Consider the following 42,149-nt stretch of genomic DNA (forward strand, 5'->3'; position numbering starts at 1 on the left):
CCCCCCCCCCCCCCCCCCCCCCCCCCCCCCCCCCCCCCCCCCCCCCCCCCCCCCCCCCCCCCCCCCCCCCCCCGCGGGCGGGCCCCCCCCCCCCCCCCCCCCCCCCGACCCTCCCCATCGAGGGGAGGGTAGTGGCACTCAATGCCTGAAATGCCGCACGCCGGTGAACACCATGGCGATGCCGTGCTCGTCGGCGGCGGCGATCACGTCCTCGTCGCGCATCGAACCGCCGGGCTGGATCACGGCCGTGGCGCCGGCCTCGATGGCCGACAGCAGGCCGTCGGCGAAGGGGAAGAAGGCGTCGGAAGCGACGACCGAACCCCTGGTCAGCGGCTCGGCCAGGCCAGCCGCCTCGGCAGCGTCGAGCGCCTTGCGGGCGGCGATGCGCGAGGAATCGACGCGGCTCATCTGGCCGGCGCCGATGCCGACGGTCGAGCCCTCCTTGACGTAGACGATGGCGTTCGACTTGACGTGCTTGGCGACGCGGAAGGCAAATTTAAGGTCGGCCATCTCGGCCGGAGTCGGCGCGCGTTTCGTCACCACCTTGAGCTCGAGGTCGTCGACCACCGCATTGTCCCGGCTTTGCACCAACAGCCCGCCGGCGACCGATTTGGCGACCGTGCCGGCGGCGCGCGGGTCGGGCAGACCGCCGGTGACCAGAAGGCGCAAGTTCTTCTTCGCCGCTATGATCGCCGCGGCCTCATCGGTGGCATCGGGCGCGATGATGACCTCGGTGAAGGTCTTCACGATCTCTTCCGCTGCCTCGGCGTCGAGCATGCGGTTCATGGCGACGATGCCGCCATAGGCCGAGACCGGATCGCAGGCCAGCGCCTTGGCGTAAGCCGCCTTCAGCGTCGCGCCCTCGGCCACACCACACGGGTTGGCGTGCTTGATGATGGCTATCGCCGCTGACCGGGTCGGATCGAATTCACCGACCAGCTCGAAGGCGGCGTCGGTATCGTTGATGTTGTTGTAGGAAAGCTGCTTGCCCTGCAGCTGCCTGGCGGTCGCGACGCCCGGGCGCTTGTCGCCGGAGAGATAGAAGCCGGCGCCCTGATGCGGGTTCTCGCCATAGCGCATCACCTGGTCGAGACTGCCGCCAAAGGCGCGCCAGGTCGGATGCTCGATTTCGAGCGTGTCGGCAAACCAGCCGGAGATCGCCGCATCGTAGGTCGCGGTGCGGGCAAAGGCCTTCGCCGCCAGCTTCTTGCGGAAATCGAGCGACAGCGAGCCGAGATTCATCTCGAGCGCGTTGAGCACCGAGGCATAGTCGGCAGGGTCGGTGACGATGGCGACATAGGCGTGGTTCTTGGCCGAGGCGCGGATCATCGCCGGGCCGCCGATGTCGATGTTTTCCACGATCGAGGCGTAGCCGGCGCCGGAGCGGCGGACCTCCTCGAACGGGTAGAGGTTGGACACGACGAGGTCGATCGGCTGGATGTGGTGGTCGTGCATCGCTTTCGCGTGCTCTGGGTCGTCGCGCACGCCGAGCAGGGCGCCATGCACTGAGGGATGCAAGGTCTTGACGCGGCCGTCCATGATCTCGGGAAAGCCGGTCAGCTCCGAAACATCGCGCACGGCAAGGCCGGCCGCGGCGATCTCCTTCGCGGTGCCGCCGGTGGAGACCAGCTCGACGCCGGCGGCGGCAAGGGCTTTGGCAAAGTCGATCAAACCGGTCTTGTCGAAAACGGAAAGCAGCGCGCGGCGAATCGGAACGAGGTCGGGCGCCGGAATGTTCTTGGCGGGGACGGCCATGGCTGGCGGCCTTTCAAGGCTGGTTGGGAACGTTCGCGGGCCGTAGCATATGAGGCTCGGAAATCAAGCGCGCAACTCGGGTTCCTTGGCCGCGAATCAGTTGTTCTCGGGATAGCCGGCGACGGCGGCGCGCGTCAGCTGCCAGTGCACCTCGGCGATCTCCGAGGCCTTGAAGGCAAGCACGATCTGCCGGCTGCGGCGCGGTCCGCCGAGCCCGGCGAAATAGATCGATTCCTCGATTTCCGGCGCCACTTCGGCACAAGTGAACACCCAGGTGTCGCCCTGGGAGGCCGCCAGGGTCAGGCGGCCCTGCTCGTCGTGCAGCAGGCCGATGTCGGGATGGATATGGAAGCGCACGGTGACGAAGTCGCGGCCATTGTTGCGGATCGCCGCACCTCCGGGGCGAAGGAAGCGGTCGCGGCCGGTCAGCACATTGCCGTTCTCCGCCAGCTTCAGCTCCCGCTCGTGCAGCAAGCCGAAGCGCGCGGCATAGCCGTCGTGGCGCGCGACAAAGCCCTGCACACCCTTCTGGTCGATGCGCTTGCAGGGCACATGCTGCGGGCCGCCGATCAGCGGCGAGCCGAGCAGGTCGCTGACCCGCAACGAGTGACTGAAGCGCGCCGAGGACGTGTCGTTGACGGTGGCTGTCGAATGCGCGGCGGTGGCGCGGGCGAGCGGCCGGAATTCGGCCGCGCCATAGGTATCGATGCCTGCGTTGACGATGAAATGCTGGCGCCCGGAAGAAAGCTCGAAAGCGAGGCAGCCGGCATGCGCCGCGTTGGAGATGTCGACAGGCGGCGGCAGGCCGGTGTCGGCGATCACCGTGACGCCGCCCATCGACAGGCGCTCATAGCCGGAATGGGGCGCGTGCAGCAGCGGCGCGCCGACCGTGTCGTCATGACGCAGGATGGTGGCGATGCGATCGTGGATGGTGGCGCCCATGCCGTTGAAGCGGGCAAGGCTGCCGTCCTGGTGGCGGAAGAAGCGCAGCGCCGGCAGCATGCGGTCGATGGCGTTGATCAGCGCCGGCGGCGGCGCCTCCGCCTGGTTGGCATAGGTCTGGCGCAACGGCAGAAGGTCGGCGAGCAATTCCAGCACCGTCATCGGGTTGCGCGAGATGTGACCGCCGTCCGGCAGGATCTGGTGGTCGAGCTCCTCGGCCAGGTTGCGCGTGGCGGCGCGCAGCGCCGAGGCCGGCGCGGGCAGCGACAGGGTGGAGAAGGCGAGCGCGATGCGAGCGCGCAGCCTGTCCTTGCCGTCCGGCATCTCGCGCGCCATCGATCTGAGATAGCGGATCTGCATGGCGAGCGATTTGAGGAAGGCGCGGTAGAACGGGAATTCGGCGCCTTGCAGCACGACCGAGGAATGCTGGAGCCAGGCAATCACCCGCTTGGCTGTCGTGCCAGGCTCCCAGGCAACGCCCGATATCTGGTTGCCGTGCATGACGATCCAGTCCGAGACCAGGGCGCGAGCGTTGGCGGCGGCGAGCTCGGTGCCTGCGGCGCGCATATGGCGCAGCCAGCGGAAGCCGTGCAGCGACTTTTGCCAGCCGCGGTTGGGCACATTGATCTGGAAAGGCGATTTGCCGCCGGTCTCGACCATGTGGCCGGACAGCGGATAGCGGCCATAGTAGATTTCGAGCGCGATCTGCGGGTCGGCAAGCCTCAGATCTGGCGGCGCGATGAGGACGCGCTCGGGCGTGCGGCCGGAATAACGCCAGCGATAGATAGGACCGGCACGAAGGCGGCGGCGCGTTTTGCGCCAGAACTCCCTCGCGACAAGCGTCCAAAGACGCGTCGTGCTGCCGGCAGCAAGTGCCAAAACCCCTCCTGATAGTCGTCAGCCCCTAAGCACAAGCTTATATGATTCAAGAACTTATGCGAAGGCGGATTTCCACGAAGTGAACCCCTTCACGCGGCCATGACCTGGGCATCGCTAAAAAAGTCGGCAAGATTTATGCAATAACGTCCTAAATCGTCCTTCTCATCCGGGCGGCAAAGAAGCCGTCGAGCCCCGAAACCCCCGGTGAATTCAGCACCAAATCGGCGGGGGTGGTGCGCAGCGTGCCATCGGGCGTGAGGAAGGGATCGAGGCCGGCGAATTCACCCGCTTGGATCGGATCGGCGATCACGCCGCGAGTTCCGGCAAGGAAGACGCGATAAAGCTCCTCGCCCTCGATCGGGTCGAGCGAACAATTGGAAAAGACGAGCCGTCCGCCCGGTTTGACGAGAGTGACGGCGTGAGCGAGCAGGCGCCGCTGCAGCGTGGCGAGCTTCTCGACATCGGCTATGTTTTTTGTCCACGGCACGTCGGGATGCCGGCGCACGGTGCCGGTCGAGGAGCAGGGCGCGTCGAGCAGCACGGCGTCGAACGGCTCCGCCGGCCGGTAGTCGAGCAGGTCGGTGTGCGCCAGTTCGGCCGAAAGGCCGAGGCGTTTTAGGTTCTCACCCAGCCTGGCCAGCCGGTTCTTTGAACTGTCGACGGCGGTGACGTTCGCGCCGGCGAGGATCAGCTGGGCCGTCTTGCCGCCGGGCGCGGCGCAAAGATCGGCGATGCGTTGTCCCTTGATGTCGCGGAAAAGGCGCGCGGGCAGGGCTGCCGCCGCATCCTGCACCCACCAGGCGCCGTCGGCGAAGCCGGGCAGATCGGTGACGCCGGTCTGCAGCTTCTCGACGCGCACCGTGCCGGTCGGCAGCACGATGCCGCCCAGCTTCTCCGCCCAGAGCGAAGGGTCGGTTTTAACGGTGAAATCGACCGGAGCCTCATGGCGATGGGCGGCAAGAATGGCCTCCGCCCTGGCGGCGCCATAGGCTGTGGCCAGTCGGTCTGCGAACCACTGGGGCGCCTCGGTCGTCGCGGCGAGCGTCGGCGCCAGCTCGGCGCCCTTGGCACGCGCCAGCGAGCGCAGCACGCCGTTGACGAGACCGGAGAAACGCAGCGTGCGTGGGTCGGACTTGGCGTGGGTGACGGCGAGGTCGACGGCGGCGCTGTCGGGAATGTCGAGAAACAGGATCTGCGCGGCGGCCACGTGCAGGATGTGCGAGAGCACGGTGGCGTTGGCCGGCAACGGCCTTTCCAGACGCCTTGCAAGCAGTCCGGCAATGGTCATGCGGTGGCGCAGCGCCGTGACCAGAATGGCGCGCACCAATGCGCGGTCGCGCTGGTCGAGCGCCTTGTATTGCGGGTGGCCGTGCTCGTTGTCGGTCAGGCCGTCGAGCGGGGTATGGGCATCGATGACGGCGGCAAGCAGGCGGGCGGCCGCCTTGCGCGCCGCGAGGCCGGCGACCGTTTCGCTCGCACTTGCGTCACCTCTGCCTTGGGTTTGCGGTCGGCGCTTCGCTCCGTTCACGACCACGGACCTTTGGATCCTGTGCCGCGGGGGCCGGTCGGGTTGCGACCCCAGGGATTGGGCTTCGGCCGCTCCGGCTCGGCCGGCTGGCTCCATGGTCCTGCCTGCGGCTCGTCCGGCTGGCCTGGCGCAGGGGCTTCGCGCCGCGCGGCTTGGGCGGCACCGCTCATCTCGCGCGCCATCTGCTGCAGGGCGGCGATGCGGTTCTCTGTGCTCGGGTGGGTCGAGAACAGATTGTCCATGCGCTCACCGTGCAACGGATTGATGATGAACAGATGTGCCATCGCCGGATTTCGCTCGGCATCCGGATTGGGAATGCGCTCGGCGCCGCGCGCGATCTTGTCGAGCGCCGAGGCGAGCCACAACGGATTTCCGCAAATTTCGGCGCCGCGCCGGTCGGCCTCGTATTCGCGGGTGCGGCTCACCGCCATTTGCACGATCATGGCGGCAAAGGGCGCAACGAGCATGGCGACAAGCACGCCGACGAAGCCCAGCGGATTGTTGTTTTCGCGGCTGCCGCCGAAGAAGAAGGCGAAATTGCCGAGCATCGAGATCGCGCCGGCAAGCGTCGCGACAATCGTCATGGTAAGCGTGTCGCGATGCTGCACATGGGCGAGTTCATGCGCCATCACCGCCGCGACCTCTTCGTGGCTGAGCCGCTCCAGCAGGCCGGTCGATGCGGCTACAGCGGCGTTTTCGGGATTGCGGCCAGTGGCGAAGGCGTTCGGCTGCGGACTGTCGATCAGATAGGTCTTCGGCATCGGCAGGCCGGCCTGCTTGGCCAGCGCCTCAACGATCGCATAATATTCGGGAGCGTTCCTCTCGTCGACCTCGATGGCGCGGTTCATCGACAGCACCATCTTGTCGGCATTCCAGTAGCTGAACAGGTTCATGCCGGCGGCCAACAGCAAGGCGATCACCATGCCGCCGGTGCCGCCGATCAGAAAGCCGACGCCCATGAACAGCGCGGTCATCGCAGCAAGGAGCATGGCGGTGCGAAGCGTATTCATCGTCTCTTCCGTCTGGCGTGGTGGCGAATAGGGGTCGATCCTGCCATTGTCATGGCTATATGATGGGAAAGGCCGGTCCCCGTTTCAATCGGCAGGAAGCATCGCATGACCGATCAACCCAACAAAACCGAAGGCGCCAAGCCGCAAAGGACGCTGTCGCCTGAGGCGCAACGCGCATTGGCGGAAGCGGAAGCCAGGCGGAAGGCATACCGCGAGGCGGAAGCCCGCCTGCCGAAAGAGTTCGGCGGACGCGGCGGCAAGGAACCCGGGCGCTACGGCGACTGGGAGGTGAAGGGTCTGGCCACTGATTTTTAATGACACTCAAGGCGCGTCGCGCTGAAGCGGATTCAGGCGACGCGCTTTAAGTCATTGTTCGTGCTGTCGTCTTCGCAAAACCGCTGCACACCGCGACATGCATCAGGCCGCGTCGCGCTGCGGCTCGATGATCATCCAGCCATCGTCGTCGGTGGCGACGCCGAGCGCATCGTAGGTGGCGATGCTGGCGTGCTGCGTCACGACCGGATGGACATGCGTGGCGCTGATCACCATGACCGAGGCGCCGGAGGCTTCGCCCGCGGCGATGCCGGCCGGGGCATCCTCGAAGACGAGGCAATCGCGCGCCTCGACGCCGAGACGCTTTGCCGCCAAAAGAAAACAGTCGGGCGCCGGCTTGCCGCGGGTGACGTCCTCGGCCGAGACCATGATGGCGGGCACCGGAATGCCGGCCGCCGCCATACGCAGCAGCGCGAGTTCCCGCGGCGCCGAGGTGACGACCGCCCAGCGCTCCGGCGGCAGCGACTTGAGAAACGCCACAGCACCCGGAATCGGAACGATGCCCTCGAGGTCGGCCGCCTCGGCCTCGAGCAGCGCATCGGCTTCCACGACGGGATCGACGCCGGGAAGCTTCAGCGCGGCTATGGTCTCGATCGCGCGCTTGCCGTGGATAGTCGGCAGGAAGCTCGCGACGTCGAGGCCGTGACGGCGAGCCCACTTGGTCCACACGCGTTCCGCCGCGGCGATCGAATTGAGGACCGTGCCGTCCATGTCGAAAAGGAAAGCGGCGAACTTTCTGCCTGGGAACATCGGATATCCTGGGGGAATCGTTTTCGGGGAGCGCGAAACGCACCGCTATCCTAACCTCCGAAGCGGAGCCTGCAAAGGCGCATGCCGGCATTTCGACTCGCCGCCGGAACAACGCTCCTCATTGCGGCGTTCTCCAACCAGTCTTGCAAGACCACCAACAAGGGCAAGACCACCAACAAGGGCAAGACCACCAACAAGGGGAAGTGATGCTGATCAGGCTCGGCTACGAAATCGCCATCGAATGCGATGCCGCGACGCCGATCATCGCGCTTCTCGACATCCACCCGGATCGCCATCCCGACATCAAGCGGCAGACTCGCTTTCTCACCTCGCCTTCGGTGCCGACGACCACCTATCGCGACTGCCATGGCAATATCTGCCGCCGCTTCACGGCGCCGGCCGGCGGTTTTCGCATCCTCTTTGATGGGGTGGTCGAGGACAGCGGCGAGGCCGACGAGATCAACACGCTGGCGCGCGAAATGCCGGTGGCGGAGCTGCCCGACGAGGTGCTCGTCTACCTGCTCGGCAGCCGCTATTGCGAAACCGATCACCTCAGCAACCTCGCCTGGGAGCTGTTCGGCCACCTGCCGCCCGGCTGGGCGCGCGCGCAGGCGATCGTCGACTATGTCCATAGCCGGCTTTCGTTCGGCTACGGCTATGCCCGCGCCACCCGCACGGCGGCGCAGGCGCATGAGGAGCGCGTCGGCGTTTGCCGCGACTTCGCGCATCTCGCGATCGCGCTCTGCCGCGCGATGAACATTCCAGCGCGCTATGTGAACGGCTATCTCGGCGACATCGGCGTGCCGGCCGATCCGGCGCCGATGGATTTCTCAGCCTGGATGGAAGTGTTCCTCGACGGGAAATGGTACGCGTTCGATCCGCGCCACAATCGTCCAAGGATCGGCCGCGTCGTGATCGCGCGCGGCCGCGACGCCACCGACGTGCCGCTGCTGCACAGCTTCGGCCCGCATCGGCTTACCCTGTTCAAGGTGTGGACCTATGAGCAGCAAGGCAATCTGTTCAAGCCGCCGCATCACGGCATCGACAGGACCGCGAGCGCCCAGATGCTCGCGTAAGCCAGGCGGCTGTTTCACTGCGGCGCCAGCACCAGCGCTGACCCGCTCTGGCACAGGGCGCACTGTGCCGAAGCGGGAAGGGCCGCAATGGCTGCGCCACTCATGGTAAGCGCTTTATGAACGGCATTTCCCTATTGTGTTTCCATCTACCCGCCATTCACCTTCCTGTCTGCCGTGTTCCAGCAGAAACAATGAGTTAGCTGTCGCTCCGCGCTTTCGAACAGAAGGGTGGCCGTGTCTGGCCGAAATCCTGCAGCGCTTCCGTTGAGCGGCACCGAAGCCGCAGCAGGCGAGGGTGACGATGCGGCAGTTGAAAGGTCTCGCTCGTGGGGTGGACGGCTTTGCGCGGGATCGCGGAGGCAATTTCGCGGTTCTGTTTGGGGCTGCCGCATCGGTGCTGGCGCTGGGGGTGGGATTCGCAGTCAATATCGCGCAGGTCTACAATGCGAGATCGAGTCTGCAGAGCGTCGTCGATGCCGCTGTGACCTCGACGGCACGCGATCTCACCCTTGGTGTCATCAAGGAAGCCGATGCCGACGCGTCGGTACAGGCATTTCTCGACGCCAACAGCGCGGCCGGTATCTTGCAGGCCGACCAGATCGTGCTCGACAAGCTCACCATCGACAGGACATCGAAGACCGTGCAGGTGAATGCGCATGCCGATGTCGGCCTCTATTTTCCGCTGTTCAGCGTTGGCGATATGCAGCGTGTCGGCGCCTCGACCACCGCGCTCTATTCAGACAAGAAGATCGAGGTGGCGCTGATGCTCGACATCACCGGCTCCATGGCGGCCAACAAGCGCGCCAAGACCAATAAGATCGGCGACCTGCAGGCGGCCGCGTCGCAGACGGTCAAGGATCTCCTGGGACAGAACCGGGATCCCAGCGAGCCTCGGGTCCGGGTGGCGATCGTCCCCTATGCCGAGGCCGTCAACACTGGCGGCCTCGCCGACACCGTCTTCGTCGAGACGTCGGCCGGACCGAAGCTGCCGCCGCCGATCGATGCGCCGCTTTCCGTTTCCGTGACGACCGCGCCTGACGAATGCGCCACCGAGCGCAAGGACAAGGACGGCTATGCCGATTATTCGTCCGACGGCCCGTATACGCTGCGGCAGGACAACAATGGCAGGACCTATCAGGCCAAGGTCAACCGCGACCACCGCATGAAAGTGTGTCCATCCGCGGCTTTGGTTCCGCTGACGGCCGATCAGAACACGCTGCTCACGGCCATCGGTCATTTCCAAGCTGCGGGCGTGACGGCAGGTGGCATTGCCGCGCAATGGGGCTATTACATGCTTTCGCCGTCCTGGCGTTCAGCCATCGCCGATGCCCGCCTGGGCGCGGGTCCGGCGAATTTCGATCCGAAGAAAGTGGCAAAGATCGCCATCCTGATGACGGATGGCCAGTTCAACACCGCCTTTGCCCGCGGGCGGGGCACGTCCGCGTCCGACGACGAGGGCCGGAGGTCGCGCGCCAATGCCGAAGCCATTTGCGAGAATATGAAGCACGACGGCATAGAGGTTTTCACCATCGGCTTCGATCTCAACGACAAGGAAGCGATCCAGCATCACTACGACATCTCGAATGCCTTCTACCGGCTCTTCCTTGACGAGCGCATGGTCTATAGCTGTGGGTATTTCAAGGATTTCGCCAACGGCATCGACCAGGCGCAAGTCGACAAGCTCGACCATATCTGCCGCAAGCTCAGGCTGAAGCCCGGCGAAAGGCTGCTCGATATCGGCTGCGGCTGGGGCGCGATGCTGATCCATGCAGCGAAGCATTACGGCGTCGTCGGCCATGGCGTCTCGTTGTCGCGGGCCCAGACGCAGCTTGCCCGCGAGCGCATCCGCGCCGAGGGTCTCGAGGACCGCATCACCATCGAGATCAAATCCTACGCCGAGCTCTCCGGCGCGTTCGACAAGATATCGTCCATCGGCATGTTCGAGCATCTGGGTATCGCCAATCACGACGCCTACTTTTCGGCCGTCCATCGTCTGCTCAAGCCCGGCGGCGTCTATCTGCACCACGCCATCACCAGGCGCAGCAAGGGCGACATCCGCAAGACGTTGCGCAAGGGCCCGGAATACAAGGCGCTGATCAAATACATCTTCCCAGGCGGAGAGCTCGACACGATCGGCATGACGCTCGACAATCTCGAGGCGCGTGGCTTCCTCGTCCATGATGTCGAGAACCTTCGCGAGCATTATCAGCGCACCTGCCGGCTGTGGGCCGAGCGTCTCCATGCGCGCTTCGACGAGGCGATCGCCGAGGTCGGCGAGGCGAAAGCGCGGCTATGGCTGCTCTATCTCACCGGCTGCTCGATCGCCTTCGAACGCGCCTCGGCGCAGATTTTCCAGACCGTCGCCACCAAGCGCGCGCGGGGACCAAGCGGCCTGCCGCCGACGCGTGAAGATTTGTACCGGTAGGGACAAGGCAGGTCAGGCGAACCGCACTTCCGCGCCGATCTCGACGCGTGCCGGCCGGTCGACGGTGCAATAAACGCCGATATTGTGGGCGTTGTAGCGGACCAGGTTGCGCAGGATGCCGGGGTCGTTGTCGAAGCCGTCCTGGGCGATGATGGTGAAGCCGCAGCGGCGGCAGGGCTCGGAGATCGTGAGCAGCAGATCGCCGATCGCGAGCTTGCGGCCGAGCCATTCCGTCTCCGGGAAGGAGCCTTCCACCGGCTCCATGTCGACGACGATGTTGGGGCGAAAGCGGCGCGAATCTGGCACGCCTTGCGGATGCAGCGCCTTCAGCCGCGCCAGCGAGGCGGTGGTGAGCAGATGGATCGGCGTCCTGCTGTATCGCTCGGCCGTCAGCGGGCCGGCATAGCCCGGCGCGTGCTCGCGGAAGTAAGGCCGGATCGAGGCGTCGAAGCCGAGAAATCCGGAAAGAACCCGGTCGCTTTCCGGGTCGGGCGCCGGCAGCCAGTCGCCGCCGGGCACGGCCACTTCGAGCCGGCGGTCTTCGGTCAGCCGGGTGCGGATCAGCGGCACCTTGTGCCATTTCGGTCCGCGGTCCGGCCTGGCGATCTCGCCATCCGAGGCATCGACCAGGCCGAACAGCCGGTCGCCGTCGACAGTCGACGTGCCGACGGAGATGGTGTCCAGCCGCTCGCCGGCGAGCGAGCTCGCCGGATAGCGCCATAGCTGGCTGACGGTGCCGAGTGCGGCCTGCGCGTTCATCAGGCCCTTTTATTCTGCCGGTTGGCAACGAGGTCGTCGACCACGGCCGGATCGGCGAGCGTCGAGGTGTCGCCGAGCGCGCCGTAATCGTCCTCGGCGATCTTGCGCAGGATGCGCCGCATGATCTTGCCTGAACGGGTCTTGGGCAGGCCCGGCGCGAACTGGATCTTGTCGGGCGTTGCGATGGCGCCGATCTCCTTGCGGACATGGGCGACAAGCTCCTTGCGCAGATCCTCGCTCGACGTCGTGCCGGACATCAGCGTGACGTAGCAGTAGATTCCCTGACCCTTGATATCGTGCGGATAGCCGACGACGGCGGCTTCCGAGACCTTGTCGTGGCTGACCAGCGCCGATTCAACTTCCGCCGTGCCCATGCGGTGGCCTGAAACGTTGATGACGTCGTCGACGCGGCCGGTGATCCAGTAGTAGCCGTCGGCGTCACGGCGGCAGCCGTCGCCGGTGAAGTATTTGCCCTTGTAAGTCGAGAAATAGGTCTGCACGAAACGGTCGTGATCGCCATAGACGGTGCGCATCTGGCCGGGCCAGGAATCGGTGATGCAGAGATTGCCGTCGGCCGCGCCTTCCAGCACCTTGCCTTCGCCATCGACCAGCTGCGGCTTGACGCCGAAGAAGGGCCGTGTCGCCGAGCCGGCCTTAAGGTCGGTGGCGCCCGGCAGCGGCGTGATCAGGATGCCGCCGGTCTCGGTCTGCCACCATGTGTCGACGATCGGCACCTTGGCGTTGCCGACGACGTTGAAATACCACTCCCAGGCTTCCGGATTGATCGGCTCGCCGACCGTGCCCAGCACGCGCAGCGACTTGCGCGAGGTCTTCTTCACATGGGAATCGCCGGCGCCCATCAGGGCGCGCAGCGCCGTCGGCGCGGTGTAGAAGATGTTGACCTGGTGCTTGTCGACGACTTCCCAGAAGCGCGACTGCGACGGATAGTTCGGCACGCCCTCGAACATCAGCGTCGTGGCGCCGTTGGCCAAAGGGCCATAGACGATGTAGCTGTGGCCGGTGACCCAGCCGACATCGGCGGTGCACCAGTAGATGTCGCCGTCATGGTAATCGAAGACATACTGGTGCGTCATCGAAACATAGACGAGATAGCCGGCGGTGGTGTGCAGCACGCCTTTCGGCTTGCCGGTCGAGCCCGAGGTGTAGAGGATAAACAACGGGTCCTCCGCCTTCATCTTCTCGGGTTTGCAGTCGGCCTTAACGGTCGCGGCCTCGTCATGGTACCAGACGTCGCGGCCCGGCACCCAGCCGGTCTTGCCGCCGGTGCGTCGCACCACCACCACTTTTTCCACCTTGGTGCCGGCCTTGGCGGCGATGTCGATGGCCTTGTCGGTGTTGTCCTTCAGCGCAATCGGCTTGCCGCCGCGCAGGCCCTCGTCGGCGGTGATGACGATGGTCGACTTGCAGTCGTCGATGCGGCCGGCCAGCGCATCGGGCGAGAAGCCGCCGAAGACGACCGAATGGATGGCGCCGATACGCGTGCAGGCAAGCATCGCGTAAGCCGTTTCCGGGATCATCGGCATGTAGATGGTGACGCGGTCGCCCTTCTTGACGCCGTGCTTCTTCAGGACATTGGCGAAGCGGCAGACATGCGCATAGAGCTCGTTGTAGGTAATCTTCCTGTCATCGTAAGGGTTGTCGCCTTCCCAGATGATGGCGGTCTGGTTGCCGCGCTTCTTCAGATGCCGGTCGATGCAGTTGTAGGAAACATTGGTCTGGCCGTCCTCGAACCACTTGATCGAGACCTTGCCGTCGAAGGAAGTGTTCTTGACCTTGGTGAAGGGCTTGAACCAGTCGATGCGCTTGCCGTGCTTGCCCCAAAACTTGTCCGGGTTCTTCACGCTGTCGGCATACCATTTGAGATAGGTGTCGTTGTCGATCAGCGCGTTTTTCTTCCACGCCGGCTGGACGCGGTGGACATGGACATCGGACATTTTCTAGCTTTCCTCCGAAACCGTTCCGCCGGCTTGATGTGCCGACGGCATCACGGCGAAGCAGCCGTGAATTCGCGGCATTATTAACAGTTCCGCCGTGACGGCAATATTAGACGTTGGATTCGCGCGGCGGGATGACGCAGGGGCAAGTGCAAACGCCTGTCAGCACTCTCGCCCTAGGGCTGCTAACCGTCTGTTTTTCCGATGGAAAACTTGGGTCTGATATGCGAAAATCAATAGACGGTTAAGCAACGAGGCGCAGAGTTTCGCGTTGGGAGGAAAGGAGAATCAACTGAGGACGGCAATGCGCCATCATCTCGAAATGGACTTGATGCTCAGCGGCTATGGGCTGACCACGGCCAAGATCCTTTATCACTTCCCAGACCATCCACATCTGCTGCAAAGCTATATCTGGCAGGATTACGACATCGCGCCGGAGTTTCCGGTGCTGATCCGCTTCATCGAATTCTGGAAGACCAAGCTCGACGGCCCGCTGCATTCGGTGACGTACACGCACCAGAAGCTGATCGCGCCGAACGAGTGGCGGAAAGTGGACGGGGAGTTCGTGCTGCACTGAGCGGCGCAGAGGTTCTCTGTACGTCGAATGTTGGCGGAAACGCCCATCACTCGTCATCCGCGGGCTTGGTAGGAACGGCCCGGTTCGTTTCAAGCGCCGGCGGAAGCGTTATCGTTCGATTGTCGGGTCGGTAACAAGATCGCTGCCAGCGTGTCGAGGCGCTTAGCGACTGCCGAAGATTGCCGAGCCCAGCCTGACACTGGTCGCGCCGAAGGCGATCGCGGTCTCGTAATCGCCGGACATGCCCATCGAGAGCATTGCGACGCCGGCCTCGCGGGCGATCTTTTCCAAAAGCGCGAAATGCGGGCCGGGATTCTCGTCCGCCGGCGGGATGCACATGAGACCCTCAATGGCGAGGCCGTGCACCTCGCGGCAGCGTTTGACGAAAGCGACGGCGTCGCGCGGCTCGATGCCGGCCTTCTGCGGCTCGGAACCGGTGTTGACCTGGACATAGAGTTTCGGCGCCCGGCCTTGCCTGGCGGTCTCCTTGGCAAGCTCGGCGGCGATCTTCTCGCGATCGACGGTCTCGATGACATCGAAAAGCGCCACCGCTTCCTTCGTCTTGTTGGATTGCAGCGGCCCGATCAGGTGCAGCTCGATGTCGGGAAACGCCGCTTTCAGCGCCGGCCATTTACCTTGAGCTTCCTGCACGCGGTTCTCGCCGAAAACACGCTGGCCCGCCTCGATGACCGGGCGGATATCTTCGGCCGCGAAGGTCTTCGAGACCGCAACCAGCATGACGGCGCCGGGCTCACGCTTTGCCTCGCGTTCGGCGCTTGCGATCTTCGCCTTGACCGCGCGAAGCTGTTCGACGGGGCTCGTCATGTCCATATCCTGCCCATAGTTTTAGCACCAACGCCGGATCGCCACAGTTGACGGGTCTGGCAATCCATGGTGAACACCGCGACGACATTGTCTCGGCTGCCGGCCTTGCCCAGCGCCGCGCACCCGCTTTTAAGTGAAAAACATCCGATGGCAACCGAACGATACAATCCGCGCACGTCAGAGCCCAAATGGCAGAAGGCCTGGGCCGAAAAGAAGCTGTTCGAGGCCAGGAACGAGGACCCGAAGCCGAAATACTACGTGCTCGAGATGTTCCCTTATCCCTCGGGGAAGATCCATATCGGCCACACCCGCAACTATACGATGGGCGACGTCGTCGCGCGCTACAAGCGGGCCAAGGGCTTCAACGTGCTGCACCCGATGGGTTGGGACGCCTTCGGCATGCCGGCCGAGAATGCCGCGATGCAGAACAAGGTCCATCCCAAGGACTGGACCTACGAAAACATCGCCGTCATGCGCGAGCAGCTCAAGATGATGGGCCTGTCGCTCGACTGGGCGCGGGAGTTCGCCACATGCGACGTCGACTACTATCACCGCCAGCAGATGCTGTTCCTCGACTTCGTCGAGAAGGGGCTGGTGACGCGCAAATCCTCCAAGGTCAACTGGGACCCGGCAGACATGACGGTGCTCGCCAACGAGCAGGTCATCGACGGCCGCGGCTGGCGCTCGGGCGCGCTGGTCGAGCAGCGCGAGTTGACGCAGTGGTTCTTCAAGATCACCGATTTCGCGCAGGACCTGCTGGATTCGCTCGGCCGTCTCGACGAATGGCCGGAGAAGGTCAAGCTGATGCAGCATAACTGGATCGGCCGCTCGGAAGGGCTGCTGATCCGCTGGCCGCTGGCGGCTGCAAGCTCTGCCAAGATCGGCGGCGACATGCACGAGCTGGAAGTCTACACGACCAGGCCGGACACCATCTTCGGCGCCTCCTTCATGGCGGTCGCGGCGGATCATCCGCTGGCCAAACAAGCCGCCGAGAACAATCCGGCGCTGGCCAAGTTCATCGACGAGGTCCGCCATATGGGCACCTCGGTGGCGGCGCTTGAGACGGCCGAAAAGAAGGGTTTCGATACCGGCATCCGCGTCGTCCATCCTTTCGACGACAGTTGGACGCTGCCTGTCTATGTCGCGAATTTCGTGCTGATGGAGTATGGCACGGGCGCCATCTTCGGCTGCCCGTCGGGCGATCAGCGCGACCTCGACTTCGCCAACAAATACGGCCTGCCCGTAGTCCCGGTAGTGATGCCGGAAGACGGCGACGCCAAGACCTTCCAGATCATCGAGGAGGCCTATGTCGACGACGGCGTGATGATCAATTCGCGCTTCCTCGACGGCATGAAGCCGCAGCGCGCGTTCGACGAGGTGGCGAAGCTGCTCGAACAGAAGACGATCGGCGGCCGGCCGATGGCGGAGCGCAAGGTGAATTTCCGCCTGCGCGATTGGGGCATCTCGCGCCAGCGCTACTGGGGCTGCCCGATCCCGATGATCCACTGCGAGGCCTGCGGCGTGGTGCCGGTGCCGAAGGCCGATCTGCCGGTGAAACTGCCTGACGACATCGAGTTCGACCGTCCGGGCAATCCGCTCGATCGGCATCCGACATGGCGTCACGTGAAATGCCCGCAATGCGGGCGCGACGCGCGGCGCGAGACCGACACGATGGATACATTCGTCGATTCGTCGTGGTATTTCGCGCGCTTCACCGCCCCCTGGGCGAACGAGCCGACCGAGCCGAAGGCGGCGGACGAGTGGCTGGCGGTGGACCAGTATATCGGCGGCATCGAGCACGCGATCCTGCATCTGCTCTATTCGCGCTTCTTCACGCGTGCCATGCGCGAGACCGGCCATTTGAACCTCGCCGAGCCGTTCAAGGGCCTGTTCACGCAAGGCATGGTGGTACACGAGACCTATCGCGTCGGCGGTCCGTCGACAAATGGGCGCTGGCTGTCGCCGAGCGAGGTCAGGATCGAGGATGCCGGCGGCAAGCGCCGCGCCATCGAGATCGCGACCGGCGAGGAAGCGTCGATCGGCGCGCTCGAGAAGATGTCGAAATCGAAGAAGAACACGGTGAGTCCGGAGGAGATCACCGACGGCTACGGAGCCGATACCGCGCGCTGGTTCATGCTGTCGGATTCGCCGCCCGAGCGCGACGTCGAATGGACCGACGAAGGTGCCGCCGGCGCGCATCGCTTCGTGCAGCGCGTCTGGCGCCTGTTGCAGATCGCGGCCGAACAGCTTGCCGACGTGAAGCCGGCCGCGGCGAGCGAAGGCGAGGCAGGTGCCGTTTCCAAGGCCGCGCACAAGATCCTTAAGGCGATCGGCGAGGACATCGAGAAGCTCGGCTTCAACCGGGCTATCGCCCGCATCTACGAGCTTGCCAATGCGCTGGCCGTGCCGCTCAACGACGTCGCCGAAGGCAAGGCTGAAGCGGCGCTGAAGGGCGCCTGCCGCGAGGCCGTCGAGATCCTGGTGCATGTGATCGCGCCGGTGATGCCGCATCTGGCCGAGGAATGCTGGGAGGCGTTGGGCGGCACCGAGATGGTCGCCGAACGGCCGTGGCCTGCCTGCGATCCGGCGCTGGTCGTCGACAACGAGATCATGTTGCCGGTGCAGGTCAACGGCAAGAAGCGCGGGGATTTGACAATTTCCCGCGACGCGGATCAAGGTGCCGTCGAAAAAGCGGTGCTGGCTCTCGACTTCGTGCAGAAAGCGCTCGATGGTAAAGCCCCGCGCAAGGTGATCATCGTCCCGCAGAGGATCGTCAATGTCGTTGCCTGATCCGGAAAAGTCACAGGCGGCGCGTTTGCTGCGCCGCGCTGCTCTCAGCGGCCTGGTCGCCTCGCTGGCACTGGTCTCCGCCTGCACGGTGCGGCCGCTCTATTCCAGCGCGCCGCTCACCGCCGGCTCGCAGGTCGGGGCCGCCGCCGAGTTGGCCTCGATCTCGATCAAGCCGGTCAGCACCCGCCCTGCACAGCAGGTGCGCAACAACCTGATCTTCGCTTTCGGCCAGGGCTCGGGCGAGCCGGCATCGCCTGCCTATACGCTCGACCTCGGCGTCACCGAGCTTGTCGAGTCGGCGGCCATCGTTCAGGTGCAGACCGAAGAGGACGAGCCGACGGCGGGCACCGTGACCCTCACCGCCAATTATGTGCTCAGAGACGCCGCGACCGGCACTGTGGTCGCGCTCGGCAAGCGCTCGATTCCTTCCTCCTTCGACCGGCCGCGCCAGGAGTTTGCGGCCTACCGGGCGCAGATCGACGCCGAGAACCGCGCTGCCCGCGAGCTCGCCGATCTGCTCAGGCTGGCGATCGCCCAGGACCTGGCCAAGAATGGCAAGAAGGCCTGAGCTGGTCTCTGGGCGCCGCCGCGCTATTCCCCTATTCGAGGCAATAAAAAAGGCCAGGTTACCCCCGGCCTTTTGTTGTCTGCTCTCCGGCCTCAGCCAATCTTCTGGCCGGTCTTGGCCCAGTCGGCGAGGAAGGCGGCGAGGCCCTTGTCGGTGAGCGGATGGTTGACCAGCGCCTTCAACGTCGCCGGCGGCGCGGTCACGATATCGGCGCCGATCAAAGCCGCCTGCTTGACGTGGTTCACCGTACGCACGGAAGCGGTCAGGATCTCGGTCTTGAAATCGTAATTGTCGTAGATGGTGCGGATTTCCGAGATCAGCTCCATGCCGTCCGAGCCGGTGTCGTCGATGCGGCCGACGAAGGGCGAGATGAAGGAGGCGCCGGCCTTGGCGGCAAGCAGCGCCTGGTTGGCCGAGAAGCAGAGCGTGACGTTGACCATGCGGTTCATCTCGGTGCGGATCGTCTTGCAGGCCCTTAGCCCATCCAGCGTCAGCGGCACCTTGATGGCCACATTCGGCGCGATCTTGGCCAGCACCTCGGCCTCGGCCATCATGTCCTTGTACTCGGTCGCCACGACCTCGGCCGAGACCGGGCCTTCGACAATGTCGCAGATCTGCTTGGTGACCTCGGCGATCTTGCCGCCCGATTTCAGGATCAGCGACGGGTTGGTGGTGACGCCATCGAGCAGCCCCAGATCGTGCAGCTCCTTAATTTCCTTGATGTCAGCGGTGTCGACAAAAAACTTCATGGCTGTCTCCTTGGGGATTGCCTGACGCCGGCCAGGCAGATGCGGGGGTCCCCTTTGATCTAGAGCAAAGTCGGGGCAAGGTCACGCCCGATGATCGAAGATTCGCCCTTTGTCGCGGCCGCGCCGGTGCTGGTGCCGATGCCGGCCGAACGGCCCTACACTTATGCCGTGCCGCCAGGCATGCGCGTGGTGCCGGGCTCGATCGTGCGCGTGCCGCTAGGGCCGCGGCAGGTCGCCGGCATCGTCTGGGACGCCGTCGTCGAATCCGTCGATCCGAAAAAGCTGCGGCCGATCGAGGAGGTCTTCGACTGCCCGCCGATCGACAAGGCCATGCGCCGTTTCGTCGACTGGATCGCCCAATACACGCTGTCGGCGCCCGGCATGGTGGCGCGGATGTTGTTGAGGGCGCCGGAAGCTTTCGACCCGGAGCCGTGGATCGAAGGCCTGCAGCGCACGCTTGCCGAGCCCGACCGATTGACCGACGCGCGACGCCGCGTGCTGGAGACGGCCGAAGGCGGGCTTGCCTGGACGCGCTCCGGTCTCGCCCATGCGGCGGGTGTCTCCTCGACCGTCATCGATGGCTTGAGGGCACAAGGCGTGTTCGAGACGGTGATGATCCCGCCAAGGCCGGTGGTCGCCGCACCCGATCCCGGCCATGCTGTGCCGGAATTGATGCCGGACCAGAAGGCGGCGGCCGAGAAGCTGCGCGCGGCGATCGCCGCCGACGCCTTCAACGTCACCCTGCTCGACGGCGTCACCGGATCGGGCAAGACGGAAGTCTATTTCGAGGCGGTGGCGGCGGCGCTCGACAAGGGCAAGCAGGTGCTGATCCTGCTGCCGGAGATCGCGCTGACGCACGCTTTCCTCGAACGCTTCCAGGACCGCTTCGGCGCCAAGCCGGCGGAGTGGCATTCGGACCTGCCGCCCCGGATGCGCGAACGCGTCTGGCGGCAGGCGGCGGAGGGCGGCGTGCGCGTCGTCGCCGGGGCGCGCTCGGCGCTGCTCTTGCCGTTCAAGGAGCTAGGCCTGATCGTCGTCGACGAGGAGCATGACCCGGCCTACAAGCAGGAAGACCGCGTCTTCTATAATGCGCGCGACATGGCGGTGGTGCGCGGCCATATCGGCGCTTTCCCGGTCGTGCTCGCCTCGGCGACGCCGTCGGTCGAGAGCCGCGTCAACGCCAGCCAGGGCCGCTATCAGCGCGCGGTGCTGTCGGCGCGTTTTGCCGAGGCGGCGCTCCCCGACCTGAAATCGATCGACATGCGGCGATCGCCGCCGGCGCGCGGCGGTTTTCTGTCGCCTCTCCTTCTGGAGCAGATGGAGCGCACGCTGGAGAGACAAGAGCAGTCGCTGCTCTTCCTCAACCGGCGCGGCTATGCGCCGCTGACGCTCTGCCGCGTCTGCGGCCATCGCTTCGGCTGCCCGGTCTGCTCGGCCTGGCTGGTCGAGCATCGCTTTCGCGGCCAGCTCGTTTGCCACCATTGCGGCCACAATGAGCGGCGGCCGGAAGCTTGCCCGGAATGCGGCACGCTCGATCATCTGGTCGCCTGCGGGCCGGGCGTCGAGCGCATCGCCGAGGAAGTGGTGGCGCATTTCCCGGAAGCCCGCACGATCGTGTTGTCGTCCGATCTCTTGGGCGGCGTGCGCCGGCTGCGGCTCGAGCTTGAGGCCGTCGCCAATGGCGAGGCCGCTATCGTCATCGGCACGCAGCTCGTCGCCAAGGGTCACAACTTCCCCGGCATGACGCTGGTCGGCGTGGTCGACGCCGATCTCGGCCTCGCCAATGGCGATCCGCGCGCCGCCGAGCGCACCTTCCAGCTGCTCAGCCAGGTGACCGGGCGCGCGGGCCGCACCGGCAAGAAGAGCCTCGGCCTGCTGCAGACCTACCAGCCCGACCATCCGGTGATGCGGGCGATCGTCTCCGGCGATTCGGAAGCCTTTTACGAGCGCGAAATCGCCGAGCGGGAGCGGGCCGTACTGCCACCGTTCGGCCGGCTCGCCGGCATCATCGTCAGTGCGGCGACACGCGCCGAGGCCGAAACCCATGCGCGGGGCTTGCGGCGCGCGGCACCTACAGCCTCCGATCTCTTCGTGCTCGGACCGGCCGAGGCGCCGCTGTCGCTGATCGGCGGCCGCCACCGCTTTCGGTTGCTGGTGCAAGGCGAGCGGCGCGCCGACATGCAGGGCTTTATTCGAGCCATGCTGGCGGATGGGCCGAAGCTGCGCGGCTCCGCCAGGGTGCAGGTCGACATCGACCCGCAGAGCTTCCTATAAGCGAGAAAGACAGCCCCAACGGAGTGCTCGCTTTATGAAAACCCTCGGCCTTATCGGCGGCATGAGCTGGGAATCGACGGCAATCTACTACCGACTGCTCAACGAGATCGTGCGCGAGCGGCTGGGCGGGCTGCATTCGGCGAAGCTGTTGCTCTGGTCGTTCGACTTCGCCGAGATCGCCGAACGCCAGCATGCCGGCGACTGGGACGGCGCCGGTCTCCTTCTGGTAAAAGCAGCGCGCAAGCTGGAGGCCGGCGGCGCCGAGGGCCTGATGATTTGCACCAACACGATGCACAAACTCGCCGACACGGTGCAGGCGGCCATCTCGATTCCGCTTCTCCATATCGCCGACGCAACTGGACACGCTGTTGTCGCTGCAGGCGTGAAGCGCCCGGCGCTGCTCGCGACGCGCTTCACCATGGAACAGGATTTCTATAAAGGGCGGCTCGCCGACAAATACGGCCTGCAGCCGGTCGTGCCCGGCCGGGCCGGCCGCGACATGGTGCACCGGCTTATCTATGATGAGCTCTGCCAGGGAGTCGTCAAAGCCGACTCGAAGTCCGCCTATGTCGAGGAAGTCGGCCGTCTGCGGCGCGACGAAAAGATCGACGGCCTCATCATGGGCTGCACCGAGATCACCATGCTGATCGGCCAGGGCGATTTCGACATGCCGGTGTTCGACACCACGCGCATCCATGCCGAGGCAGCGATCGAGTTCGCATTGTCCTGAAAGGGCGCTCTTCTGACGCTTCTTCTCTTGCGTCTTCTCAAATGTGCCGGCCGCCATCTGGCGCGCGGATTTTCCTCGGCTAGAATGCCGGCAATTTCAGAACAAGACTTTACGAGGGGGATCAGATGGAGTTCGCGTTTCCGTGGCCGGCGAGCCAGGGCGAGTGGCTGGCATGGTCGAGCGCCGTCGTGACGCTGCTCATCGGTCTCGTGCTCTTCCTGGCGCCGAATCTCGCCTTCCGCATCCTGCGCCTGCAGGCAAAGCCGGAGAAAGCGGCGGCGATCGCCGAAGGGCGCGGCCGCATGTCGGGCTTCTATCTCGGCGTCAGCCTGTGCTGCATCCTGCTCGCACAGCCGCTGCTCTATATGGCGCTCGGCTTCTCATGGCTGTTCACCGCTTTCGGTCGGCTTTTGTCGATGATGTCGGACGGCGCCAATACACCTTTCAACTGGGCTTCCATCGTGATTGAATTGGCCCTGGCGGCGCTGCCGCTTGCCTTCGCCTTCGGCTTCGTACCGTGAATTCGTGGCTAATCCGCCGCTCAGGCTCGGCCTTCGCCGCCTGATGCGACAAAAGTGCCTGAAACCATGCCGGACGATGCATTGCGGTCTCAAAAGGCCTGTGCTAGACGGCAATCGACTTTCGGCCGGGGATAGCGGAAGCCATCCCTCCGTGCTTGGAAAAATCGCAGTAAGGTCAAAGATTTAGCCAGAGTTTTCGCTCGCGCCAACAATCTGCGGCCTGTCAGACAAGAGAAAAGACGGTCCGTGGCCCAATCGTCATCGCCAATCTCAACTGTCGCAGAGCGCTATGCAAGCTCGCTGTTCGAGCTCGCGCTGCAGGAAAATTCGGTCGCCCAGGTCGAGGCTGACCTCAACGATTTCGAGGCGATGCTCAATGGCAGCGCCGACCTTGCCCGGCTCATCAACAGCCCGGTGTTCTCCAGCGACGATCAGGCCAAGGCGATCGGCGCGATCATCTCTAGAGCCAACATCACCGGCCTCGTCGGCAATTTCCTGCGCGTCGTCGCCCGCAACCGCCGCCTGTTCGCCGTGCCCGGCATGATCAAGGCGTTCCGCCAGATTGCCGCCGACCACCGTGGCGAGGCGTCCGCCGAAGTCACCTCCGCGCATGCGCTGACGGATGCGCAGCAGGCCGAACTCAAGGCGACGCTGACCGGCATCGCCGGCAAGGATGTGGCCATCGCCATGACCGTCGACCCGTCGCTGCTCGGCGGCTTGATCGTCAAGATGGGCTCGCGCCAGATCGATACGTCGCTCAAAACCAAACTCAATTCGCTCAAGCTTGCACTGAAAGAGGTCGGCTGATGGACATCCGCGCCGCGGAAATTTCCGCAATTCTGAAAGACCAGATCAAGAATTTCGGCAAGGAGGCCGAGGTCTCCGAAGTCGGCCAGGTTCTGTCCGTCGGTGACGGCATTGCCCGCGTCTACGGGCTCGACAACGTCCAGGCCGGCGAGATGGTCGAATTCCCGGGCGGCATCCGCGGCATGGCGCTGAACCTCGAAGCCGACAATGTCGGCGTCGTCATCTTCGGCAACGACCGCGACATCAAGGAAGGCGACACCGTCAAGCGCACCGGCGCCATCGTCGACGTTCCGGTCGGTCCCGGCCTGCTCGGCCGCGTGGTCGACGCGCTCGGCAATCCGATCGACGGCAAGGGCCCGATCCAGGCGACCGAACGCCGCCGCGTCGACGTCAAGGCGCCCGGCATCATTCCGCGCAAGTCGGTGCATGAGCCGATGTCGACCGGCCTCAAGGCCATCGACGCGCTGATCCCGGTCGGCCGCGGCCAGCGCGAACTGGTCATCGGCGACCGTCAGACCGGCAAGACCGCCATCATCCTCGACACGATGCTGAACCAGAAGTCGGTGCACGACAACGGCCCGGAGAAGGAGAAGCTCTACTGCGTCTACGTCGCCGTCGGCCAGAAGCGCTCGACCGTCGCGCAGTTCGTCAAGGTGCTGGAGGAGCGCGGCGCGCTCGACTACTCCATCATCATCGCCGCGACCGCGTCGGATCCGGCGCCGATGCAGTTCCTGGCGCCGTTCGCTGGCTGCACCATGGGCGAATATTTCCGCGACAACGGCATGCATGCCCTCATTAGCTATGACGACCTGTCGAAGCAGGCCGTCGCCTACCGCCAGATGTCGCTGCTGTTGCGCCGCCCGCCGGGCCGCGAAGCCTATCCGGGCGACGTGTTCTACCTGCATTCGCGCCTGCTGGAGCGCGCCGCGAAGCTCAATGACGATAATGGCAACGGCTCGCTGACCGCGCTGCCCATCATCGAGACGCAGGCCAACGACGTGTCGGCCTACATCCCGACCAACGTGATCTCGATCACCGACGGCCAGATCTTCCTCGAGACCAACCTCTTCTTCCAGGGCATCCGCCCGGCGGTGAACGTCGGTCTGTCGGTGTCGCGCGTCGGCTCCTCGGCGCAGGTCAAGGCGATGAAGCAGGTCGCCGGCTCGATCAAGGGCGAGCTCGCGCAGTACCGCGAAATGGCGGCCTTCGCGCAGTTCGGCTCCGACCTCGACGCCGCCACCCAGCGTCTGCTCAATCGCGGTTCGCGCCTGACGGAGCTCCTGAAGCAGCCACAGTTCTCGCCGCTCAAGACCGAAGAGCAGGTCGCGGTGATCTTCGCCGGCGTCAATGGCTATCTCGACAAACTGGCGCTGAACCAGGTCGGCAAGTTCGAGCATGGCCTGCTCAGCCACATGCGCTCGGCCGGCAAGGACGTGCTCGACGGCATCCGCAAGGAGAAGGCGCTGTCGGACGACTTGCGCGGCAAGCTCAAGGCCGAGATCGACGCCTTCGCCAAGACCTTCGCTTAACGACCAGCCGGACGCACGGGATCAGGTTTGAAGCATGCCTTCATTAAAAGACCTTCGTAACCGTATCGCCTCGGTCAAGGCGACGCAGAAGATCACCAAGGCGATGCAGATGGTCGCCGCGGCGAAGCTGCGTCGCGCGCAGGAAGCGGCGGAAGCGGCGCGTCCCTATTCCGAGCGGATGGGGGCTGTGCTGGCCAACATCACCCAGGCGATCGGCGGCGGCGGCGATGCCCCGGCGCTGATGACGGGCACCGGCAGGGACGACGTGCATCTGCTCGTCGTCTGCACCGCCGAGCGCGGCCTGTGCGGCGGCTTCAATTCCCAGATCGCGCGCCTGGCCCGCGAGCATATTCGTAAGCTTCTCGCCGACGGCAAGCAGGTCAAGATCATCTGCGTCGGCAAGAAGGGTTTTGACATCCTGCGCCGCGAGTACGGCTCGCTGATCCTCGAGCGCGTCGACCTGCGCGAGGTCAAGACGCTCGGCTTCGTCAATGCCGATGCGATTGCGCGCAAGGTGATCAACCTGTTCAATCAGGGCGGCTTCGACGTCTGCACCTTGTTCTACTCGCAATTCAAGTCGGTGATCAGCCAGATTCCGACGGCGCAGCAGATCATCCCGGCGGCCCCGGCTTCCGCCGCTGCCGAGACGAGCAACGGCGCCACGGCCGTCTACGAATACGAGCCGGAGCCGGGCGAGATCCTCTCCGACCTCATCCCGCGCAACATCGCGGTGCAGATCTTCCGCGCGCTGCTGGAAAACGCGGCTGGCGAGATGGGCGCCAAGATGAGCGCGATGGACAATGCGACGCGCAACGCCGGCGACATGATCAACAGGCTGTCGATCACCTACAATCGCCAGCGGCAGGCGCAGATCACCAAGGAACTCATCGAAATCATTTCGGGCGCCGAGGCGCTCTAGGCGCGCCCCGCCGCCGAGGCAATCGACCTCGCGGCAGAAGGCGTGAGCAACAGACAGACGAAAAGGGCAAAGACGATGGCGAAAGCAGCTACCCCGAAGACCGCCGCCAAGGCGGCACCGGCCCCCAAGGCGGCAAAGGCTCCGGCAGCAGCCGCGAATGCCGCTCCGGCCAAGAAGGCGGCCGCTCCGGCCAAGGCAGCGGCTCCGGCGAAGGCGGCCAGCGTTGCGGCGAAGCGGGTCGGCGCCGCCGGCAAGGTGCGCCAGGTCATCGGCGCCGTCGTCGACGTCCAGTTCGAAGATCATCTCCCGGCCATTCTGAATGCGCTGGAAACCGACAATGTCGGCAACCGCCTCGTCCTCGAAGTCGCCCAGCATCTCGGCGAGAACACCGTGCGCTGCATCGCCATGGACTCGACCGAAGGTCTCGTGCGCGGCCAGGATGTCTATGACACCGGCGGACCGATTTCGGTGCCGGTCGGCCCGGGCATGCTCGGCCGCATCATCAACGTCATCGGCGAACCGGTCGACGAGGCCGGCCCGGTCGACGCCGTCGAAATGCGCGCCATCCACCAGCCGGCCCCGGCCTATGTCGACCAGTCGACGGAAGCGCAGATCCTGGTCACCGGCATCAAGGTCCTCGACCTGCTGGCGCCTTACGCCCGAGGCGGCAAGATCGGCCTGTTCGGCGGCGCCGGCGTCGGCAAGACCGTTCTGATCCAGGAACTGATCAACAACGTCGCCAAGGCTCACGGTGGTTTCTCGGTGTTCGCCGGCGTCGGCGAACGCACCCGCGAAGGCAACGACCTCTATCACGAGTTTATCGAATCGGGCGTCAACAAGAAGGGCGGCGGCCAGGGTTCCAAGGCCGCGCTGGTGTACGGCCAGATGAACGAGCCGCCGGGCGCGCGCGCCCGCGTCGGCCTGACCGGCCTCACCGTCGCCGAGTATTTCCGCGACCAGGGCCAGGACGTGCTGTTCTTCGTCGACAACATCTTCCGCTTCACCCAGGCGGGCTCGGAAGTGTCCGCGCTGCTCGGCCGCATCCCCTCGGCCGTGGGCTATCAGCCGACGCTTGCCACCGACATGGGCGCGCTGCAGGAACGCATCACGACCACGACCAAGGGTTCGATCACCTCGGTGCAGGCCATCTACGTTCCGGCCGACGACTTGACCGACCCGGCGCCGGCCACCTCCTTCGCCCACCTCGACGCCACGACCGTGCTCAACCGCGCGATCTCGGAAAAGGGCATCTACCCGGCCGTTGATCCGCTCGACTCGACCTCGCGCATGCTCGACCCGATGGTCGTCGGCGAGGAGCACTACCAGGTCGCCCGCCAGGTGCAGTCGATCCTGCAGCGCTACAAGTCGCTGCAGGACATCATCGCCATCCTTGGCATGGACGAGCTGTCGGAAGAGGACAAGCAGACCGTTGCCCGCGCCCGCAAGATCGAGCGCTTCCTGTCGCAGCCGTTCTTCGTCGCCGAAGTGTTCACCGGCTCGCCCGGCAAGCTGGTCGACCTCGCCGACACCATCAAGGGCTTCAAGGGCCTTTGCGCCGGCGACTACGACCACCTGCCGGAAGCGGCCTTCTACATGGTTGGCGGCATCGAGGAAGCGGTCGAGAAGGCGCAGCGCCTGGCGGCTGAAGCGGCGTAAAGAAGCGAATAGCGAATAGGGAGTAGCGAATAGGGATCAGTGGGCCGGCCGAGTTTTTCACTACTCGCTACTCGCTATTCCCTACTCGTTAGATTGGCATGGCTGAAGCTTTCAAGTTCGAACTGGTCTCGCCGGAGCGGCTGCTCGTTTCCGAGCAGGTCGAGTCCGTCGTCATCCCGGGCGCCGAAGGCGAAATGACCGTGATGGCGCAGCACGCTCCGGTCATGACCACGATCAAGCCCGGCGTCGTCACGGTGAAAACAGCGGCAGGCAAGGAAGAGCGCTACGTCGTGTTCGGCGGCTTCGCCGACATCCTGCCCTCCGGCTGCACGCTGCTGGCCGAATCGGCGGTCGCCGTCGGCGACATCGATCGCGCTGATCTCGCCCGCCGTATCCAGGAAGCCAGGGAAGACGCTGCCGACGCCAAGGACGACGAGGCCCGCAGCAAGGCAGAGCAGTTTCTCAGCCAGCTCACCACGTTGGAAGGCGCGCTGCTGCCGGCCTGACGGCGGCATCTTAGGATGGACTGAAAGAGAGCGGGCTTGCCCCCGCGGGCTTGCCCCGCTTTTTTGTTTGCCTCGTTTGCCCGTTTTCTCGTTTGGGAGACAGTTCGCCTGCTTGTCAGGGTGTCTTGCGGTTTCATGCAAACGGCGAGCCGCTCTATCTTCTTGTTTGGGTGATCGACCCCGACACGAGTTCGGCAGGCGACGACACGCCGGAAATCGTCGTGCCGCCTGATGAATATTTCATGCTCGGCGACAATCGCGACAATTTGGCCGACAGCCGCTTCACCGGGCACGGTGCCGTACGGCAATCTCGTTGGCAAGGCAGTGCGCCTGTTCTGGACGGGGCCTACTCTGCCGCACGGCAGGTCGTGAACGAGTCGGGCGAGTAGTCTCGGTTCAGAGACGCGCTACTCGGCCAGCCGGGGCGGTTCCTTGCCGATGCCGAGCGCCGCGAGAGCCAGCTTCGGACCGCCCTGCTTGAAATGGACGAGATGCGTCGCGACAAACTCGATCAATTTCTGTCGCTCCGGATGATCTTTGGCAAAGCCGGCGAGGTCGAACACGGCCTCGGCCATTGTTGCCGCCGGCAGATTGCGGCCGAACAGGTTGCTGAGGGCGTCGTCGAGCGGGTCGGTGAAATGACCCTCGGGCAAGCTGCCACCGCGCGCGGAGCATGCGGCGATCCAGGCGGCGACAACCAGCGACAGATGTTCCGGCAGCAGGCCCGCCTCCAGCCGGGCAAGCGCGGAAGCGACGATGCGCTGCGGCAGCTTCTGGCTGCCATCATTAGCGATTTGCGCGGTGCGATGAGCAAGCGCGGTGTTGGAGAAGCGCTGGGCGAGCTCGGCGGTGTAGGCGGCGGTATCAAGGCCTGCATCCTGGGGCAGCGTCGGCACGGCTTCGGCCCACAATGCGTCGACAAACCGTCGGATCGACGGGTCGGCGAAGGCGCGGTCGACGGTCGCGTGGCCGCTGAGCAGCCCTAGATAGGCGATGCCGGAATGCGCGCCGTTGAGCAGTCTCAGCTTCATGTCCTCGAAGGGACCGACATGCTCGACCATGGTGACGCCGAATTTCTCCCAGGCCGGCCGCCCGGTTGGGAAACGATCCTCAATCACCCATTGGCAGAACGGCTCGGTCATCACCGGCCAGGCATCCTCGAGACCAAGCTCGCCGGCGATGCGCGCCCGGTCGGCGTCGGTGGTCGCAGGCACGATGCGGTCGACCATGGAAGACGGGAAGGCCACTTCGTTGGCGACATGGCTGGCGAGTTCGGCATCGCCCTGTCGAGCGAGCCCGGCATCGCCCTGTCGAGCGAGCCGTAAGTCGCGCAGTTTCGCGAACTCGATCAGCAGGCGGTGCAGCGTGGCGCCGTTGGCCGGAAGGTTGTCGCAGCACAGCACCGTGAAGGGCGGCGTGCCGGCGGCGCAGCGGCGCGCAAGCGCCTCGGCCAGGAAACCATGCGCCGTCTTCGGCGATCCAGGGTTTCCCAGATCGTGGACGATGTCGGGATGAGTTTCGTCGAGCCTGCCGTCGGCGGCCCTTAGATAGGCCTTTTCGGTGATGGTCAGCGTGACGATGCGGGTGCGCGGATCGGTGAGCGCGGTAAGCACAGCGTCCGGATCTTCGGGCGCCACCAGCAACGACAGGATCGAGCCGATGATCTGCAACTGCTCGCCGGCGCTTTCCCTCACCGCCAGCGTGTAGAGACCGTCCTGCGGCGACAGCGCATCGCGTGTGTCGGGACTGCGCAGCGAGAGGCCAATGATGCCCCAACCCGTATCGCCATCGGCCAGGCAGGCGTCGACATAGGCCGCCTGATGAGCGCGATGGAAGGCGCCGACGCCGAGATGGACGATGCCGGGCGTCACGGCGCCGCGATCGTAGCGGGGTATGGCGAATGTGCCCGGCAGCTGCGCGATCGTGGCGTTCGACAGTCGGCTGTTCATTGGTTTGAAGTCTCCGATCGGCGCGTCGAGCCTGGCAGGAATGGCGGCAGCGGCGTAGCACCCGCCGCTGCCCCGTACAATGGCCGGGCTTTATGCAAAAGTCATCATACAACCAGCTGGTTTTTGTATGTTGACATTACTCTTTGTCAATCTACCAATGGGTTAGCCTGGGAGGAGCGAAGTGGCTGCATTGACTGATCCGGACCTGCTGTTCGCGCCGGAAACGCGAACGCTGGCTCGTGCCCTTCATGCAGGGGTCAAGGACCTGCCGATCGTCAGCCCGCATCGCCACACGGACCCGCGCTGGTATGCGCTCAACAAACCCTTTCCCGACCCGGCGCAGCTCCTGATCGTGCCGGACCACTACATCTTCCGCATGCTGTTCAGCCAGGGCGTTCGGTTGGAAGAACTCGGCGTGCCGACGCTCGACGGTGCACCGGTCGAGACCGACGGCCGAACGATCTGGCGGCGCTTTGCCGAGCATTACTATCTCTTCCGCGGCACGCCGACCCGGCTCTGGCTCGACCATGTGTTCGAGCATCTGTTCGGCATCGACGAGCCGCTCAACGCCAGCACCGCCGATCGGTGCTACGACACGATCGCGGCGATGCTTCAGCGCGCCGACTATCGGCCGCGGGCGCTGTTCGAGCGCTTCAACATCGAGGTGATCGCCACCACCGAAGGCGCGCTCGACGATCTCAAATGGCATCGCATGATCCGTGACAGCGGTTGGCAGGGCCGTGTCGTTACCGCCTATCGGCCGGACGCCGTGGTCGATCCCGACTTCGAAGGTTTCCTGGCCAATCTCGATCGCCTGGGCGAAATCACCGGATGCGACACCGGCACATGGGCCGGCTATCTCGAGGCGCACCGAAAACGCCGCGCCTATTTCAAGGAATTCGGCGCCACCTCGTCCGATCACGGCCATCCGACCGCCGACACCGCCAATCTTTCCGACACCGCGGCGCAGGAGCTGTTCGACAGCATCCGCCGCGGCTCGGAGGACGAGCGCGAGCGAAAACTGTTTCGTGCCCAGATGCTGACCGAGATGGCCAAGATGAGCCGCGACGACGGGCTGGTGATGCAGATCCATCCCGGGTCGTGGCGCAATCATTCGCCGGCTGTTTTCCAGAAATTCGGCCGAGACAAGGGCTTCGATATCCCGACCCGGACCGATTATGTGACGGCGCTGAAGCCGCTGCTCGACTGCGTCGGGCTGGAGCGAGACCTGACGATCATCCTGTTCACGCTCGACGAGACGAGCTATGGGCGCGAGTTGGCGCCGCTCGCCGGCGTCTATCCGGCGCTGAAGCTTGGGCTGGCCTGGTGGTTCCACGACAGCCCGGAAGGCATGCGCCGCTTCCGCGAGATGACCACCGAGACGGCGGGCTTCTACAATACGGTCGGCTTCAACGACGACACGCGCGCCTTTCCATCGATCCCGGCGCGCCACGACGTCGCGCGGCGTGTCGACTGCGCCTTCCTGGCGCGGCTCGTCGCCGAACATCGGCTTCGCGAGGAGGAAGCGTATGAGCTGGCGCGCGAGCTTGCCTACACGCTTGCCAAGAAGGCGTACCGGCTCTGAGCCGGTCGCCAGGATTTGAGAGGCATGAAGTTCCGCATCATCCAATCGGACGTCTTCGTCGAACATGGTCGGCAAGATCACGGTCTGGGAAGCGATGCGCTCGATCTGGTCATTCTACGGCGCGGGTATCGTGGTTCTGGCGCTGGTGACGTATATTCCCGCGATCTCGCTGTGGTTGCCAAGTGTCTTCAAGTAGGCGTCCTCAAATAGGGCGTTCAGATAGGGGAGTGCGACGGTGGCCGGGCCCACGACGGATCTCAGGGTCGAACGGAAGCCGAAGCTGTCGGAAACGGTGGTCGCGGCGATCCGCAAGCAGCTGTTGGCGGGCGAGATCCCGCCCGGGCACAAGCTGCCGACCGAGGGGCAGCTCACGGAAACCTTCGGCGTCAGCCGCACCGTCATTCGCGAGGCGCTGGCAAAGCTTGCCGCCGACGGTCTCGTCGAGGCGCGGCAGGGCGCCGGCGTCTTCGTAACCGAACACATCTCCACCACGCTCGGCGTTTTAGCCGCCGATATGGGCGCCAAGGATTCGATCGCGCTCAACGTGCTCGAGGTCCGGCTGGCGATCGAGATCGAATCGGCCGGCCTTGCCGCCATCCGCCGCAACGCGGCGCAAGAGGCGGCGATCCAGGAGGCTTTCTTCGAGTTCGAGCGGCTCCTGCTCGCCAGTCAGCCGACCGGTCCGGCGGATCTCGCCTTCCATAGGGCAATCGCCAGCGCCACCAATAACCCGTTCTATGTCGAGATGCTCGACGTGCTCGGCCGCCGCGCCATTCCCTGCGACGTAACCTCGCCCTGGTCGGCCGAGCTCGTCCAGTCCGACGAGTACCAGCGTGGCCTGCAACGGGAGCATCTGGTGATCCTCAATGCGATTTCGGCGGGCGACGCCGAAGCCGCGCGCGAGGCGATGCGGGCACATCTCACCTCAAGCCAGCAGCGCTACCGCGAGCGCCTGCAGGCGCGGCAGGCCTATTACGCAAAGTCCGTGGCGGCTGCGTCGACCGGATAATCATTCGAGCAAGGTAGAGATGGACCAGACACACACCGGCGCTTTCATCTGGGCCATGGCTGGCGACAATGTCGACTATATCGACGTCGACAAGGTGGCGATGGACCAGCTCAAGTGAGCGATCTTTTCGCCTTCAGCCTTGCGGGAAAACGCATCCTCGTCACCGGCGCCAACACCGGCATCGGCCAAGGCATTGCAGTGTCGGTCGCGCGCGCCGGCGGCGCCGTCATCGGCGTCGGGCGCTCGGCGATGGATGAAACCGCGGAGGGGATCGCGGCCATTGGTGGCCAGTTCGAAACCGTGGCCGCCGATCTCGGCGATCCTGCCGCGGCTGCCGTCATGCTCGACCGGATATGGGACGAGAAGGGACCGCTCGACGGCTTGGTCAACAATGCCGGCATCATACGACGCGCCGACGCGGTCGATCTGACCGAAGCCGACTGGGACGAGGTGATGGACATCAATTTGAAGGCGGTCTTCCGGCTTTGCCAGAGTTTTGCCAGACGCGTGCTGGCCGAGCCCGGGCGGCGCGGCAAGATCGTCAACATAGGCTCGGTGCTGAGCTTCCAGGGCGGCATCCGCGTCGCCTCCTACACCGCTTCGAAACATGGTGTGCTTGGCCTCACGAGGCTGCTCGCCTGCGAATGGGCGGCGAAAGGCATAAACGTCAACGGCATCGCGCCGGGCTATATCGAAACCAACAACACCGAAGCCTTGCGCGCCGACCCCGACCGCAGCGCCGCCATCCTCGGACGCATTCCCGCGGGGCGCTGGGGCCGGCCGGGCGACATCGGCGACGCGGCCGTTTTCCTGCTCGCGCCCGCGTCGGACTACATGCATGGCGCGGTGATGCCGGTGGACGGCGGCTGGCTGGCGCGGTGACCATTCTGCCAATTTCGAACGGAAGCTAAGCGATGACGCCTCTCTTTTCACATGCCGGCGAAAAAGCCTGGGAGCCGACGCCCGACGGCAACAGACGGCGCGTGCTGGTGCACACGGCCGAACTGATGATGGTCGAATTCGCCTTCGACAAGGGCGGCCTCGGCGCGCTGCATTCGCATCCGCACGTCCAGGCAAGCTATGTCGCCGAAGGCCGCTTCGAAGTCACCATCGACGACAAGTCAGAGATCCTGGCAGCGGGAAGCAGCTTCATCGTGCCGTCCAACCTGGTGCACGGCGTCAGGGCGCTGGATGCGGGGCGGCTGGTCGACAGTTTTGCGCCTTATCGGGCCGACTTCCTATAGCGATATTCCTGTTGCCAAAGAAAAACCCGCGCCGTGAGGCGCGGGTTTGTTGCCTGGGCGCAGGTGGCGCCGCCGCGGTACTCAAACATTGCCGCAGGACGACAACGGTGCCGCAACATGGTGAAGATAGGTTTAACGAAGAGGACTGGCACTCTGCCGGCATATCGGCCAAAGAGACGGCGCGCCGCAGCTTTGGCATCGGATGAACTAAGCCGGCGGGAGCGGAAGTCGGAAATGGACGTCGCACGAAAATCAGAGGCCTTTTTGCGCAAGGCCATCAGGCGGCCGATAAGAGAGGTTCGGCGCTTGGCACTGGACGTGAAGCGGCTGTGGCGGCTTTGGTTTGCTGGACGCTCGGCGCCTTACAAGAAGATATTCATTGCCGGCTGCGCGCGCAGCGGAACGACGCTGACTCAGCGCCTGATGGGGTGTTTCGAGGACACCTTCGTCCATCGAGCCGAAGCGAAATACACCCAGCTGGATATGTTGGACCGCTCCGAAACCAACCTTGTCGTCAAGCGCACGGATCGGGGTTATGCGCATCTGGCGAAATTGCCCGCCGCCATTGGCCTGATCTATTGCGTTCGCCATCCTTTCGACGTGCTCACCAGCTCGCATCCGGAAAGCAGTGCGGAGCGCCGGTTCCATGTCACCTCCGAACGCTGGCTGGCCGAGTACGAGGCCTTGCTGCGGCTGAGAAAGGCGCAGCCGGAGCGCGCGATCGTCTATGTCCGCTACGAGGACATGATCGCTCGGCCGGACGAGGTCCAGGAGAGGATCGCGCGAGCATTCGACCTCAGGCCACGTATCCGCTTCAGCGAGGATGCCGGCAACCCGATACGGGCAACATCGCTCAAGAAGTGGGAACGGAACGAGGAATACCTTGCCTATCTCAAAGCCCTGCCCCCGGCCTTCCTCGCCCGGCTGAGAGGGTTCTGTGACGAGTTCGGCTATGACATGCCGGAGTGGGCAAACGCATGACGTCGATGCTCGGCCTTTCAGCCGAACGGCGAGGACCGTTGATTACGCCCGATATGCTGCCGGGCGATGAGGGAGCCAGCATAAACGGCCCATCGCTGGTGAGGATGCCGGCGTGGGCGACCGGCCGGCTCGCAACGTATCACCTCTATTTCGCGCATCACAACGGCACCCACATCCGCCTAGCCTATTCAGATACGCTGCAGGGTCCTTGGAGCGTTCACCCGGGCGGCGCGCTTTCGCTTGGCGAATGTCCTTTTCTGAGGGATCACATCGCCTCTCCCGACGTGCATGTCGACGAGCAGACCCGACGCATCGTCATGTATTTTCACGGCCCCGAGCGACATGGCCGCGAGCAGACGACCTTTGCGGCGACATCGGTCGACGGCCTTTGCTTCAACCCCAGCCCCCAGGCGCTAGGGCCGTTCTATGCGCGGATCTTTCGGCATGACGGCTGGTGGTATGGGCTTTTCGGCACCGGCAGTATCAGGCTTCGCCGATCTATCGATGGTCTTTCCGGATTCGAGGAAGGGCCGGTCGTGCTGCCGGGCTCGAGCCGGGTTCGGCCGCGGCATGTGGCGGTGCAGAAGAACGGGGATTCGCTGATTGTCTATTATACGCGCAAGGGCGACGCGCCGGAGCGCGTGATTTACGGCAGCATCGACCTTTCCAAGGAGTGGCGGCGCTGGGTCGTGCGCGGCAGGACCGAATTGCTGAGACCCGGCACCGACTACGAGGGCGCCGGCCTGCCGGTTCGCCGCAGCAAGGCGGGCGTGGCAAGAAGCAAGGAGAACGGGCTGCGCGATCCGGCCATTTTCGAGGAGGATGGCCGGACCTGGCTGCTCTATGCCATTGCGGGCGAGAGCGGCATCGCGCTGGCCGAAATCCGACCGGGAGAACTCCGGGCTGTCGGGCTGCGAAAATTGATTGCGGATCTATGGAGCCGGCTTGGAGTCTAACGCGCCCTGCCTTTGCTAACCTCGGCTCAGTGGACACTGCCGACCGCCTTGCCCTGCCATCTCGGTATCGCCGGGTTGCGGCGCAGGGAGGAGCCGACACCTCCGGCAGAGACGGCGGCGCCGGCAGGCAAAAACGGCGGACAGCACGGGTTGCGATGGCGTTCGGGCGATCCGCGCCTTAAGAACGTGACCTCAGCCGAAACCGGGAATCACTCTCAAATGCAAAACGCGATGGCGGGGCGGGCATCGGTGGCGGGCATTGCGGCGGAGGGGCGCGATCCGAAGCGGCGCGTGCTGAAGGACGTGTTCGGCTTCGACGATTTTCGACCCGGTCAGGCCGAGGTGATAGAGGCGCTGCTGTGCGGCCGCCACGTGCTGGCGGTCATGCCGACCGGCGCCGGCAAGTCGCTCTGCTACCAGGTTCCGGCGCTGGTCCTTGGCGGGCTCACCATCGTCGTCTCGCCGCTGGTGGCGCTGATGCAGGACCAGGTCGCGGCGCTGCGGCTCGCCGGCGTCGCCGCCGATACGATCAACTCCTCGCTCGATCGCGATGCCAATGTCGCGGCGTGGCGCCGCGTCGCCTCGGGCCAGACGCGTCTGCTCTATCTGGCGCCGGAGCGGCTGATGACCGAGCGGATGCTCGACGCGTTGGCCAGGCTCGACATCCGGCTGATCGCCGTCGACGAGGCGCATTGCATCTCGCAATGGGGGCCAGCCTTTCGGCGCGAATATGAGGACCTTGCGCGGCTGCGGGACCTCTTTCCGAAAGTGCCGATGATCGCGCTGACCGCGACCGCGGACGAAACGACGCGCACCGACATTTCGGCGCGGCTGTTTGCCGAGCGTGTCGACACGCTGGTGCTGGGCTTCGACCGGCCGAACATCAAGCTTGCCATCGAGCCGAAGCAGGACAGCAAGCGCCAGCTGCTGCGTTTCGTCGAACGCCATGCGGGACAGAGCGGCATCGTTTATTGCCTGTCGCGCAGGAAGACAGAGGAGATGGCGGCCTTCCTCGAAAAGAACGGCGTCACCGCGCTCGCTTACCATGCCGGCATGAGCAAGGAGGCGCGGGACGCGAACCAAAACGCTTTCATGACGCTGTCCGGCGTGGTCATGGTGGCGACCATCGCCTTCGGCATGGGCATCGACAAGCCGGACGTCGCCTATGTCTTCCACACCGACCTGCCGGCGAGCCTCGAGGCCTATTACCAGGAGATCGGCCGTGCCGGCCGCGACGGGCGGCCGGCCGAGGCGCATATGCTCTACGGCCTCGGCGACATCCGCACGCGGCGCCTGTTCATCGACGACGAGGATGCCTCGCCGGAGCACAGGCGGCGCTCGCATGGCCGGCTGGACACGCTGATCGGCTATTGTGAGACGGCGCAATGCCGGCGCCAGGTCCTGCTTGGCTATTTCGGCGAAGGCGCCTCGCCTTGCGGCAATTGTAACAACTGCCTCAGCCAGGCGCCGCGCGCGGACGGAAGCATCGAGGCGCGCATCATCCTTTCGGCCGTCGCGCAAACCGGCGAGCGGTTCGGGGCCTCGCACATCGTCGACATCCTGCTCGGCCACGAGACCGAGAAAGTGCTGGCCCGAGGTCATCAAAGGCTTGCCAGCTTCGGCACCGGCGCGGCGCACAAGCGACCCGCGTGGCTGTCGCTGATCCGCCAGCTTGTGGCGGGCGGGTACCTGGTGCCGGACCCGGACGGCTATGGCGGCCTTGCCATTTCCGAGAGCGGCCGCGCGCTCGGGCGCGGCGAGATCGCCTTCGAGGGTCGCGTCGAGACGCGGCACCGTTCCCTGCGCGACAAGCGCGTTCGGCCCAGGCAGCGGCGGACGCCGAAGACCTGGACGCCGCGCTGCTCGCCACGCTCAAGGCGCTGCGGCTGCGCCTGGCGAAGGAACGCCAAGTCCCGGCCTATGTCGTTTTCTCCGATCGCACGCTGATCGCCATGGCCGAGCGCTGCCCGCGCGACCTCGCAGCCTTCGCCGAGGTGAACGGTGTCGGCGAAGCCAAGCTCAAGGAATTCGGCGAGGTCTTCTTGAGCGCGATTGCGGAGCATCAATCCGGCGGATCAGGTTGAGGCAAAATCGGCCGGCGCATCACGCTCGTCCGGCCCAACCTACAAACCGGATCACGCATTCAAACGATGATTGCCCGCAGCCGACGCGCAACGCCCGCTCTCAAGTTGCGCCCTGGATGGCCCCCGACCATGGTTCTCACAGCGTCCAAGGGCTGCAAGCCGGCCTCGCGCACCAGCGTGCACGCTGGCGCTCATGCTCGGCCGGTCATTTTCGGGCGATGGTGCCGCGGCCCTGCGGGCGCTCGTTGCGCATCGCCGAAGGTGAGCCGTTGAAATGTGAACGGCGCCGATCGGTGGTTCCGCGCCGTTCCTGTGGAAACATTCCTGTTGCAATCTTCGAGGCAAACAGCTCGAATAAAGTCTTTCCGGGGGAACAAGAATTGTGAACAAGGGTGTGGTACGGCTTATTCCAAAGCCGAGGGCCTCAATATTCATCTGTGGTTGCGGTCATACCGGGTCGACCTTGCTCGCCCGGATATTGGCAGCGCATCCGGATGTCTTCAGTGTTCCGCGGGAGACAAGCGCTTTCGTCTCGGACAAAGGCGCCAGATGGACTAAGCTAAGCTTGCTTTTGCTTGAGGCGGCGATTTCGCGCCGGAGCGTCTGGGTCGAGAAAACCCCCGGGCATATTCATTACACCCGTCAGATACGCGAGACGATCCCGGACGCTCGTTTCATTGTGGTGACGCGCGATGGCCGTGATGTCGTGGCATCGCTCGGGCAGCGCTACGAGGGCGATTTCGACAGAGCTTTCCAAAGGTGGGTCGCCGACAGCAGGGCCTCGATGCTCTGCATCGAGAGGGGCGGGGCCATGTTGTGGCGCTACGAGGACTTTATCGAGTCGCCTGCGCTCTCCATCGAACGGCTATGCCGCTTCATGGATGTGGCCTTCGATGCTGCCATCCTGGACTATCACCGGCATCCGGTCGTCTGGGGAAGGGCAAGAAGAGTTCGCACGGCGCATTCGGCTCGCCGTTCGACGCAGGTCAACCAACCGATCACCGACTACAGGGGCGGCTGGCGATCGAAGCTGCCTGCGGAATTCGCCTCGCGTTTCGAGGCAGGTGAGGCCCAGGAGCTGATGACCTATTTCGGATATCGCTGAGGGCGACTGTCGCGCTCCTTCGCCAAGGCTTCGGAGGCTATCTCGCTCGCTCTTAAGGGATTTGAGGCTTGTCCTGCGAAAGCGCGCAGCTCGAAGCAGGATGGCGGAGAGGGAGGGATTCCCTTTCACCTCTATGATACTGAAAATACTAGTCTTTTCGCGCTTTTTGTTACACAGTTTGTTACACAGCTACAACTACGATTTATAACCGCTCTAAGCTCGCAGCTTTTGGGCTCGCCTGCCCAATCCATCCGATCTGTCGAAACCGATGGCTTGTAGGACACTCCCGCGTGTGTACGTTGGGGCTTGGGTCAGAAGGTGACCCACAGCAAAGACGGGAGCGCCGCAGCGCAAAAGATCTCATCGGTCAAGGAACAGATAGTGAAGTAGCCTGTGACAATCGGCGCCAGCATCACCTCCAAAGCCGACCAGGAAAAACCCGCAAAAAACGTCGCCCTCAGATACCCCGTCGGCAATGAATATGGGACCGAAGTTGCGCGGCAGATCGGGCGTTAGATGCCTTCATGACATCTGAACCTGAGCAGGCTCCTACGCCGCGAGCCGGCACATTTCCGAACGGAGTTTCGTCCGGCTGCGCAAAAAGGTGCCCTGTCGAGACTTACTTGTTGGCCAAATGGCTTAGCAGGGACGAACTCGTGAAGAGATTGATAATGCAACACTATCAGTCGTTGTGCTGATCCGACAGGCTGTGCGTTTTGGCACGAAAATCATGGCGAAAAGCGCACCGGCACTTTACTCTCCAAATTATGATTCGCCTCGATCCCGCGACCGCCAGCTCCTCTGCGCCGCCCTCCGTTCCCGCGTGGGCGATCACAAGCGCCGGCGCGCCGAGTGACGGCGACGCCGCCTTCCGGGCCGGCGCCGCCCTGGGTGCCCTCGACACGCTCGCCCGCGCGCAGGCAGCCTGGGCCGGCGCTTGGCGGCAGCGGCTGGCGGTTCGCTGCGCCGCCTCCAGCATGCGGCTCGCCGGCCGCGCCGAGGATGCGGCCGCCTTGCGCGATGCCTGGCATTTGCGTCCCCTACGTGCTGACCCCGGTCCCGCAGGCGCCGTCTTTGGCGCCTGGCGGCAGTTGGCCAGGCAGCCGCCCGCCGCTACGCCCGGCCGGCTCGGGAAGATACTCGACCAGCTTGGCCTCCATTGGGACGGCGCCGCGCTCGCCGACCTTTGCACGCAGATCGAAAAACTCGGGGTATCCCAGCGGTCGGCGCCATTCGACGCCGCGGCGATCGCCGCTGAGGTCGTCGCCATGCGTCCCGATGCCGAAGTCTTTGGCTGGTGGCTCGCCGACCTGGTACTGGCGCAACGCCTGGGCTGGCCGCAGCCCCTGCCGCTCCTAATGGCGCAGGGTTTTGGACCATCTTTCCGCACCGAGGCCGGCGGTGGCCGGCGCATCCGGCCCGGGGACAAGAATTTTGAGCGGGCGGTTTGCATCGCGCTCGTCGCGGCCGCCGCGGACGCTTGTCGGTTGGCCGCCGAGCTGTCGCGCCGGGCCGAAAAACTCCTGGCGGTGGCGCCGAAACTGCGCGCCAAAGGCGCCGGCGACGTAATCTTTCTGCTGCTCAGTGAAGACGCCGTGTCCGGATCGCTGACGACGGACAATCTGTCGCGCTTTGCATCGCGACGGCTGTTCGAACGGCTGCAGCAACTGGAGGTCGTGCGCGAGCTCTCCGGCCGCCCCACATTCCGGCTGTTCGGGCTGTAGCGATGAGCGAAGCGTCCGCCCGCCGCAAGCCAAACGATCAGCCGGCGCTGCTCGACACCGAACTGGAACATCTGCCGCCGGAGCTGCGCTGGTGCGAATGGATGGCCCGCGTCGAAGCGGTGATCTTTGCGGCAAATGAACCGGTGACACGTAGTGTCCTCGCGCGGGTGGTGGGAAAAAACTGCAATATCGAGCTGATCATCGACGACATTCGCGCCGAACTCGCCGGCCGCCCTTACGAGCTGGTCGCGGTCGCCGGCGGCTGGCAGCACCGGACCAAAAAGGTTTTTGGCGACGCCATTCACGCAGCCTTCGGCACGGCAGCGGGCGAGGGAGCAAAAGAACTGTCGCAGGCGGAGGCGCTTGTCTTGATGTGCATTGCCTATTTCCAGCCGATCACCCGTGGCGAGCTGTCGAGCTTTTTCGGCAAGGAGGTGTCACGTGACCTGATCGGCGTGCTGCGCGCTGAGCAGCTGGTCGCCTCGGGGCCGCGCAGCCCGCAGCCGGGCGCGCCCTACACCTATGTGACGACCAAAACTTTTCTGTCGCAGTTCGGGCTCGACACGCTGCGCCAGCTGCCGGATTTCGAGGCGCTCGAGGACGCCGGGCTGCTGTCGAAGGAGAAGCTGCTGGATCATCCCAGGGTTTGCAGATATCGACGATGATGGCGCCAGCGCCGCGCTCGACGAATAGATGATCCCATCACGGCGGGACACACGCGATCTCGCCGCTCGTCACATAGAAGATTGCGCCACGCACGCCGTCTGGTCTCGCCGGCTGGGTCCTTCGCGTGACGGAAGGGAGGTGGCGGCACGCGTCCGCTTGTCGATGAAGGATAAGCGAACAGGCAATTGATCGAGCCTGGTCGCACATGTCGATCACCATTGAGAGCTCTCGAAGGGAGAAAGTTCAATTGAACCACGTCTACCTTGAGCTTCTCGCGACGATTGAGGCGTTAAGATCCAGCCCATCGGGGCGACCATTCAGACGCTGATGGACAAGGTTCGCGACCTTTCACAGACGATCAAAGCCCTGAAAGACGATCTCCACCAGACAGCCGGCTATGGCCTGCTAAGAACCTAGCCAGCCGGCGAGTGCCCATCCCGGCCATTGTCAGCGAGGCGGCCATCCCAACAAGATCGCCTTGCCGCCACCGCCAATGGCGGATGCTGACAGCAGCGCCATAAGAACGCCAACGTAGATGGGGAAGATCATCCTCGGGCTATTCGTCCTTCCAAATGACAGTCTTCCCCCGAAAATCCCAATGAAATTTGAGGTTGGCTTTCAGTACCTCGGTGGGGATCCTCGGCTCGATCGCTGTGTGGAGAGCGTTATACGTTTCTCGGCAGAAGCTCGGCGGCGGGACATTCAGCTTGTACCCCGACGGGTACCTAAAATCTTGCTGAGAATTCATCAGGTCAAGGTTGTTGGCAATCATCTTCACGTTCCCAATCGGCGGCATTCCTAGGGCCACTGCGGCTTCGTAAATGTCCTCGATCTTGTGACCGAAGCCGAGCCGGAGACCGCGTTTCGACACGCCCTTTGAAGCTAGATACGCTTTCAAGAGGAGTTCTAGGTGTGAGCTTTCGAGAGGTTGTCCATTCGGACCGGACCGAGGAGACTGGAGTTACCACGCTTCAGCATCCATC

General features: G+C 64.6%; 34 protein-coding genes and 4 pseudogenes. 28 read left to right on the forward strand and 10 right to left on the reverse strand.

Annotated features, from left to right (window positions below):
- Positions 1 to 138: 138 nt before the first annotated feature.
- From purH to htpX, 4 genes are all read right to left on the reverse strand, one after another.
- Positions 139 to 1,755, reverse strand: coding sequence for a bifunctional phosphoribosylaminoimidazolecarboxamide formyltransferase/IMP cyclohydrolase (gene purH / locus P9230_RS30965; protein ID WP_127247292.1), 1,617 nt, complete (start codon positions 1,753 to 1,755; stop codon positions 139 to 141).
- Positions 1,756 to 1,851: 96 nt separating this feature from the next.
- Positions 1,852 to 3,576: a heparinase II/III family protein gene (locus P9230_RS30970; RefSeq protein ID WP_127247291.1), complete on the reverse strand. Its 1,725-nt coding sequence runs from the start codon at positions 3,574 to 3,576 to the stop codon at positions 1,852 to 1,854.
- Between the two features lie 148 nt (positions 3,577 to 3,724).
- Positions 3,725 to 5,110, reverse strand: coding sequence for an RsmB/NOP family class I SAM-dependent RNA methyltransferase (locus P9230_RS30975; protein WP_245475360.1), 1,386 nt, complete (start codon positions 5,108 to 5,110; stop codon positions 3,725 to 3,727).
- Entirely contained in the window at positions 5,101 to 6,114 is a 1,014-nt protein-coding gene (htpX, locus tag P9230_RS30980) for a zinc metalloprotease HtpX (RefSeq protein ID WP_127247289.1), read from the reverse strand. Before htpX ends, P9230_RS30975 begins: the two co-directional genes overlap by 10 nt.
- A 105-nt stretch (positions 6,115 to 6,219) precedes the next feature.
- Here htpX and P9230_RS30985 point away from each other — a divergent pair, with 105 nt between their 5' ends.
- On the forward strand, positions 6,220 to 6,429 hold the full coding sequence (locus P9230_RS30985; protein WP_067324941.1) for a DUF1674 domain-containing protein: 210 nt from the start codon (positions 6,220 to 6,222) through the stop codon (positions 6,427 to 6,429).
- Between the two features lie 102 nt (positions 6,430 to 6,531).
- On the opposite strand, the gene P9230_RS30990 is transcribed toward P9230_RS30985, so the two are convergent.
- Complete coding sequence (locus P9230_RS30990) at positions 6,532 to 7,197, reverse strand: HAD-IA family hydrolase (RefSeq protein WP_067324943.1); 666 nt, start codon at positions 7,195 to 7,197, stop codon at positions 6,532 to 6,534.
- A gap of 81 nt (positions 7,198 to 7,278) precedes the next feature.
- Between P9230_RS30990 and P9230_RS30995 the strand changes: the two genes are divergently transcribed.
- The 4 genes and pseudogenes from P9230_RS30995 to P9230_RS31010 form a co-directional block, all read left to right on the forward strand.
- The gene (locus P9230_RS30995; protein WP_278057108.1) at positions 7,279 to 7,404 is read left to right on the forward strand and encodes a hypothetical protein; all 126 of its coding nucleotides are present in this window, start codon (positions 7,279 to 7,281) and stop codon (positions 7,402 to 7,404) included.
- Positions 7,404 to 8,273 carry a transglutaminase family protein gene (locus P9230_RS31000; RefSeq protein WP_278121637.1) on the forward strand — a complete coding sequence of 290 codons (870 nt, stop codon included), beginning with the start codon at positions 7,404 to 7,406 and terminating at the stop codon, positions 8,271 to 8,273. The genes P9230_RS30995 and P9230_RS31000 overlap by 1 nt, the downstream gene beginning before the upstream one ends.
- A 301-nt stretch (positions 8,274 to 8,574) precedes the next feature.
- Positions 8,575 to 8,760: pseudogene (locus P9230_RS31005) on the forward strand (TadE/TadG family type IV pilus assembly protein); the annotation flags it as partial.
- Between the two features lie 1,056 nt (positions 8,761 to 9,816).
- A pseudogene (locus P9230_RS31010) lies at positions 9,817 to 10,698 on the forward strand (cyclopropane-fatty-acyl-phospholipid synthase family protein); the annotation flags it as partial.
- 12 nt (positions 10,699 to 10,710) lie between these two features.
- On the opposite strand, the gene P9230_RS31015 reads toward P9230_RS31010, so the two are convergent.
- Positions 10,711 to 11,457, reverse strand: a complete 747-nt coding sequence (locus P9230_RS31015) for an MOSC N-terminal beta barrel domain-containing protein (RefSeq protein WP_278121638.1) — start codon at positions 11,455 to 11,457, stop codon at positions 10,711 to 10,713.
- The gene (gene acs / locus P9230_RS31020) at positions 11,457 to 13,412 is read right to left on the reverse strand and encodes an acetate--CoA ligase (RefSeq protein WP_095824161.1); all 1,956 of its coding nucleotides are present in this window, start codon (positions 13,410 to 13,412) and stop codon (positions 11,457 to 11,459) included. The genes P9230_RS31015 and acs overlap by 1 nt, the downstream gene beginning before the upstream one ends.
- A 304-nt stretch (positions 13,413 to 13,716) precedes the next feature.
- Between acs and P9230_RS31025 the strand changes: the two genes are divergently transcribed.
- The gene (locus P9230_RS31025) at positions 13,717 to 13,989 is read left to right on the forward strand and encodes an aspartate-semialdehyde dehydrogenase (protein WP_067001506.1); all 273 of its coding nucleotides are present in this window, start codon (positions 13,717 to 13,719) and stop codon (positions 13,987 to 13,989) included.
- Positions 13,990 to 14,151: 162 nt separating this feature from the next.
- Here the strand turns inward: P9230_RS31025 and P9230_RS31030 are convergent, their stop codons facing one another.
- Positions 14,152 to 14,814: a YggS family pyridoxal phosphate-dependent enzyme gene (locus P9230_RS31030; protein WP_127247285.1), complete on the reverse strand. Its 663-nt coding sequence runs from the start codon at positions 14,812 to 14,814 to the stop codon at positions 14,152 to 14,154.
- Positions 14,815 to 14,961: 147 nt separating this feature from the next.
- On the opposite strand from P9230_RS31030, the gene leuS reads away from it, so the two are divergent.
- Together leuS and lptE are read left to right on the forward strand one after the other, a co-directional pair.
- On the forward strand, positions 14,962 to 17,604 hold the full coding sequence (gene leuS / locus P9230_RS31035; protein ID WP_278121640.1) for a leucine--tRNA ligase: 2,643 nt from the start codon (positions 14,962 to 14,964) through the stop codon (positions 17,602 to 17,604).
- Complete coding sequence (gene lptE / locus P9230_RS31040; protein ID WP_067001511.1) at positions 17,591 to 18,172, forward strand: LPS assembly lipoprotein LptE; 582 nt, start codon at positions 17,591 to 17,593, stop codon at positions 18,170 to 18,172. The genes leuS and lptE overlap by 14 nt, the downstream gene beginning before the upstream one ends.
- 92 nt (positions 18,173 to 18,264) lie before the next feature.
- Here the strand turns inward: lptE and fsa are convergent, their stop codons facing one another.
- Complete coding sequence (gene fsa, locus P9230_RS31045) at positions 18,265 to 18,921, reverse strand: fructose-6-phosphate aldolase (protein ID WP_278121643.1); 657 nt, start codon at positions 18,919 to 18,921, stop codon at positions 18,265 to 18,267.
- Positions 18,922 to 19,011: 90 nt separating this feature from the next.
- Between fsa and P9230_RS31050 the strand changes: the two genes are divergently transcribed.
- The 9 genes and pseudogenes from P9230_RS31050 to P9230_RS31090 all read left to right on the forward strand — a co-directional run.
- Positions 19,012 to 21,195: a primosomal protein N' gene (locus P9230_RS31050; RefSeq protein ID WP_278121645.1), complete on the forward strand. Its 2,184-nt coding sequence runs from the start codon at positions 19,012 to 19,014 to the stop codon at positions 21,193 to 21,195.
- Between the two features lie 34 nt (positions 21,196 to 21,229).
- Entirely contained in the window at positions 21,230 to 21,925 is a 696-nt protein-coding gene (locus P9230_RS31055; protein ID WP_278121647.1) for an aspartate/glutamate racemase family protein, read from the forward strand.
- Between the two features lie 125 nt (positions 21,926 to 22,050).
- Positions 22,051 to 22,446: a DUF4345 family protein gene (locus tag P9230_RS31060; protein ID WP_278121649.1), complete on the forward strand. Its 396-nt coding sequence runs from the start codon at positions 22,051 to 22,053 to the stop codon at positions 22,444 to 22,446.
- A 246-nt stretch (positions 22,447 to 22,692) separates the two neighbouring features.
- Positions 22,693 to 23,253: a F0F1 ATP synthase subunit delta gene (locus P9230_RS31065; RefSeq protein WP_278121650.1), complete on the forward strand. Its 561-nt coding sequence runs from the start codon at positions 22,693 to 22,695 to the stop codon at positions 23,251 to 23,253.
- A complete protein-coding gene (gene atpA / locus P9230_RS31070) occupies positions 23,253 to 24,782 on the forward strand; it encodes a F0F1 ATP synthase subunit alpha (protein ID WP_067001528.1) in 1,530 nt (509 codons plus the stop codon). Before P9230_RS31065 ends, atpA begins: the two co-directional genes overlap by 1 nt.
- Before the next feature lie 34 nt (positions 24,783 to 24,816).
- Entirely contained in the window at positions 24,817 to 25,701 is an 885-nt protein-coding gene (locus P9230_RS31075; RefSeq protein WP_095799719.1) for a F0F1 ATP synthase subunit gamma, read from the forward strand.
- Between the two features lie 75 nt (positions 25,702 to 25,776).
- The gene (gene atpD / locus P9230_RS31080) at positions 25,777 to 27,357 is read left to right on the forward strand and encodes a F0F1 ATP synthase subunit beta (RefSeq protein ID WP_067002177.1); all 1,581 of its coding nucleotides are present in this window, start codon (positions 25,777 to 25,779) and stop codon (positions 27,355 to 27,357) included.
- A 98-nt stretch (positions 27,358 to 27,455) separates the two neighbouring features.
- Positions 27,456 to 27,863 (forward strand): F0F1 ATP synthase subunit epsilon, encoded by a 408-nt coding sequence (locus P9230_RS31085; RefSeq protein WP_067001534.1) that lies wholly within the window; start codon positions 27,456 to 27,458, stop codon positions 27,861 to 27,863.
- A 188-nt stretch (positions 27,864 to 28,051) separates the two neighbouring features.
- Positions 28,052 to 28,235: pseudogene (locus P9230_RS31090) on the forward strand (S26 family signal peptidase); the annotation flags it as partial.
- Positions 28,236 to 28,270: 35 nt separating this feature from the next.
- On the opposite strand, the gene P9230_RS31095 reads toward P9230_RS31090, so the two are convergent.
- On the reverse strand, positions 28,271 to 29,812 hold the full coding sequence (locus P9230_RS31095) for a mannitol dehydrogenase family protein (RefSeq protein ID WP_278121651.1): 1,542 nt from the start codon (positions 29,810 to 29,812) through the stop codon (positions 28,271 to 28,273).
- 181 nt (positions 29,813 to 29,993) lie between these two features.
- Here P9230_RS31095 and uxaC point away from each other — a divergent pair, with 181 nt between their 5' ends.
- The 11 genes and pseudogenes from uxaC to P9230_RS31150 all read left to right on the forward strand — a co-directional run bounded on the left by uxaC (position 29,994) and on the right by P9230_RS31150 (position 41,165).
- A complete protein-coding gene (gene uxaC, locus P9230_RS31100; protein ID WP_278121653.1) occupies positions 29,994 to 31,397 on the forward strand; it encodes a glucuronate isomerase in 1,404 nt (467 codons plus the stop codon).
- Between the two features lie 64 nt (positions 31,398 to 31,461).
- Positions 31,462 to 31,593: a hypothetical protein gene (locus P9230_RS31105; protein ID WP_278121659.1), complete on the forward strand. Its 132-nt coding sequence runs from the start codon at positions 31,462 to 31,464 to the stop codon at positions 31,591 to 31,593.
- Positions 31,594 to 31,632: 39 nt separating this feature from the next.
- On the forward strand, positions 31,633 to 32,406 hold the full coding sequence (locus P9230_RS31110) for a FadR/GntR family transcriptional regulator (RefSeq protein WP_095799723.1): 774 nt from the start codon (positions 31,633 to 31,635) through the stop codon (positions 32,404 to 32,406).
- A 114-nt stretch (positions 32,407 to 32,520) separates the two neighbouring features.
- Positions 32,521 to 33,288, forward strand: a complete 768-nt coding sequence (gene kduD / locus P9230_RS31115) for a 2-dehydro-3-deoxy-D-gluconate 5-dehydrogenase KduD (protein ID WP_095824150.1) — start codon at positions 32,521 to 32,523, stop codon at positions 33,286 to 33,288.
- A gap of 32 nt (positions 33,289 to 33,320) precedes the next feature.
- The gene (locus P9230_RS31120) at positions 33,321 to 33,650 is read left to right on the forward strand and encodes a cupin domain-containing protein (RefSeq protein WP_095824149.1); all 330 of its coding nucleotides are present in this window, start codon (positions 33,321 to 33,323) and stop codon (positions 33,648 to 33,650) included.
- Positions 33,651 to 33,956: 306 nt separating this feature from the next.
- Complete coding sequence (locus P9230_RS31125) at positions 33,957 to 34,631, forward strand: sulfotransferase (protein ID WP_245322329.1); 675 nt, start codon at positions 33,957 to 33,959, stop codon at positions 34,629 to 34,631.
- Entirely contained in the window at positions 34,628 to 35,587 is a 960-nt protein-coding gene (locus tag P9230_RS31130) for a hypothetical protein (protein WP_278121657.1), read from the forward strand. Before P9230_RS31125 ends, P9230_RS31130 begins: the two co-directional genes overlap by 4 nt.
- A 231-nt stretch (positions 35,588 to 35,818) precedes the next feature.
- Positions 35,819 to 37,671 (forward strand): annotated as a pseudogene (gene recQ / locus P9230_RS31135) (DNA helicase RecQ).
- Between the two features lie 571 nt (positions 37,672 to 38,242).
- Entirely contained in the window at positions 38,243 to 38,776 is a 534-nt protein-coding gene (locus P9230_RS31140) for a sulfotransferase (protein ID WP_176477577.1), read from the forward strand.
- A gap of 767 nt (positions 38,777 to 39,543) precedes the next feature.
- Positions 39,544 to 40,500, forward strand: a complete 957-nt coding sequence (locus P9230_RS31145; RefSeq protein ID WP_063169437.1) for a DUF1403 family protein — start codon at positions 39,544 to 39,546, stop codon at positions 40,498 to 40,500.
- A gap of 2 nt (positions 40,501 to 40,502) precedes the next feature.
- Positions 40,503 to 41,165: an SMC-Scp complex subunit ScpB gene (locus P9230_RS31150; RefSeq protein ID WP_063169436.1), complete on the forward strand. Its 663-nt coding sequence runs from the start codon at positions 40,503 to 40,505 to the stop codon at positions 41,163 to 41,165.
- The last annotated feature ends 984 nt before the right edge of the window (positions 41,166 to 42,149 follow it).

The organism is Mesorhizobium sp. WSM4887, from assembly GCF_029625865.1.
In the GTDB taxonomy this organism is placed as follows: Bacteria; Pseudomonadota; Alphaproteobacteria; order Rhizobiales; family Rhizobiaceae; genus Mesorhizobium.

Bases quoted from the DNA above. Each gene is read 5' to 3' on its own strand.
- purH (WP_127247292.1), bottom strand. From the start codon at position 1,755: ATGGCCGTCCCCGCCAAGAACATTCCGGCGCCCGACCTCGTTCCGATT.
- htpX (WP_127247289.1), bottom strand. From the start codon at position 6,114: ATGAATACGCTTCGCACCGCCATGCTCCTTGCTGCGATGACCGCGCTG.
- P9230_RS30985 (WP_067324941.1), top strand. From the start codon at position 6,220: ATGACCGATCAACCCAACAAAACCGAAGGCGCCAAGCCGCAAAGGACG.
- P9230_RS30990 (WP_067324943.1), bottom strand. From the start codon at position 7,197: ATGTTCCCAGGCAGAAAGTTCGCCGCTTTCCTTTTCGACATGGACGGC.
- P9230_RS30995 (WP_278057108.1), top strand. From the start codon at position 7,279: ATGCCGGCATTTCGACTCGCCGCCGGAACAACGCTCCTCATTGCGGCG.
- P9230_RS31000 (WP_278121637.1), top strand. From the start codon at position 7,404: ATGCTGATCAGGCTCGGCTACGAAATCGCCATCGAATGCGATGCCGCG.
- P9230_RS31015 (WP_278121638.1), bottom strand. From the start codon at position 11,457: ATGAACGCGCAGGCCGCACTCGGCACCGTCAGCCAGCTATGGCGCTAT.
- acs (WP_095824161.1), bottom strand. From the start codon at position 13,412: ATGTCCGATGTCCATGTCCACCGCGTCCAGCCGGCGTGGAAGAAAAAC.
- P9230_RS31025 (WP_067001506.1), top strand. From the start codon at position 13,717: ATGCGCCATCATCTCGAAATGGACTTGATGCTCAGCGGCTATGGGCTG.
- P9230_RS31030 (WP_127247285.1), bottom strand. From the start codon at position 14,814: ATGACGAGCCCCGTCGAACAGCTTCGCGCGGTCAAGGCGAAGATCGCA.
- leuS (WP_278121640.1), top strand. From the start codon at position 14,962: ATGGCAACCGAACGATACAATCCGCGCACGTCAGAGCCCAAATGGCAG.
- lptE (WP_067001511.1), top strand. From the start codon at position 17,591: ATGTCGTTGCCTGATCCGGAAAAGTCACAGGCGGCGCGTTTGCTGCGC.
- fsa (WP_278121643.1), bottom strand. From the start codon at position 18,921: ATGAAGTTTTTTGTCGACACCGCTGACATCAAGGAAATTAAGGAGCTG.
- P9230_RS31050 (WP_278121645.1), top strand. From the start codon at position 19,012: ATGATCGAAGATTCGCCCTTTGTCGCGGCCGCGCCGGTGCTGGTGCCG.
- P9230_RS31055 (WP_278121647.1), top strand. From the start codon at position 21,230: ATGAAAACCCTCGGCCTTATCGGCGGCATGAGCTGGGAATCGACGGCA.
- P9230_RS31060 (WP_278121649.1), top strand. From the start codon at position 22,051: ATGGAGTTCGCGTTTCCGTGGCCGGCGAGCCAGGGCGAGTGGCTGGCA.
- atpA (WP_067001528.1), top strand. From the start codon at position 23,253: ATGGACATCCGCGCCGCGGAAATTTCCGCAATTCTGAAAGACCAGATC.
- P9230_RS31075 (WP_095799719.1), top strand. From the start codon at position 24,817: ATGCCTTCATTAAAAGACCTTCGTAACCGTATCGCCTCGGTCAAGGCG.
- atpD (WP_067002177.1), top strand. From the start codon at position 25,777: ATGGCGAAAGCAGCTACCCCGAAGACCGCCGCCAAGGCGGCACCGGCC.
- P9230_RS31085 (WP_067001534.1), top strand. From the start codon at position 27,456: ATGGCTGAAGCTTTCAAGTTCGAACTGGTCTCGCCGGAGCGGCTGCTC.
- P9230_RS31095 (WP_278121651.1), bottom strand. From the start codon at position 29,812: ATGAACAGCCGACTGTCGAACGCCACGATCGCGCAGCTGCCGGGCACA.
- P9230_RS31105 (WP_278121659.1), top strand. From the start codon at position 31,462: ATGGTCGGCAAGATCACGGTCTGGGAAGCGATGCGCTCGATCTGGTCA.
- P9230_RS31120 (WP_095824149.1), top strand. From the start codon at position 33,321: ATGACGCCTCTCTTTTCACATGCCGGCGAAAAAGCCTGGGAGCCGACG.
- P9230_RS31130 (WP_278121657.1), top strand. From the start codon at position 34,628: ATGACGTCGATGCTCGGCCTTTCAGCCGAACGGCGAGGACCGTTGATT.
- P9230_RS31145 (WP_063169437.1), top strand. From the start codon at position 39,544: ATGATTCGCCTCGATCCCGCGACCGCCAGCTCCTCTGCGCCGCCCTCC.
- P9230_RS31150 (WP_063169436.1), top strand. From the start codon at position 40,503: ATGAGCGAAGCGTCCGCCCGCCGCAAGCCAAACGATCAGCCGGCGCTG.